Origin of the sequence: Burkholderia sp. HI2714 (assembly GCF_002223085.1) — a bacterium.
In the GTDB taxonomy this organism is placed as follows: domain Bacteria; phylum Pseudomonadota; class Gammaproteobacteria; order Burkholderiales; family Burkholderiaceae; genus Burkholderia; species Burkholderia lata_D.
Genome location: NZ_NKFM01000020.1, coordinates 1 through 55311 on the forward strand (window position 1 = coordinate 1; position 55311 = coordinate 55311).

Here is a 55311-nt window from a genome sequence, read left to right on the forward strand (position 1 = left end):
TACAGCCCGGAGCTCAATCGCATCGAGAAACTGTGGCACAAGATGAAATATGAGTGGCTGGCCTTCAAGGCGCGTGACATCCAAACCCTTGAAGAAGACGTCGATACGGTCCTTCAAGGATTCGGATCAAATTATAGATTTACTTTCTGTTGAGAGCTTAGTGCTTCGGTGGGGCCTTCAGCGCAGACAGCACGAGGTCGACGTGTTCAGGGCGATACGCGGAGGGGTCGATCACGGCGTCGAATTGCCGGCCCGCCAAGGCGGAGAGATCCGAGTCCCTATCGCCAACGAGACGCTCGATCTCGGGAAATAATGACGGGTTTTGTTGCCCCCGGTTGAATATCGTTACATCGTGCCCGCGCTGCAGGGCCGCTTCGACAATATGCCGACCGAGAAACAGTGTCCCGCCCATTACGAGTATGCGCATAAAGGTTACACGTTCGTCCCGAGAATTCGACGATATTAATCTGCTGCCATTTCGGGTGCAATCGCCCCGCGAAGCTTGCACTATCTGGGCGCTCGCTTCTCAGCGATTTAAAAATTTCAAAACGAATGGCGGTAATCGGGCGTTTCGCGTGACGACTTTGGCGTCGACTACGATCGGCCACGACGGGTCGTTCGACATACCGGCGCGGATCGTTGACAATCGTACGTCGACGATAGGGGTCGAGCGAAACCGAACCCACACTTATGAACGAAAATACCTTGCAAGCCGGGGTTCGCGTGAGCCCGCGATCGAGCGACCGAATTCGCGATGTAATCGTACTGGTACTCGGATTACTCATGTTCGGCATCGCTGGTTCGGCACGGGCATACACGAACACTATCTGTCGGGAATACTGGTATCCGCTGGCGCGTGCCGGTAAAAGCACAGGCGCGCTGTCCGCCGAGCGCGAGGGGCCGTGCCAGCATCCGCCAGTCAAGATGCTGAGCGACCAGTATGGCGTGATCAATGACCGGGGGTATTTCATCTCGGAATTGCACGAATTACATGATGCGTGTTCGCACGTCGGGCCGGTACCCGATCTAGCCTGTCTTTTACCGTCGCATATGCGTCGCCATGAAGACGACGAGGCACGACATTATTATCTGCTCACGCAACGCGGTTCGGCGCTGCGCGTTCTGGATCGACTCCACGCTACCGACGGCCAGCAGGTATTCGACGGCGCCGACGTGATTCCGGGCGCAGATCCCGCGACCTTCAAGACCTTTGTGCCCAAGGGCGCAAAAGCCGATGACGGGTGGGCGTACGACCGCAACCACGTGTATCTGGAAGAGCGAACGGACCCGAAGATGGTGCCGGGTCCGGTCGAAGTGATCGGTAATACCTTCGCAGTCAATGCCGGACGCGTATTTTCAGTCGACGCGCTCGAGGGGCCCGTTTATCGGCCGGAAATCAAGGCGCAGCTGAAGCTGCTGAGCCCGCCGGCCTCACTTCAACCCGCCATCATCAGCGACGGCGAGCGCATCTACCTGGGCCGGAAGCCGCTTGACGGCGTGCGGGCGGCCACGTTCCAGATGCTGGTTCCGGTGTGCCCGGTGCCCGGCGCACCCGATTTGAAATGCGTCCGCAGTGCCCAGCCGGACGGGTTCCGGGTAGCCCGAAGTGGACTGGATGTGCTGTATTTCCACGAGTTCGACGATATCAAGCGCATCGCCAATGTGCCCGACTTCGTTTATTTTCTGATATCGGGTTCGTCGTATCTCGGTATCGGTGGAAAGCAGATCTTCGATCTTGACCCGTTGCATCAAAGCTACGGCGCAAGCGTCATGAAAAGTAGCGTGCAAACCGCAGGTCATTTGAGTGGCCCGGTAGCAGGCTACCTGGCCGACGACCTCGGATTCATCAACCTGCGGAGTGCATTGTCGAGGGACGATGGGCCATTGTGTGGCGGGCTCGCGAAGCTCGCCGCGCCGACACCGGCGCACCGGTTTGGTCCGCTCCGGCCCATCGCGCCACAGAAATTGCCGGCTGGCTATTCGATCGGCTATGAAAACACTCACTACCGATATCTTTTCAAGACTGCTGACGATACGACACTCGAGGATACCGTGGTTGATCTCGGCAACGGCAAGCGGATGCGGGCGACGTGGTGCGGGGACGATATCCAGCTGCAGGGGTCAACCACCACGAGCAGCAATTAGGCAGGAAAGGGCCGGCTCGCCGGTCTTGCCGAATGCGCAGCGTCAGCCAGTCGCAGTCAGTCGGCGCCGGCCGCGAGATCGTCGAGCGTCGACACGAGCGCATGTGTTTATCGCGGCTGTTTTGCGTTTCGTCCATTGGGAGGACTAGTGCGAGTTGAAGTTCAAATCGTCAATGCGTTGACAGACGGAAACGCCGGGGGCAATCCTGCCGGCGTGGTGATTGATGCCGATGCGCTGACGGCAAATCAGAAGTTGCATGTTGCTCAACAGGCCGCATTGTCGGAAACCGCATTCGTGTCGCAATCGAATATTGCGACGGTCAAGCTGGAATTTTTCACGCCGACGCGGCAGATCGCTCATTGCGGCCATGCCACCATCGCCACATTTTCTCTGTTGAGAGCAATCGGCAGGGTGGATGACGGCAAATCGTCGAAAGAGACGATCGACGGATGCAGAGACATCGTGATCGACGGCGATACCGTTCTGATGGAGCAGCGTTCCCCAACTTGTCGCTCAATCGGAGCGGACTCCCCGTTCTCCGCAAGAATTGCTCAATCGCTGGGCGTATCGACTGCCCAGATCCATCGCGCCGAAAGCCCGACCGTCGTCAACACCGGCAACAGCTTTCTGATGATTGCGTTGCCCGACGAGCCTTCCGTGGCAGCGATTCGTCCGGACCCGCGAGCGATTGAATCGATCAGCGACGATCTGGATTTGATTGGTTACTACGTCTTCTCGACGACGACGAAAATACCCGGGCGCCACGCGGGTGCCCGCATGTTCGCGCCGCGCTTCGGCATTGCCGAAGAGTCGGCGACAGGAACGGCAGCCGGGCCGCTGGCGTGCTTGCTATACGAGCGGATGGGGGCAGGCGACACGGAAATCATCATTGAGCAAGGGCATTTGATGCCGCAACCTTCGCCGAGCGTCATCAAAGTCATGCTCGATGTCGAAGGCGGCAGGATCTGGCGATTGATGGCCGGAGGCACCGGGGTGGTCACGCGGTCGATCACTGTCGAGATCTGATGTGGCTTCGAACGTCCGCTTCCCGAATGTCCGAATGGCTTCAATGGGGCGGTTAATCACGTTGCCGATTTCGTCGGCTACGTCGACCGCCTTTTGAGGCCGAAGCTCATCCGGATAGTGTCCCTTTCGTGCGAACTCGCCATGAACTCACCCCCCGAGCTTTTTCATGACGTTCCGTTCTCGGTCCGCAGAATCTCGCGCAGAGGAATTCCATCAGGCATCCTCACATCCCGAGTGCCGCGGTGACCTTCTTGCCGAATCCCGCGTACCGGTTCACCGGCTCGTTCGCGAAGACGAACCGGATATAGGCGCTTCCGTGTTGCCGCCCCCAGCCCGTCATCGCCGTCGCGCATACGTCCAGTTCGAGCAGCCGTTCCGACATCTGTTCACCCGTGAGACCGAAATCCGACACGCGCAGCAGCATCGACCAGCCGCCCGCAGGCATGCCGAACGGCAGGCCGTGCAGCTCGGCGGCAATCGCGTCGCGTCGACGCTGCAGTTCCGCGACGTAATCGGGCAAGTCGATCGTCGAGCGCTCGAGCGCGATGGCAGCGGCCTCCTGTGCGATGCCGACCGGCACGACCACATTCGCGAGCGACACCGCAACCAGATCGGGGATGAGCGCATCCGGCGCCACGATCCAGCCCACCCGCCAGCCGATCATCCGCAACTCCTTCGACGCCGAGCCCACCGTGATCGTGCGCTCGGCCATGCCGGGCAGCCGAGCCGGATGAACGACCTTGCGCCCGTCGAACAACAACCGCTCCATCGCGCTGTCGACGATCAGCAACAGGTCGTGCTGCACGCACAGACCGGCGACGAAGGCCCAGTCCTCCTCGTCAAGCACCGCACCGGAAGGCATCGACGGGGACATCAACAGCATGGCGCGCGTCTTCGGGCCACACGCGGCGGACATCGCGGCGCGATCGAGTTTCCATTCCGCGCCCGGGTGAAAGCTGAACGGGATCTGCACGGGTGAGCCGCCGGCCAGCCGCACGCGGTTGAGCAGCCCCGCATAGGTCGGGTCGGTCAGAATGACCTCGTCGCCGACTTCCAGCACGGCCAGCAGGACGTTCAGGATGCCGGACAAACCGCCCGCCGATACGATGACGTTATCGGCCCGGTAGTTCACCCCCGTCTGCACGGTGACGTGCGCCGCCACGCCGGCGCGCAGCCGGTCCTGGCCGACGAACGGCAGATACGAATTCGCGGCATCCTCGCTCGCCGCCGCGCGCGTTCGCGCAAGCGCATCTGCGTGTGGCGGGATATCCGTGTCGAGATTCTCCAGCCGGAGCACGTCGCGGCCGGAGTGGTCCGCGATCGATCCCATGCGGTCGACGCCGATGCCGGCGATCTCCTGCAGTCGGGTGGGGCGGCGGTGGCGCATGTCTGTCTCCCGATCTGTTACCATAGATAATAGATAATCTATTCTTATGGTGGTTGGGATGAATGGCGATGTCAAGGACGATCGCTCGGTCGCGGCGCATATCGCGCAGTCGATTGCCGCCCGGATCGTTTCGGGTGAACTTGCGCCGGACGAACGGCTCAAGCAGGACGAGTGGGCCGACGCGTTCAGCACGAGCCATGTGCCGGTCCGCGAAGCATTTCGTCGGCTCGAGGCTCAAGGGCTGGTCATCGCGGAGCCTCGGCGTGGTGTGCGCGTGGCGCCGCTCGATGTGGAGGCGGTCGTCGAGGTTTCCCGAATGCGGGCTGCGCTCGAACCGCTCGCACTCCGGTACGCGATTCCCCGCTACACCGCAGATGACCTGGCACGCGCTGCGTCCTTTCTCGAGGCCGACGCACCATCGGGAGACATCGCCGCGCTCGAACGCATCAATCGAGGCTTTCATCAGGCGATCACCACGCCGTGTGGCATGCCGCGGGTCGTCTCCGTGATCGCGGATCTGCATCAGGCCAGCGCGCGCCATCTGTTTGCCGCGTGGAAATGGCTCGACTGGCGTGCGCGCTCCGACAACGAGCATGTCGAGATATTCGATGCGGCATGCGCCGGCCGGGTCGACGAAGCCTGCGAGCGTCTGGCCGCGCACATCGCCGATGCCGGCCAGGCACTGACTGACGCATTACGACTCAAGGCGATCCCGGCGGAGCCGGATGCCTGATACTTGGCCAATCGCGCAACGATGGAGATGCACATGGTGTTTTTTGCCCGCTCCAGGATCGGCGTCACCGCATTCGAGCGTCTGTGGCGCGACAACAAAGCTCACCGCCTGTGGGTGGATGCGGGCGTACTGACTGAAGAGGAGACGGCTGCGCTTCGCGCTACAGGAATGCTCGTCACGAATTTCACAGGTCACGCTCGCGCAGGAGACGTCCATGAAATGGCGCGAGCCGTTGCCGTCATTCAGGAGCATCATCCTGCGGAACCGATCTGGATCGAGGCTTCGTGAAACGCGCAGCCTTTCTCGCACGGGACGTTCGCCGAACGGTTTCACTCAGCCTCGGTCGGTTGCCCGGAATCGATCGTCCCGGCCAACAACGTGTACACGGCCGAGGACATCGCTCGACCGTCCAAGCACGACCTCGACGACGATCCGCGGTTCTCGACCACGACGCTGGATGTTGAATCGGGGATCGAATTTGCGGTCGTCGTTTCTCAAGCGGGAATGTCGTCGTAGCGTCGCCGGCGCGAAGCACCAGACATGATGCGGGGAGCGAATCTCCGCGCCCCCGCATCGAAACACGCTCAAACCGGATTGATCTCATCCTGGCTGCGCCGTGTAGTCAGCGGCCCGAGCACACGCAGCGTGACGGCAACGATGCCAAGCGCTACCGAAATCACGCCAAACATCGCACCCGCGCCATAGCTGCCGAGCACCGGCAACAACATGAACGGCAGCACACCGCTGACGATCCGCGACAGCGCATAGGTACTGCCGATCGCCGTCGAGCGCACCCGCGCCGGGAAAATCTCCGCCTGGTACACGTGATACGCGTTGCTGAACACGTTCGACGCGCAGGTCGTCAGGAACCCGAAGCCGACGATCAGCGCGGTATTGCCCGAATACGCGAAGCACAGCCCGAACCCGGCGATCGACAGGATCGACACGATCACGAGCGTGCGGCGCTCGATCCAGTTGAGCAGCGGAATCGACAGCAGCGAGCCGACCGGATAGCCGATGAACGACAGCGCGATGAACAGCGTGCTGTCCGTCACGTCGAAGCCGCGACTTTTCACGACCGTGCCGGCCAGCGTACCGAACCCGTAATAACCGAAGCCTTGAAACAGGTGAAAGATCGCGAGCATCACGTAGCGCGCGCCGTACGGTTCGCGCCGCAGCAGCGCGATGCGCTCGCCAAGCCCGAGCGGCCGTTGCGGTTCGGCCGGCTCCGCGAACTGCTCGGGCACGCGCACGCCGGTACCTTCCGCGAAGCGCCGCAATGCCGCATGCGCGTCGGCGGTACGACCCTGCGCGAGCAGCCAGCGCGGGCTCTCCGGCAACCGGTGCTGGACGAGCAGCACGTACACGGCGCCGAGGCTGCCGATCGCGAGGATGATGCGCCAGCCGGCCACGCCGCCCACATGCAACGGGTTCAGCCACAGTGCGAGGAACCCGACGAGCGGCACCGCGACATAGGAAGTCGTATAGGCCCACGCGGCGAGCCGCCCGCGCTTTTCCTTCGGCAGGATCTCGGACAGGAAGCTGTCGGCGACCGGATAGATCGCGCCGACGCCGATGCCGGTCAGGAACCGGCACGCGACGAGCATGTCTGCATTCACCGAAAACGCGCCGACCAGCGAGAATGCGCTGTACCACGTGAGCGTCAGCAGGAACGCCTTGCGCCGGCCGATGCGGTCGGCGAGGCTGCCGAGGCACATTGCACCGAAGAACATGCCGATGAACGCCGAGGCCAGCAGCAACTTGAAATCGGTGCTCTGCCGGCTCAGCCCGTATTCGTTCTGCAACGCGGAACCGATCGTGCTGACGAGGAAAATCTCGTACATGTCGAAGAACAGCCCGATGCCGATCACCCAGACGACGAACCGGTGCAACGCGCCGACGGGCAGGTCGTCCATGAAATCGCCGAGCGTGACGCGGCGGGCGGGGAGGGCCGACGCATCGGCGCCGACGCCGGCAGCGGCCGGCGGTCGTGCGGACGCGGGTCCGCCCGCGTTGCCGCCGAGATCGAGGGAATGGCTGTTCATCGTGTCTCCTGATTATCGATACGCCGTGGCGCGAGGCCCGGCCGTTCGCGACAGGCGCGATGCATCCGGTCGCACGACGTGGCGGCAGGCACCGCAAGGCCGGTGAAGGGGCCGGACAGGCGGGCTGTACCGATCGTCCGACACATGGTGGGCAAATCCGCGGCACGTGATAATTGCGGATGCCTCAAGCGTCCTTTCCTGCGCAGAAAGGGTGCGGAACACACGGCAGCCGGCATGCACGCGGCAGGCCCGTGCAGCCTGCCTGGCGCGCGGTCATGCACCGGAGCCGATTGCGCGCTCGCGCAACCGGCAGGCCGGGAAAACCATGAGGCCGACGGCCTGGCCGCCGGCGCGAAAACCGCCGGCGGCCAGGCGTTCGTGCTCAGTCAGCCGGCACGAACGCCGCCCCGTAAAACACGCGCACCGGGTTGCCGCGCTCCAGCGCAAAGTGCTGCATCCGCCGCTGCCGGCGCGCATCGGACGCGTGACGGTCGGCCTCCTGCTGCAGTCGAACCTGCAGCAACTGCAGCGCCAGGCGCTTGTTCGCGTGCTGGCTGCGCTCGCTTTCCACGCGCACCGACAGGCCGGTCGCGACATGGGTCGCACGAATCGCGGAGCTCGTCTTGTTCACGTGCTGGCCGCCCGGCCCGCGCGCGCGCATCGCTTCGAACCGCACGTCGCCGTCCGGCAGCGGCTGCGCGTCGGCACAGCGCGTGACGCCGATGAACCAGTTCTTGCGCGGATGGCGCAACCGGTACGGGCTCGCGCAAATCCATTGCAGCGTGCCCGTCCAGCGGTCCGCGAGCGCCTGCGCACCTTCGCCGTCGAGGTCGAGCAGCGCCGAGCGCAGCGTGCCGGAGCGTTCGCCCGGCTGCGCATCGAGCACGGTGACGACGACGCGCTGCGCATCGGCTTCCGCCTGCAGGCGCCGCAACGCATTGGCCGCGGCCAGCTGGCACTCGAGCGGGCCGTGCGCCGAAGAAATCTGCATCAGCATCGGCCAGCCTCCCCGGACGTCTTGTAGGTCAGCACCGGCGCGAGCCGCGCCAGCTTGCGCAGCAGCCCGGCAGCTTCGAGCGCGTCGACGACGCTGTCGATCGGCTTGTAGGCCTGCGGTGCTTCCTCGTACAGCAGTTCGCGGTCTTCGCAGATCACGTGGCTGCCGAGCGGCGTGCGCGTGAGCTGCGACGGCGTGAAGCGCCGTTCGAGACGCCCCTTGCAATCGCCGCGCGCCCACTTGCGGCCCGCACCGTGCGCCAGCGACGCCAGGCTGGCCGCATCGTCGGGCCGCACCGGCGCGACGAGGTAGCTGTAGTCGCCGCGCGATCCGGGAATGACGACCGGCCCCGCGTCGGCCGGCGTCGCACCTTTGCGATGCAGCCAGCCCGGCTCGCCGTCGACGCTCGCGCGGCTCACCAGGTTGTGGTTCACGTCGAGCACGCACCGGCCATCGGTGCGCCAGCGCGCCAGCATGCGCCGCGCGATCAGGTCGCGATTCGCGATCGCGTAGCGCAACGCCGCATCGTGACGCGCGAGGTACGCCGTGCATGCGGCATCCGTGTCGTCGAGGCCGTCGTAGCCGTGCTCGCGCATGTGCTGCTCGAGGATCGACTGGCCGAAGCCGCGCGATCCGCTATGCACGAGCAGCAGCAGGCGATCGGGATCGAGGCCGAGCGCCTCGACGGCATCGGTGTCGTACACCGCGTCGATCCGCTGCGCTTCCGCGAAATGATTGCCGCTGCCGATCGTGCCGAGCGATGCCGCGTACGCGTGATCCGCGAACCCGGCGGCCGCAATGAGCGGCTGCCAGCTTGCATCGGGCGTGGCGTCGATCGAGCCGAGCCGGCTCGCGAGCTTCGACGCACTGATGCGCCGCGCATCGAGCGCGGTTTGCCACAGCGCCATCCCGCAGCCGATATCGCCGCCGATCAGCGCCGGATACAGCCGGCCCGTCGAGAAGAACGCGGCGCCCACCGGGTAGCCGCGTCCGGGGTGAAGATCGGGCATGCCGGCGACGCGCCGCATGCCGGGGAGGGTGGCAGCGTGTTCGAGCTGCCGGATGGCCTCACCTTCGATCCAGGTGGTGGCGCAAGCGCACAACGTGATGCGCTCGCCCAGGTATTGCATGGAATTGCCCATGGAGGTTTCCGTTCGATGAAAAGGAAGAACGGCGGGCCATGGCGCAGGCAGCGCACACATGCGCTGCCCGACATCGGAAGTCGGGAAGAGGGCGGCACGACCGGATCGGAACGACCCGGTTCATCGCCGTGACGGCGATACGTGGTGCTGCTTGGCGTGAACGATGAAACGAACGGACGCGAAAAACCCGAACTACGACCCGCGACGGGAGGAGTGTTGGCGTGACGTCATGATTTTTTCTCCTTGCGAGTGACGGGTTGATCGGAATGGCGGCGACTCTAGCATGCACGCGACGGGCGCAGCAAGCGGGTGGCGCGGCGTTGCCCATCGAATCACCGTTCGATGTGGCGAAAAACACACAAATAGGAATCCGGATCATTCCCGTGTCGACGGCGCGCACGACGCGCCGCAGCAGGCATTCGACGCACGCCGACAACCGCATCGGCTGTACCCGACCGCGCTTGACAGCACACATGCCGTTTCGTAGCATCCGCCTGCTTCATCCCTGAACCCTCATCGAATCGGTGATCCAAGTGCCCGCAAACATTCGTCCCTTCGCCTGATACGCCGACGACTGCCGTCCCGGCCGCGTGTCGTCCTGCCCGTTCCCGTCTGCCTCGCGGCGCCGGAACCGTGATCGCAGGGCCGCGCCCGGACACGCACTGACACCGCAACGCACACCCCATCGTTCGTTCACGTCGTCGGCTTTTTCTGATGTTTCCGGAGAAAGACCATGACGCTGGATTTCCGCGCCTACGCGCAATCGCTCGACCTCGCCCGCTACCCGCGCACGCCGCACCTCGAAGGCTCGCGCCTGCAGGACGGCGACGAAGGTCACGACCACGTTCCGTATCGCACCCTCGCGGGCGCCCATCTCGTCGTCGAGGAAAAGCTCGACGGCGCGAACACGGGCATCAGCTTCAGCCCCGCGGGCGAGCTGCTGCTGCAGTCGCGCGGCCACTATCTGGCCGGCGGCGGCCGCGAGCGGCAGTTCGGGTTGGTGAAGACCTGGGCCGCCGCCCATGCGGGCTGGCTGCTCGACCGCCTCGGCGATCGCTACGTGATGTACGGCGAGACGATGAGCAAGAAGCACGCGGTGTTCTACGACGCGCTGCCGCATCACTTTTTCGAGTTCGACGTGTTCGATCGCGCAATGGGCCGTTTCCTGTCGACACCCGCGCGTCGCGCGCTGCTCGCCGACGGGCCCGTGCTGTCGGTGCCCGTGCTGTACGAAGGCATCGCGCCGGCGCGACTCGCGGACCTGAAGGCAATGCTTGGCCCGTCGCTCGCGAAGACGCCGGACTGGCGTCGCGCGTTCGAGGAAACGGTGCGGCGGCAGGGGCTCGACCTCGCGCGTGCATGGCAGCAGTGCGACAAGTCGGAGCGCTCCGAAGGGCTCTACGTGAAAGTCGAGACGGACGATACGACGACCGCGCGCCTGAAGTGGGTGCGCCACGATTTCGTGCAGGCCATTCTCGAATCGGCGCGCCATCATTCGGAGCAGCCGTTCATCCCGAATCGGCTCGCGCCGGGTGTCGACCTGTATGCGCCGCGCCCGACGGTAACGTGGGCATCGATCTCCGCCGCGCACCCAAACCCATGAATGCGGAACGGCCGTGCGCCGTTTCGAGAGGAGTCTTGATCATGAAGTACGAACAACTTCAGGCACTCGTGCCTGCGCCCGGCCGGCAGCCGGACTATCACGCGTGTCTCGCGGCATTTCCCGCGCTCGAACACGCGAAAACGACACCGCAGGAGCCCGCGCACCACGGCGAAGGCGACGTGTGGACGCATACGATGATGGTGATCGATGCGCTGCTCGCGCTGCCCGAGTACCAGGCTGCGTCGCGCGCCGACCAGGAGATCGTGTTCCTGGCCGCGCTGCTGCACGACATCGCGAAGCACGGCACGACGGTCGTCGATCCCGTTACCGGCGCGATCGGCCATCCCGGCCACTCGCGCAAGGGCGCGATCGATGCGCGGATTGCCCTGTGGGATGCCGGCGTGCCGTTCGCGGTGCGCGAGGCGATCTGCCGGATGATCGCCGTACACCAGGTACCGTTCTTCGCGATGAGCGGGTCGCGCCGTGGCACACCGGAGTTCATCGCGCGCGAGCTGTCGTGGCAGGTCAGCCTGCCGCTGCTGTGCCTGCTTGCGGAAGCCGATATCCGCGGGCGCATCTGCGACGACACGCAGCGCGTGCTCGACAACATCGAACTGTTGCGTGAACTGGCGCGGGAAGAGGGCTGCTACGGCCAGCCGCGTGCATTCGCCGACGCGCACACGGCGCTCAGCTACTTTCGCGGCGCGGACGTGCATCCCGACTATCCGCTGTTCCGTACGCCGGGCTCGCGAGTCGTCGTGATGTCGGGCCTGCCCGCGTCGGGCAAGAACACGTGGGTTGCGCGGCATCATCCGGATCTGCCGGTCGTGTCGTTCGACGATGCGCGCGATGCGTTGGGGCTGCGTCATGGCCAGAACGAGGGCGCGGTCGCGCACCATGCGATCGACGCCGCGAAGGCACTGTTGCGCACGCAACAGCCGTTCGTGTGGAATGCGACGAACCTGTCGCCGCTGATGCGCAAGAAGACGCTCGACCTGCTGTTTGCGTACAACGCCGACGTGACGCTCGTCTACCTCGAACAGCCGCGTGCGGAACTGTTGCGTCGCAACGCGCGGCGCGACACGTCGCTGACGAACCGCGCGCTCGAGGCGATGCTGCTGCGCTGGGATCTGCCGCTGCCGACCGAAGCGCATGCGGTGCGGTATGAAGTCTGATGCGACAACGTCGCAACACGAGCCGGTACGCCGCAATTCACCGCGGCGTACCGGCTCGCTTCATTTCGGCGATGCATTCCGCTGCGTCGCGCAAGCGCGCAGCTCAGTGACGCCGCGATGCCGTGGCCCTAGTGGGCCAGGATGAGGATCGTGGTAAGTGCGATCGGCGCCAGCGCGACACCCAGCAGGCCGAGCGCACCATCGGCTGCAATCGTGATCGGCGACAGCGCGATCTTCGCTCCCTTACCGAGCACCGACGGTCGCTCGATCACCTTGACGTTGTACGCGTGATTGAACGCCTGAGGGATCGACGAAGGCGTGACATCGTTCGGCTGGTAACGCTTTCCGGTGATCGTGCCGCTCTCTGTCAGTTCAAACCGCTGGTCCTTGAAACCGTCGGCAAGCGCGCGCGCGCGAAGCTCGGAGCCGGCCGGTGCGTCCTCGCGCGCGAGCCGCAACACGTAACGCCCCGAGATCTTGTCGCCGTGCGTCTCGAAATCATCGAAATCGGTATACAGCTTGGAGCGATAGGGTGCCGTGAGATTGACGGCGAGGGCCGGCGGCACATCGAAAATGTAGTGATACTGCTTGCCGATGACGACGAGGCTCTTTCCGTCCGCGCTGATCAGAAATGCCGAGAGCCTTTCACGGTATTCCGGATCCTTCATCATGCGATTGGTGATGGGGCCGATGTTGGCGTCGGAGCAGCCGGCGAGCATGCCGGACGCTGCCACGGCGGGCAGCGCGAGAAATGTTCTTCTTTTCATGTGTGCTGGTTGGATATTGTTGGTTATCAGCGGAACCGCTTGAATGTCGGACGCTGCGTTCGATGAACGCGGCACCCTGACGGCCGATCATGCGGTTGCTTCGCCTGCGCATTGTAGGGCCAAAACGGCAAGCGCAGTATCCCCCGGCAAAGCGCCTCGCCATCGAACGCCATCCGGCCGTGGCCCGCGCAGTTCAGCGGGCAGGTGGTCGGCCCGGTGATCGGCGGGCAGACCGGCGTTGCGCTCGGGCTGCATTCGGTGTTCTGCGTGACGGGCGCGCTGCTGGCGGCCTGCGCGGGGCTCGCGCATTGGGCGCGTGGTCGATAGCGGCTCTGGCCGGCTGAACGCGGGCTGGCGTAGGATGAGCGCAGTTACCGGTTTCGCGCCGGGAGACGGCGACAACGTGCACCGTCGCCACAGTTGCCAACACCGCCGCGCCGCACGGCGACCCATCGTTTTCGACATGACGCTCACGTGACTGGTCGCGTGCACCGCACGACGAACACGCACCGATCCGAACCCGACACACGCGCGTCGGCCCGCATCCGGCCGACGCATTTCGATGACGAATCTTGCAGGAGGCAAGCGACATGAATCAATCGACCGACAACCGGACGCTGTTGCGCACGCTCGGCATGCGCGCCCCGATCATCCAGGCGCCGATGGCCGGCGTCAGCACGCCGGCGCTGGCGGCCGCCGTGTCGAATGCGGGCGGGCTCGGCTCGCTCGGCGTGGGCGCGACGAACGCCGACGGCGCCCGCAAGATGATCCGCGACACGCGCGCGCTCACCGACCGGCCGTTCAACATCAACGTGTTCTGCCACCAGCCGGCGCGCGCCGACGCGGCCGTCGAACGCGCGTGGCTCGAATGGCTCGCGCCGGTGTTCCGCGAATACGGCGCGACGCCGCCCGCCTCGCTGTCGGAGATCTATACGAGCTTCGTCGCGGACGAAGCCATGCAGGCGCTGCTCGTCGAAGAAAAGCCGGCCGTCGTCAGCTTCCATTTCGGACTGCCGTCCGCGGACGTGATCGCCGCGCTGAAGCGCGCGGGCATCACGCTGTTCGCGTCCGCGACGAATCTCGACGAAGCACGCCAGATCGCCGACGCCGGCATCGACGCGATCGTCGCGCAGGGGATCGAAGCGGGCGGGCACCGCGGCGTGTTCGATTCGACCGCGCATGACGATCGCCTCGGCACGTTCGCACTCACGCGCCTGATCGTGCGCGAATGCGCGCTGCCGGTGATCGCCGCCGGCGGCATCATGGACGGCGAGGGGATCGCCGCCGCGCTCGCGCTCGGCGCGCAGGCCGCCCAGCTCGGCACCGCGTTCGTCGCGTGCCCGGAGACGTCGATCGACGACGGCTATCGCCGCGCGCTGCTGGGCGACGCGGCACGCCGCACGACCTTCACCGCCGCGATCTCGGGCCGGATCGCACGCGGCCTCGCGAATCGCCTGACCGCGCTCGGCGACGACCCGCGCGCGCCGGCCACGCCCGCATACCCGATCGCGTACGACGCCGGCAAGGCGCTGCATGCGGCTGCAAAGGCAAAGGGCGAATTCGGCTACGGCGCGCAGTGGGCCGGACAGGCGGCGCCGCTCGCGCGGTCGCTGCCGGCGGCCGAGCTGTTCGCCGCGCTCGAACGCGAAACGCGGGCGGCGATCGAGCGGATGCAGCACGTGCTGGATTGATCGCCCGATTCGCGGGCAACGGGCCGCGGCCCCATGCCGGCGATCGGTGAACGCACCCCGATCACCGCACCGATACTTCGCCGGCCACCGCAGATTTGCAAAGTTCTGTATCTGCACGAACCGCGGATACATCGCGATACAACGCAGCTTCGGGCGTCCGCTATAAAGCAGGCATGACCTCTTCGGGAGTGCACCATGTCTGCAACCTGGTTCAAAGGGTCCTGCCATTGCGGGGCCGTCAAATTCGAAGTCAGAACGGCCTTGACGCCGGCGACCCGCTGCAACTGCAGCATGTGCCGCCGGCGCGGCGCATTGATGAGCCCGATGTTCGCCGCCGGCGAACTGAAGATCGTCGAAGGCGAGGGCGCGCTGACGTGCTACCAATTCAACACGCGCACGGCCCGTCACTATTTCTGCAGCCGTTGCGGCATCTATCCGTTCCATCAGACGCGCAGGGACCCCACCTGCTGGCGCGTCAATCTCGGCTGCCTCGATGGCATCGACCCGTATGCGCTCGACGCAACGGTCGCCGACGGCGCGAGCCTCTCGGTCGTGGAGGACGCATGAAACGCTGGCTGATGATCCTGCTGTTTGCCGCGGGCGGGCTCGCGACCGAAATCGCGCATCCGGTGCAATGCACGCTGCTGTCGGTCAGCCGCACACAGACCGGCAAACGCCGCAGGGCCGACTGACGGCGCGCCGGTTCATCGAGAACGATTATCATGCTTCCGATAAGATCGCACGCGATATATAATGCGTCCATCTGCGGCCGTCCGCGTCGCTGGAGGACGTTCATGAAACCGACCGAAGCCCCATCCGACACTGCACCGAAGCTGTCCGAGTTCCTGTGCTTTGCGATCTACTCGACGAATCTCGCATTCGGCAAGGCGTACAAGCCGATCCTCGAAGCACTCGGCCTCACGTATACGCAATACATCACGATCATTGCGCTGTGGGAGCAGGACAACCAGACGGTCGGCCAGCTCGGCGAGAAGCTGTTCCTCGAATCCAATACGCTGACGCCGATCCTGAAGAAGCTCGAGACGATGGGCTACCTGGAGCGGCACCGCGATCCGTCGGACGAACGCCAGGTGCTCGTCAGCCTGACGAAAAGCGGCCGCCGCCTGCGCGAGAAGGGGCTCGACATGAACCTGGTCGAAGCCACCGGGTTGAAGCCGGACGAATTCGCGAAGATGCAGAAGGCGATCGTCACGCTGCGCGGCAACCTGATCCGGTCGACCGACGAATAAACGCCCGGCCACACTGCGGCCGGCACGTGCATCGTGCCGGTCGCGTCGTCATGCGTGCCCGTCGCCCAGCACCAGCAGGTTCATCTCACGACGGACGACGAAACCAAGTGCGAGATAGCGCTCGATCGCCACCTGGTTCGACGTGAGGACGTGCAGGAAAGGCGTATCCGCGCGCGCATCGATCTCCGCAATCAACGCCCGCATCAGGCGCGCCGCCAGCCCTTGCCGCCGGAACGCGGCGTCCACGCAGACGGCGCTGATCTCCGTATACCCGTCGACCTGCATCCGCTGGCCGGCCATCGCGGCCAGCCTGCCTTCGCTGCGAATGCCGATGTAATGGCCGAGCTCGAACGTGCGCGGGCCGAACGGGCCGGGCTGCGCGGCCGTGGTCAGCGCGAGCATGTCCGGCACATCGGCTTCGGCGAGCGTGACGTAGCCCGATTCAGGCGCCGGGTCGCGCGTCCGTTGCCAGACCATCTGCAACAGGTTCGCGCGCCGGATCACCGACAATCCCGCCGGCGGCTCGATCTCGTCCGGCGTGACCAGCGCCGCCGGCCCGTGTGCGGCGATCAGCGCGCGCAACGCGTCGAAGGATGCCGCGCTCGCGTCCTCGATCGCGGCAAACGGCGCGACGGCCGCCGGAAACCGCCATGCACGGTCGTGGCCGACCGCAAAGCGGCGCTGCCTGCCCGCCAGCGCGTTCCACACCACCTGGTCGAGCGGGTGCGCACTGCCTGGCGCGGTTCCGGTCGTTGCATCGGACATCGGCTGCTCCTCGGTTGAAGGTTTCGACGGCACAGCATAGACCGGGATCGGGCGGGCAGGGCGCGGCCTGCACAGCGCGACTTGCCGCGGCCCGCGCTACCGCTGCCAGCGCGCCGGATCCACCCATATCGGGAACGACAGCACCACCGCCAGCCCGTTCCCCCCGATTCCGGCCGTCACCTCGACCGACCCGCCGTGGGACGCGGCAATTCGCGCGACGAGCGACAGGCCGATGCCGCTGCCCGGCTGCACCGTCCCCGGTACGCGATAAAAGCGTTCGAAAATCCGCTCGCGCTCGTGCATCGGCACGCCGGGCCCATCGTCCGCGATCCGCAGCCTGACCCGCGTCCCGCCCGCATCGGCAGGGACGTCGCACGTGATCTCGACCTGCCCGCCGTCACGGCCGTAACGCAGCGCGTTGTCGATCAGGTTGCGCACCGCAATCGCGATCTCGTCCAGATCGCCCCAGACGCGCACCGGTTCGACCGCGACCCGCACCGTCTGTCGGCGTGCATGCGCGGCCGCGTCGAAGTCGCTCGCGATCAGCGCACCGAGCCGCGACAGGTCTACCGGCCCGTGCTGGTCGACGCGCGACCCGGCATCCAGTCGCGCCAGTTCGAGCAATTGCCCGGAGAGCCGCGCGCTGCGTTCGACGCCCGTTGCGAGCCGACGCAGTGCTTCGTTCTTCTCCGCCAGACTGTCCGCCTGCAGCGCGACTTCCGCCTGGGCCGACAACGCCGCCAGCGGCGTGCGCAACTCGTGCGCGGCATCGCCGATGAAGCGGCGTTCGGTGTCGACGGCCTGACTCAGCCGCGCGAGCAGGCGATTGAACGACTCGACGAGCGGGCGGAGTTCACGCGGCAGCGTCACCAGCGGCAGCGGCGAGAAATCGAACGCGGCCTTGTGCTGGATCGCTCGCTGGACCTCGCGCACCGGCCCGAACGACCAGCGGATCACCCACCAGATCACGACGCCCAGCATCCCGAGCATCACCGCCGTATTGAACAGGCCGAGTTGCAGCGCATTGCTCGCCTTCTCCTGCCAGGTCGTGGCCGGCCCGCCCGTCTGAACGTGAATCCGGCCCGCCGGATCCGACAGCGAATAGACCCGCCAGGTCTCGTCGTGCGCGGCGCCGCGACCGGTGCTCACCCCGTATCCGTCCCGCAGGTCCGCCTTGAGCGCCGGCCCCGGTGCATCCGCGCTGTGCATCACGTTGCGGCCATCGACCCAGATCTGGAATGCGACGTCGTATTTGCCATATGCGGTGTCCGGCACCACCGCCTGGGCGTTCGCTTCGGGCAGGCGATCGATCGTATCCGGCAACGACAGGAGCAGCAGTTGCGCGGCGCTCTCGAGCATGCCGTCGCGCCAGCCGCGCTGTTCGCGCCACAGGCCGATGCCGAGAAACGCTCCCCAGCTCGCCCAGAACACGACGACCGCCGCCATCACGGTCGCGAGCAGGCGCACGCGTAGCGACTTCATGCGGGGCGCTCCCCGACGCGATAGCCGAAGCCGTGCACCGTCACGATCAGCTCGTCGCCGAGCTTGCGCCGCAGTTGATGGATGTACACCGCGATCGTGTTGCTTTCGATTTCGCTGTCGTTGCCGTAGACGCGCGCTTCGAGCTGCGTGCGCGTGACGACGCGGCCTTGCCGCTCCATCAGCGCGAGCAGCGTGCGGTACTCGTGGATGCTGAGCGCAACGGGTTCGCCCGCGCGCGTGACTTCCTTGCGCGCCGGATCGACGTGGACGTCGCGGTAGACCAGCCGCTCCGATACGCGGCCCTGGCTGCGGCGCGTCAGCGCGCGCAGCCTTGCATAGAGCTCGTCGAGCTGGAACGGCTTCACGAGATAGTCGTCGGCGCCTGCGTCGAGGCCGCGGATCCGGTCGCTCAGCTGATCGCGCGCGGTCACGATCAATACCGGCGTCGGGTCGTAGTTCGCGCGCATCGCGGCAAGCAGCGTGAAACCGGACGCGCCTGGCAGTTGCAGGTCGAGCAGCACCGCGTCGTAGTCGTGGCCGACGAGCGCGAGCCGCGCGGCCGGCACGTCGGCCGACCAGTCCGCGCGCCAGCCGTTCTGCCTGAGGCCCGCGCAAACGGCATCGGCCAGCATGACATCGTCTTCCACCAGCAGGATATCCATCGGTTTCGCTCCTCGACTGTCGAGGTCGCCAGCCTGACCGACCGCGATTAAAAACTTCTTAAAGCCCGGGGGCCACGATGCGTGCCATTCGCCGCATTGCCGGTGCAATGCATCCGGCGTTTTATCGAGAGGCCCGCAATGACCGTGTCACGTCCTTCCATTCCGTTGCTGCAATGCAATGCGGCGCGAGGCTACACCTGCGCGCCGTTCGGGTGCGGGCCATTCTGGCATGGAAGGTCGCGCACGTTGTGCGCGTTGTACGCGTTGCGCGCCCGCCGCGCGGGAGCGGCGCGATGAACCAGCTCACCACGCTCGTCCCGTTCGGCCTCGCGCTCAGCGTGGCCGGCGCCAACAGCATCGCCTGCCTCGTCGGCCTGTCGCTGATCGAGCGGCTGATTCCGGTGCTGCCGTCCCACGTGCTCCTCACGATGATCGGCGTCGCCAGCGCGCAGGGCGCATGGACACTGCCGGAAGCCATCGTCGTCACGGCGCTCGGCAGCTTCGCGGGCTGCCTGTTGCATTACGCGCTCGGCAACCTGTGGCCGGAAGACAGCGTGCTGGCCCTGCTGCGCCGCGTCGCGCCGCTGGGCAGGCTGCAGCCCGCACGAATGGACGCGCTGATCGACGGCATCCGCGCGCGGCCCACGCGGCTCGCACTCTGGTCGCAACTGGTGCCGTTCGTCCGGCTCGTCGCGCCGCCGCTCGCCGGCTTGCTGGAAACGAGTTTCGCGCGATTCGCGTCCGGCGCCGCGGCCGGCATCGCGCTCTGGAACACGCTGTTCATCACGGCCGGCTACCTGGCCGCGCAAGCGGCCGCCTAGCCCGACATGTCGTTGACCGATCGATCCCGCCTGGAGCCTGTCGATGCGAATCCCTGAATGGATGCTGTTCCTGCGTACCTGGTTGCGCAATCCGCGCCGGGTCGGCGCGCTCGCGCCATCCAGCCCCGCGCTCGCCGCGCTGATCACCGCCGATATCCCGCGCGACGGCGCCGCCGTGATCGAACTCGGTGCGGGCACCGGCGTGTTCACGCGGGCGCTGCTCGCGCGCGGCGTCGCGAGCGACCGGCTCGTGCTGGTGGAAGCCGATCCGGCTTTCGCGGACGCGTTGCGACATCGGTTTCCCGCGCTGCGGATCATGCAGATGGATGCGGCGCAGCTCGTCATGACAGGGGATTTCTTCGGCGGGGCGCGCGCGGATGCGATCGTGAGCGGGCTGCCGCTCGTCGCGATGCCGGTCGAACAGGCCGTCGCGATCGTTCACGGCGCGTTCGCGCGTCATCTGGCGGCCGATGGCGCGTTCTACCAGTTCACCTACGTGCCGCGCTGCCCGATTCCGGCGTGCTATCTGGAAGCCATGCGTATTCGTGCCGTCCGGGTCGGCGTCGCGTGGATGAACTTCCCGCCCGCCATCGTGTATCGCTTCGAACGCCGGATCGACAGGGCCCGACATCAGTGGCCCGGTGCACGGCCGCAGCTCGATGTGATTGCGGAGGCAACCACTTTGCGCGGCATCGATATCACCCGGTTTCCCCATGCGCCATCACGCCATTCGAGCGGCGTCGGGCCATCAGCGGATGGACGCCCAGCATCGTGAACGCGTTCGGGTATGGGTTGCTGTCTGGCCGGCCGCTGGTCGCTAAAACCGCTATCGGCGCTGGCACCGCGCGCTGTCGAATCCCGAACAGACGCAAACGCGCAGGGCATGTCAATTTGCAACGCTACGTTCCATCGCAGGCCGACGAGGAACGCACCGTGCCTGCGCGCCCCCGTTTCCCACACGTTGCCTGGCCTGGCGCGACGATTCCGACGCGCCATGCTCAATGGCCGAAGTAGATCGACCGCTCGGCCGCGCGAACCGCGCTGCGGCTGCCCGACTGCGTCGCACTGCCGGCGTCGCTGCCGTAACCGGACACCTGCGAATCGGCCGCGACTGCAGTGTCGTCGTGAACCTGGCGCAGCGCGGCCTGGAGATTGTCCGGATAGTTCGGGTCGTTGGGCCGGTTCGGCAGGTAGCCGGCTTTCTGCAGCGCGGCCAGTTCCGCACGTACTTGCGAGCGCGTCACGGGGCCGTCACCCGCAAACGCCGGCGCGGCAACGGCAGCCGACACGGCAACGAGAAGGGCAGCGATCAGTTGGGTCTTCATCATTTACCTCGACAAGAAAATGGAATTCAGGGGTTGCGTGTCGTGCGCCGGCCATCGGCGCCGTGCGCGGTTTCGTTCAATGACCGAAGTAAATCGAGCGCTCGGCGATCCGCGTCGCGGGCCGGCTGCCCGACTGCGTCGCGGCGGCGGCATCGCTGCCGTAACCGGACGTCGCGGCCTCGGCCACTGCGGTGTCGTTCGCGTGAATGCGCGTCAGTGCGGCCTGCAGATCGTCCGGGTAGTGCGGATCGTTCGCGCGGCCCGGCCGATAGCCGGCCTGTTCGAGCTGGACGAGCTCGGCACGCACCTGCGCGCGGGACACGGCGGCTGCATCGGCGAACGCCGGTGCGGCAGCGGATGCGGAAACGGCCACGAGAAGGGCGGCGATCAATTGCGTTTTCATCATTTACCTCGACGGAAGAGAAAGAGAAGGCATTCAGGGTTCGCGTATCGACGATGCGTCGCGCTCAATGACCGAAATACACCGAGCGGTCGGCCACTCTGACCGCATGCCGGCGGCCCGATTGCGTTACCGCCTCGCCGTTGCTGCCGTAGCCGGACGCCTGCTCGTTGCCGGCAACCGCATCGGCTCCACGGATCTGCGTGAGGGCAGCCTGGAGATCATTCGGATAGGTGGCGTCGGTCGCGCGATTCAGCGGGTAGCCGGCCTGTTGCAACTGCGCGCGCTCGGCGCGCACCTGCGCACGCGTCACGGTGGATTCGCTGGAGAACGCCGGTGCGGCAACCGTGGCCGAAACAGCGACGAGAAGGGCGGCGATCAATTGGGTTTTCATCATTCACCTCAAAAAGAAAGAAAGGAAACAGGGCATTCGGCAAGGCGGCGCCAGGCCGCCTGGTGCATCGTTCAAGCGATACGGATGTCGACGTCGATGTTGCCGCGCGTCGCCTTCGAATACGGGCAGGTCTGGTGGGCCGCATCGACGATGCGCTGCGCGACGTCGCGATCGAGCCCCGGCACGCTCACGTTCAGCCGGGCCTGCAGGAAGTACGCATTGCCGGCGGTGCCGAGATCCACTTCGGCGTCGACCGCGAGATCGGTCGGCAGCGTCACCTTCGCGGCACGCGCCGCAAGCTGCATCGCGCCGATGAAGCAGGCCGACCAGCCGGCCGCGAACAGTTGTTCCGGGTTGGTGCCGGTGCCGGCGCTGCCCGGCGACGACAACTGGATGTCGAGGCGGCCGTCGGCACTGCGCGCCGAGCCGTCGCGGCCGCCCGAAGTCGTATGCGTCTTGCCCGTGTACAGCACTTTTTCGATCTTGCTCATCATTTGCTCCGTCAGTTGGGTGGTTTGTTTCAGATGCGATTCGATCGCATGCGATGGAGTTTCGTCGAGACGACTCCCTCCGTCAAGCGCATTCGATTAAATCGCATGCGATATTTTGTATTTCAATGTATCTCGAACGTGTACAGCTTTGCCGGACAAGGCTTTCGGGCGATCCGCCCCCGATATTCGACGCGCGACGCATCCGGGCAGGGCAGGTGAAAACGCCCGGGAATGGCTGGCCGCCCCGCAGGGCGGCCGATCGGTCAGGCCGGGTCGATCTCGGCGATCACGACGAGGATCACGGCCGCGTCGGCCGGCAACTGGCATTGGGAGAAAGCCGAGCGCGCGTGGCCCGCCTTGCCGCCCAGTACCGCGGCGAACAGGTCCGACGCGCCGTCGATCACGGCCGGCTGCCCGACAAAGCCGTCGGCCGAACTCACGTGCCCCTCGACGCGCACGATCTTGCGCAGGCGCTCGAACCCGCCCAGATGCCGGCGGATCTGCGCGAGCACGTTCAGCGCCGCGACCCGGGCGGCATGCTTGCCTTCGTCGACGCTCAACTGTTCGCCGACGCGGCCCGTATAAGCGACCTTGCCGTCGACCAGCGGCAGTTGTCCCGAGACGAACAGCAGGTTGCCGGCTTCGCTGACGGCCGTATAGCTGCCGAGCGGGTTCGGCGGCTCGGGTAACGCGAGGCCGAGGTCGGCCAGTTTCTGTTCGACGGTCATGTCGTGCTCCTTGCGGGAAAAGGGTTCGGGCGATCGGTGCTGCCTGTGAGTCACTGTAGTCATGCGGCCGAAGCCGGTAAATGTCAGCAGCGCAATTGATTCACGACGCGGTGTAACGAATCGCGCCGTGCGCGTCCGCTGGTTTCCGCCACGAGATTCATGCACACTCGGCGTCATCGCGCGCCACGCGCCGGAGACGGCAGGAATCGCCTCATGCAACGACAATTCGACGATCTGCTGCTGGGCAGCATCGAGCTGTTCTGCCTCGCCGCCGAACTCGGCAGCTTCACGCTGGCGGCGAACGCGGCGAGCGTCACGCCGGCCGCGGTCAGCCGGTCGGTCGCGCGGCTCGAGGCGCGTCTCGGCGTGCGGCTGTTCGTGCGCACGACACGCCAGATCCGCCTGACCGATTCCGGCCGCCGCTATTTCGAGCAATGTCGCGACGCGCTGTCGCAACTCGTCGACGCGGAGCGCGAGGCGACCGGCCAGCAGGCGACGCCCGCCGGCGTGCTGCGGATCAGCATGCCGACGCCGTACGGGCACTATCGCGTGCTGCCGCTGCTGCCGGCGTTTCGCGAGCGCTATCCGGATGTGCGCGTCGACACCCACCTGAGCAACCGCAACATCGACTTCGCCGAGGAAGGCTACGACCTCGCGATCCGCGGCCGCGCGCCGGCCGATTCGAACCTGATCGCACGCAAGCTGGAGGATGCCGAACTCGTGATCGTCGCGGCGCCCGGCTACCTGAAGCGCGCGGGCATGCCGACCGCCGTCGACGATCTGCATGCACACGAATGCATCCAGTTCGAGCTGCCGAGCAGCGGGCGTACGATTCCGTGGCTGTTCAACGATGGATCGGAGGGGATCGACGTCGCGACGACCGGCAGCTACGGTACATCGGGCGACTACCTTGCCGGCGTGACGCTCGCGCGCAGCGGCGCGGGCCTGTTCCAGACCTATCGCTTCGTCGTCGAGCAGGATCTGCGGGCCGGCACGCTCGTGGAAGTGCTGCCCGGCCTCGGCGGGCGGTCGCTGCCGTTCATGCTGCTGTATCCGCATGCGCGCTTTTTGTCGTCGCGCGTGCGCGTGTTCGTCGACTTTCTCGTCGAGCATCTGGCGCGCGCGCCGGCCGGGCGGCCGGCCGAGAAACGCACCAAACGAGCCGGCGCATCGCGCTAGGCGCGCCGGCTCGCGGTTTCGACGCCGCGGCTCAATGCCCGGCGCTCTGGCCGCCGTCGACGTGCAGGATCTCGCCCGTGACGAACGGCGCCGAATCCAGGTACAGGATCGCGTCGACGATGTCGCTCATTTCGCCCATGCGGCCGACCGGATGCAGCGATGCGAGCGTCGCGTGCGTTTCGGGCGCGTGCATCGGCGACTTGATGATCCCGGGCGACACCGCGTTCACGCGAATGCCGGCCTTCGCATACTCGATCGCGAGCGACTTCGTCGCCGCATTCAATCCGCCTTTCGTCAGCGACGCGAGCACCGACGGCACGTTGCTGTTCGCGTGATCGATCAGGCTCGTCGTGATGCTGACCACGTGGCCGCTGCCGTGTTTCTGCATCGCGGCGATCGCATGCTGCGTGACGTGGAAGAAGCCGCTCAGGTTGACGTTCGTGATCTGCGCGTAGTCGTCCGCGGTGTACTGCGTGAACGGCTTCGCGATGAAGATGCCCGCGTTATTGACGAGCGTGTCGACGCGGCCGAAGCGTTCGATGGCGGCGTCGACCACGCGCCGTGCGACGGCCGCGTCGCCGATGTCGCCGGCGACGGTGACGAGGTCGGGATCGTTCGACGGCCCGATCGAACGTGACGTTGCGACGACGCGATGGCCGCGGGCCCGGAATGCGTCGACCGTTGCCGCGCCGATGCCTTGCGATGCCCCGGTGACGATGATGACTTTGGATGCGCTCATGATTTGCCTCGATGGGTGAAGGGTTCCCGGCTTCGGTGCCGACCGGATCCGTGAATCCGATGGGCGAACTGTAGGCGCGCCGGTTGCGATCTCGAATACCCACCGTGGAGCAACAGTCTTGCGTCGGGGGAACAAATGCGGGGAGGGGTGGGGGACTGCGGCCAGGGTGGCCCGTCGGGACGTGGAGGCGTGGAGTAGGCGGTCAAAGACCGGGGATCGCGGCGGGGCGTCGCCCGGCTGCACGACGCCTCTTCACTGTCATGTCAGCCGAAATGCCCGCGATTTTCGCGGCTGAACTGCCATGCGCCACCACTGCGGCGGGTGCCCGCCCAATCGGCGCTCGACGTCGCACTCAAGCCCCTCGATGCGCTGCGCGAATGTTCAAGCGTGGCGACACCTCACCGAAGGGATCCATTTTCGTGTGGCTTGACGAGCCGATTCGTCTGCCGCGGAACACGCAGCTGGATAACACAACACTGACGTCTGGATAACTTTTCTTATCACAACAGCACGATTGGAAACCAAAACTCGCCGATTCGAAAACGCGTCTGATGCCCAACTTCCGGGCCGCCTTCGTGCTTCTCGCGGTCGAACCGAGGGCAGGGAAGCGAACATTCGTCGTGCACGCCCTCAATCCGGCGCGTTGATCCGCGCCAGCAGCACCGTCAACACATCGGCCGTCACGCGCGCGACACCCTGCGAAGTCGTATCGACGAGCGCATGCGCGCATTCGCGATACAGCGGGTCGCGCAAGCGGTACAACGCGGCGAGCGTTTGCCGCGGGTCGGCCACCCGCAGCAGCGGCCGGCGCGTGTCGTCGCGGGTGCGGCGCCACAGCGCGTCCGGGTCCGCATGCAGGTAGATCACGCAGCCGCGCTCGTTCAGGCGCGCGCGGTTGCGCGGATTCAGCACCGCGCCCCCGCCGGTCGCCACGACGACGTTCGGGCGCTGCGTCAGTTCGTCGACGATGTGCGTCTCGAGCAAACGAAAGCCGCTTTCGCCGACCTGATCGAACAGCGCGGCGACCGAGCGTCCGGTGCGCCGCTCGATCTCGTCGTCGCTGTCGACAAACGTCCAGCCGAGCGACGCCGCGAGCGCGCGGCCGAGCGTCGACTTGCCCGCGCCCATCATGCCGACCAGGAATGCGCGGGCGGGCAGGGCGCGCGCGTCGGCCGCCGCGACGACGGTGCTCACAGGCGCCGCGCGAGCGGCCAGCCGGCCCGCGTCGCCGCACAGATCCGCCGCGCGCGCACCGCGTCCGACAGGGTGTCGAGCGCCGCGCCGGTGGTTGCGTCGTCGGCATCGAGCAGCGCGCCCAGCACCTGCCCGTCCGGATCGCCGGCCGCGATGTGCTCGGCCGCATCCGCCGCGATGGTTTGCGGTGTGCGCTCGGACGCGTCGTCGCGCTCGGGCCGCCGCCATCCGTGGCGCAGGTCGCGCCATCGCACGACCAGGCCGCAGAACAGCCCGCCGCCCGGCACGGTTGCGTCATCGCCCGGCGCCGCCGCGTCGCCGGGCGTCGCGCACTGCGTGACCCAACTCGCGAACTCGAGCAGCGACGCGTCGTGAGCGAGCGTCGCCGCGTCGAGCGCGACGGTCACGCCGGCATCCCGCAACCGCCCGAGCAGCGGCCGCACGCCGTCGTGCGCGCCCCCGCATGGCTGCAGCAGCACCTCGAGTTCGTCCTCGTGACGGTCGACGAGCGCGCGGTGCCGCTCGAGCGCGGCCGGCTCGAGCAACGCCTGCGCGGCCTGCCGGACGATGACGAGCGCGCGATCGTCGCGACGCTCGACGATCGCACCGACCCGGCGCCGGGCGCGCGCCACCCCGGCGCTCACGTGCCGCTCCCGACATGGCGCGCGCGCATCACAGCGAACCCTGGAATTCGAGCACGCGTGCCTTGAACTCGTCGGGCACGGCCTGCGTCGTGTTGTTCGCGTAATCGAACATCACGTGCGTCGACATGCCGCGCGCGACGATGGTCTGGTCGTCGCGCTCCATCAGGTGTTCGAGATCGAAGCTCTTGCTGCCGAAACGCACGATGCTCGACCGGATCGTCAGGTTGTCGCCGAATTGCGCCGGTGCGAGGTACTCGCACTGCGTCTTCACCATGATGTGCGGCAGCTTCTCGCTCCGCGGCAGGCCGAGGAGATCGAACATGTAGCTGAGGTACGAATGCTGCAGATAGTCGTAATAGACGGGACTGCTCACATGCCCCATCGAATCCGTATCGCGATACTTGACGTGAATGGGCGTTTCATAATGACGCTTCGACATGGTGATTCTCCGCAATGACTGGGTTGATTTATATAGTTGTTCCTGATTGGCCCGTCAGGAATTTGAAAAATTAATCGAACGCCTATCGGGACGCCACTATCAGAACGAATAGCGATCCGCCTGGATGCGCCACGTACTCCGCGGCCTCAACCCGAGCAAGTAATCCCGAGTTCCCCGTTGAAAATGGAAATTCCACCCCGCCAAACATCTCAAAATAGGCTGAGCTGAAGCGTCAATTTCCGGGAATCTCGCTTATCTCTGTCATTCATAAGGTTATGAATTAGAAACTGGTAAATATGTTAGTTGCGCTCGTAAAGAGCCATTCAATACAGTCGCGCTGTAGTAAAAAATCCACCGAATTATCGACAGGAGGGCAGTCCCCATGCATGCGAATACCTGGACGACGCACCGCGACGCCGTGCTGCACTTGCCGTCCCCCGCGGATCTGGCCGGCGCGCTGCAGCCTGCGTTGCGCGCGTCGCGCACGGTTCATCTGGCTCGCCACGCGATCGTCGACGTGTTGAACGGCACGGACGACCGTCTCGTGGTCATCGCCGGCCCGTGCTCGGTGCACGACCCGGCCGCGGCGCGCGACTATGCGGCGCGGCTCGCGCTGCAACGCGCGCGATTCGCGGACGAGCTGGAAATCGTGATGCGCGTGTACTTCGAGAAGCCGCGCACGACGGTCGGCTGGAAAGGGCTCATCAACGATCCGCTGCTCGACGGCAGCGAACGGATCGACGCGGGGCTGCATACGGCCCGCGCGCTGCTGTGTGACATCAACGGGGCGGAGATGCCGGCGGCGACCGAGTTTCTCGATCCACTGTCGCCGCGCTATCTGGCCGACCTGGTCGCATGGGGAGCAATCGGCGCGCGCACGGTGGAATCGCAGGTGCATCGCGAGCTTGCGTCGTCGCTGCCGATCCCGATCGGCTTCAAGAACGGCACCGACGGCAACGTCCAGGTGGCGGTCGATGCGATGTGCGCGGCCGCGCGAGCGCATCGCTTCCTGTCGGTCGATGCGGGCGGGCGGCTATGTGCGACGGCGTCGCCCGGCAATCCGCACACGCATGTCGTGCTGCGCGGCGGGCGCGAACCGAACTTCGACGCGGCCGCCGTGAATGCCGCATGCGAGCGCATGGTGGCCGCGAAATGCGCCCCGCGCGTGATGATCGACGTCAGCCACGGCAACAGCCGCCGCCAGTTCCGCAATCAACTGGGCGTCGGCACGGCCGTCGCCGCGCAGGTCGCGGCCGGCGACACGCGCATCGTCGGCGTGCTGATCGAGTCGAACCTGATCGAAGGGCGCCAGGATCTCGTGCCCGGCATGCCGCTGCGCTACGGGCAGAGCATCACCGATGCGTGCCTGTCGTTCGCCGATACCACGCAGCTCCTCGAGACGCTCGCCTACGCGGTGCGCGCGCGACGGCGCGGCCATGCGCCGGCGCCGGACCGCGAGTTCGCGCACGAGCCGCTGCTCGCGTGCTGCGCGTGAGCGGCCCGGCACGGCGGAGTCAGATTGCGGCTTCGTCGTAGATCCGTGTCGCGTCGCCGGCCCACGCGTCGCGATAGCGGGCGAGCCAATGCTCGGCCTGGGTCGGCGCACCGGCGACGATCTCGTCGAGCGGCGCGAGATATACGGATTCGTCGCGGCCGGCCGCGTCCCTGCGTGCCCGCGCGCGCAGGCCGCGATGCGCGATCGCCAGCGCATCGGCCGCGAATGCGCGCAACGAGCGGCCGTCGACCGATGCGCCCAGCCCGAAACGCGGCACGTCGCGACGCAAGGTCAGCAATGCGCCGCGGTCGATCACGGCGGCCAGCGTCTCGGCCTCCGACAGCGCGGCCGGATCGTACAGCAGGCCGGTCCAGAACGCGGACAGCGCGACCATCATCGCGGGCGAGCCCGCATCGGCGCCGCGCATCTCGAGATAGCGCTTGAGCCGCACTTCGGTGAAGACCGTCGTCAGATGGTCGGCGAAATCGCCGAGCGTCGGCGTGTCGCCCTCGAGGTGCGGAATGCGGCGTCGCATGAAATCGCGGAACGTCCATCCCGTCGCATCCGTGTAGCGGTCGCCGCGCCGCACGAAGTACATCGGCACGTTGTCGAGCAGCCAGTTCACGTAGCGCTCGAAACCGAAGCTGCGCGACAGGAACAGCGCCGGCGCCCCGCAGCGATCCTCGTCGGTGTCGAGCCACGTGTGTGCGCGCGTCGACAGCAGGCCGGTCGGCCGGCCCTCCGCGAACGGCGAATTCGCGAACAGCGCGGTGGCAACGGGCTGCAGCGCGAGCGACACGCGCATCTTGCGCGCCATGTCGCTTTCCGACGCGAAATCGAGGTTGACCTGCACGGTGCAGGTGCGCTGCATCATGTCGAGCCCGCGCGTGCCGACGCGCGGCATATAGCGCTGCATGATCCCGTAACGCTGTTTCGGCATCCACGGCAGCGCCGCGCGCGCCAGGTGAGGGTGAAAACCCAGCGGCGCGCAACGCAGGCCGAGCGGCTCGCACGCGTCGCGGGCCGCGGCAAGGTGCGCATGGAGTTCGGCATGCGTGTCGTGCAGCGTATCGAGCGGCGCGCCCGACAGTTCGAGCTGGCCGGCCGGCTCGAGCGAGATCGCGGCGCCGTCGCGCTGGATCACGCCGACGATCCGTCCGGCATCGACGATCGGCGTCCCGTCGCCTTGCAGCCGCGCGAGCACCGCGGCGATCCCCGAGGGCCCGTCGTAAGGCGCGGCGGCGTGCGTCGCACGCGCGACGACGAACTTCTCGTGCTCGGTCCCGATCCGGAATTGCGCGGCCGGCTTGCAGCCGGCGGCCAGATGATCGGCGAGCTGTTGCTCGGAGACGATCGGCGTGTGGTCCGACCCAACGGCATTCGACATCGACACCCTCCACAAGTCACATTGATCGACCGACCGGTCGGTCACGAGGCGACTATAGCGACGTCGATGCGGGTGCTGTACTGGCAGGGGTGATAGGGGCGGGGCAAAACCGCACTGCGCTACGGCTGCCGTCGCTTCGCGAAGTAATGCGCGGGCGAATCGCCGAACGCGCGGCGGAACATCGCGATGAAGTTGCTCGGCGTCGCATAGCCCAGCGCGTCGGCGATGTTGGCGACGCTGTCGCCGCTCGCGAGGCGTTCGAGCGCGTGCGTCAGGCGCGCCTGCTGACGCCATTGCGCGAAGCTCGTGCCGGTTTCCGCGACGAACAGCCGGCTCAGCGTGCGGGCGGACAGCCCGGCCCATTCGGCCCACGCTTCGAGCGTGCGGCTGTCGTGCGGCTGACCGAGGATCGCGTTCGCGATGCGCAGCAGCCGCCGGTCGCGCGGCATCGGCAGGTGCAGCGGCTCGTGCGGCGCACGGCGCATCTCGTCGAGCAGCACGAGGCTGATGCGCGCCTGCTCGATGTCGAGCCGATCCTGGTCGGCCCATGACACCGCGCGCCGCACGAGCGCGCGCATCAGCTCGGTGATCGCGATCACGCACGGCTGATCCGGCATGCGCCGGCTCGCGGCCGGTGCGATCACGACGCTCCAGCCGCTCAACGCGCCGCTGATGCTGACCTTGTGCTGCTCGCCCGGCGGAATCCAGCCGGCGCGATGCGGCGGCAGCAGCCACGAACCATGCGGCGTGCGCACGTGCGCGAAACCGCTTTCCACGCAGAACACCTGGCCGCGCAAATGGCTGTGCCAGTCGACCTCGCGGGTGCCGAGCCGGTAGGTGTTGCTGCCGTCGTCCTCGCCCCAGACGGCGATCAGCGACGGGCCGTCCTCGCGCTCGCTCGGATCGGAGTCGGCGCGCTGCACGGTGCGTGGGGGAGAAGTGTCTCGGATGGGCATGGCCGGAATTCATTATTTTTTGTCTAAACAACATTATCAGCTTTGTCCGGGGGCGTCCAACAATGCGTGTCGTGTTCAAACCGATACGAAGCAGAGGAATGCGATGCATGCAGCACTTGCTCCCTGGACACGCGATGCCGGCGCACTGCGCGCCATGTCGCGGATCGCCGTCGCCGCGGCGCTCGTCATGCTCGGCGCGTGCGCGAGCCGCGACGGGCTCGCACCGGCCGGCACGCTGCGCGGTGCCGATACGCTCGCCGCATCGCGCAGTCTCGCGCACGCACCGACCGCCGACTGGCCGGCCGCCGACTGGTGGCGCGCGCTGAACGATGCGCAACTGAGCGCGCTGATCGACGAGGCACTCGCCGGCAACCCCGATCTCGCGACCGCCGATGCGCGTGCCCGCGAAGCGCAGGCACTGGTGATCGAGGCGCAGGCCGCTCGGCTGCCGCACCTCGTCGGCCGCGCGAGCGCGAAGGCCGAGCGGCTGTCCGGCACCCAGTTTTCGTCGGGCGAGGGCGGCGGCTTCTTCAGCCACACGCGCGAGATCAATCTCGGCCTGAGCTGGGATCTCGATCTGTGGGGCGGCCGCCGTGCCGCGTGGGAAGCCGCGCTCGGCGAAGCGCGGGCCGCGCAGGTCGATGCGCAGGCCGCACGCGTACTGCTGTCGGTCAACGTTGCGCGCGCCTACGTGAATCTCGCGTACGCATTCGATCAGCAGGACGTCGCACGGGCCGAATACGAACGTGCCGACGAAGCGCTCACGCTCACGCGCCAGCGCGTCACGAAAGGCATCGACAACGTCGCGCAGCAGCGCCAGGCGGAAAGTGAAGTCGCGGCCGCGATGCGCGAGCAGGCCCGCGCCGCGCAAGCGATCGACAGTGCACGCATCGCGCTCGCGATCCTGCTCGGCGCGGGCCCCGATCGCGGCCTCGCGCTGGTGCGGCCCGCGCCGCTGCCGGCTGCCGCGCTCGCGGTGCCGGCCGACCTGCCGGCCGCGCTGCTCGGCCGGCGCGCCGACCTCGTCGCCGCGCGCTGGCGGGTCGAGGCCGCCAGCCGCAACGTCGCGGCCGCTCGTGCAGATTTCCTGCCCAACGTCAGCCTCACCGCGCTGATCGGGCTCGCGACGCGTGGCGGCGCCTCGCTGTTCCAGGCCGCGTCGCGCACCTACAACGCCAGCCCGGCCGTGAGCCTGCCGATCTTCGACGGCGGCGAACGGCGCGGTGTGCTGCGCAGGCGCGACGCGCAGTACGACCTCGCGGTCGCCGGCTACAACAAGACGCTGATCGGTGCGATCGGCGAGGTGGCCGACGACCTGCACCGGCTGCATTCGCTCGGCGTGCAGACCGACGCGCAGCAGCGTGCGTTCGACTCCGCCACCGATGCGTGGCGGCTCGCCGACGCGCGTTACCGGGCCGGTGTCGGCAGCTACCTCGACGCGCTCGTCGTGCGCCAGCAACTGCTGGTCGCGAGCCGCGAGGTCGCCGCGCTGCGCGCGCAGCGCGCGGACCAGTCGCTGCAACTCGTCGCCGCGCTCGGCGGCGGCTTCCGCGCCGAGCCGGACGACGCCGCGCTTGCCGCCACTCCTTCCCAACGTCCTTGACATCGAACCATGAGCAGCGACAACTCCTTGCAGACTCCCGCGCGACCGGCCACCGTCGATCCCGCCAGCGCCCGCCAGCAGCCGGCGGCCGACCACACCGCCGCGCCGCGCGCGCCGGGCGGCCCAGGTGGTCCTGATGCCCGCGCGCAACCGGCACCGGGCGGTGGTGCACCCGCAACGCCGCCGGCACCACCTGCACGGCGCAAGCGTCTGGTGCGCGCGCTCATCGCCGCGTTCGTACTCGGCATCATCGGCTGGGGCATCTGGTACGTGATCGTCGGACGCTGGTACGAATCCACCGACAACGCGTACGCGCAAGGCAACGTCGTCGAGCTGACGCCGCAGGTGACGGGCACCGTCGTGTCGATCGACGCGGACGACGGCAACCTCGTGCGCGCCGGCACGCCGCTCGTCCGCCTCGACCCGAGCGACGCGCAGATCGCGCTCGCAACCGCGCAGGCCGATCTCGCGGCAACGGTGCGCAAGGTGCGCGGCCTGTACAGCAACGAGCGCGGGCTCGCGAACAGCATCGATGGCGCACGCGCCGAACTCGATACGCGACGCACCGCGCTCGACAAGGCGAAAGCCGACTACAGCCGCCGCGAGGATCTCGGCCGCTCCGGCGCGATTTCACGCGAGGAGCTCGCGCATGCACGCGACACGCTGACGTCCGCGCAAAGCGCATACGCAGCCGCGCAAAGCGCGCTCGCGACGCTGAGCGAGCAGCACCAGACGAGCAAGGCGCTGATCGACGACACCGCCGTTGCGTCGCACCCGGACGTGCAGGCCGCGGCCGAACGGCTGCGAGCCGCCTACCTCGCGCATGCCCGCACCGACATCGTCACGCCCGTCACCGGCTATGTCGCGAAGCGGACGGTGCAGGTCGGGCAGCGCGTGTCGCCCGGCGTGCCGCTGCTCGCGGTCGTGCCGCTGCGCGAGCTGTGGGTCGACGCGAACTTCACCGAGAAGCAGCTCGAGCACATGCGCATCGGGCAGCCGGTCGAACTGACCGCCGACCTGTACGGCGACGCGGTGCGCTATACCGGCCGCGTGCAGAGCCTCGGCGTCGGCACCGGCAGCGCGTTCTCGCTGCTGCCCGCGCAGAACGCGACCGGCAACTGGATCAAGATCGTGCAGCGGCTGCCGGTCCGCATCGAACTGACCGACCCGGCGCAGCTCGACGCGCATCCGCTGCGCATCGGCCTGTCGATGCACGCACGCGTCGACCAGCACGACCGCAGCGGGGCGATGCTGGCGCATCGCGAGCAGCGCGCGCCGGTATTCCGGACCGACGTGTACCGCGACGAGCTCGCGCGTGCCGACAGCCTGATCGCCGACGTCATCCATGCGAACCTGCCGGCGGCGGTGCGCGCGGAGGCCGTGCGATGAGCGGCCCGATGGCGGCCGCCGACAGCGGCTTTCGTCCGTCGAGCGTCGGGCTGACGACCTTCGGCCTCGCGCTCGCGGTCTTCATGCAGGTGCTCGACGGCACCGTCGCGAACGTGTCGCTGCCGACGATCGCCGGCAACTTCGGCGTGAGCACGACGCAAAGCGCGTGGGTCGTCACGACGTTCTCGGTCAGCAACGCGATCGCGCTGCCGTTGACCGGGTTTCTCGTCAAGCGCGTCGGGCAGGTGCGGTTGTTCGTATGGGCGACGCTCGCGTTCACGTTCGCGTCGCTCCTGTGCGGCTTCGCGCAGAACCTGCCGCAGCTCATCGCGTTCCGCGCGCTGCAGGGCCTGGTGGCCGGGCCGATGATCCCGACCACGCAGGCGCTGATGCTGTCGATCTATCCGCCGCAGCGGCGCGGCTTCGCGTTGTCGATGATCGCGATGGTCACCGTCGTCGCGCCGATCGCGGGGCCCGTGTTCGGCGGCTGGGTCACCGAGCATTACTCGTGGCGATGGGCGTTCCTGATCAACCTGCCGATCGGCGTGTTCGCCGCGATGTGCGTGTTCGCGCAGTTGCGTGCGCGCGTCGAGACGACGGTCGCCGCGCGTGTCGACTATGTCGGCCTCGCCGCGCTCATCGTCGGCGTCGGCGCGCTGCAGATCGTGCTCGACAAGGGCAATGAGGCCGACTGGTTCAACTCGACGTTCATCGTCGTGATGTCGGTGGTCGCCGCGTTCGGCATCGCGCTGTTCGTGATCTGGGAGCTCAACGAGCCGAATCCGATCGTGAACCTGCGGCTCTTCGCGCATCGCAACTTCGCGGCCGGCACGCTGACGCTCGTGCTCGCCTATTCGGCGTTCTTCGCGGTCAACGTGATCGTGCCGCAGTGGCTGCAGCGCACGCTCGGCTACACGGCGTTCTGGGCCGGGCTCGCCGTCGCGCCGATGGGCGTGATCCCGGTGCTGATGACGCCGTTCATGGGCAAGTACGCGCCGCGCTTCAACATGCGCGTGCTCGTGTGCTGCGCGTTCGCGATCCTCGGCACGTCGTCGTTCCTGCGTGCGGGTTTCGTGCCCGACATCGACTTCACGCACATCGCGCTGATCCAGCTGCTGCAGGGCCTCGGCCTCGCGCTGTTCATCATGCCGATCAACAGCATCCTGCTGTCCGACCTGAAGCCGGACGAGATCGCCGCCGGCTCCGGCCTGTCGACGTTCCTGCGCACGCTCGGCGCGAGTTTCGCGGTGTCGATCACGTCGTTCCTGTGGGACCGGCGCGCCATTCTGCACCACGCACAGCTCAGCGAGCACGTGAGCGCGTTTGATCCGGCCGTGCGTGCCGAAGTCGCCCGGCTCGGCGGCGGCGATCCACAACGCGCGGCCACGCTGCTGAGCAACCTGGTCGATGCGCAGGCGTACCAGATCTCGTTCAACGACGTTTCGTTCGCGCTCGGCTGCGTGTATCTCGCCGTGATCGCGGTGGTCTGGCTCGCCCGTCCGCCGTTCGGCCCTGGCGCGGCCGCGAAACGATGAAGCGGGCGCTGCGCGGCCCGTTCCGACCCATGCTGTTCAATTCGATGGAGGTTGTCCTAATGCCTACCCACCACGCCGGCGCCATGCCGCCCGACCTGGCGACGCTCGCCGTGTTCGACGTGACGGAATTTCCGTTCGTCGTCGTGCGCAACGATGCGATCGCATCCACCGGCTACGCGCAGCGCTGGCTCGACGACATGCACGTGCTGATGCGGCACGGCGAGCCGTTTGTCATGATCTTTCCGCCGGCCCGCCCGGACGAAGCGCACGACGACCGCAAGGAACGCGGCATGTGGCTCAAGCAGAACCGCGCCGCGCTCGCCGCGGTCTGCCGTGCGCTCATCACGATCGAACCGGACCCGGCCGAACGTGAAGCGGCCCGCGCGAACGCGTCCGGTATCGAAAAGGCGTTCGGCATGCCGTTCGACGTGGTGGCTTCGCTCGACGATGCGAAGCAGGCAGGCCGGCAACGTCTGGCTGAGGCGGTCTAGCGCGGCCCGTTCGCGCGCAACGTCTCGAACCGTTTGCGCAAGTCCGCCTGAATGCAGATTCCAACTAAACGAACGGGGTGGCTTGTATGTATGGACTGGATTGTCTGAAATGGTTGGTACCCGGCGACACGGACGCGTCATGGCAGAGAATGACCGACGCAGCCGCCGGAATGGGGTTCGACAAGGTCGTGCTGATCGTGTTGCCGTTTGCCGGCGCGTCGTTCGATCTCGCGCGCAAATGGAGCAGCGGCGTGCCCGGCTGGACGGCGCTGTACCGGCAGCGCCAGTTCGACCGCGTCGACCCGATGCTGCGGCACTGCTTCCGTTCGGCACTGCCGCTCGTCTGGGACGACGCACTGTTCGCGCTGCCGGAGCAGCGCCCGTGTTACGAAGCGGCCGCCGCGTACGGCATGCGCAGCGGCGTCGTGCTGCCGGTGCGCGGCGCGAAGGGGGAGGTCGGCATGCTGTTGTGCGCAAGCACGGACGAGCTCGCTGCCACGCGCGAGCACTGCGACCGCCATCTCGCGGTGCTGACGCTGCTGCGCGACGTCGCGTGCGAAGCGATCGCCGGCACGCGCTGCCATGCGCCGCCGGACAGCGTGCCGCGGCTCAGCCGTCGGGAAGTCGAATGCCTGCGCTGGCACGCGGCCGGCAAGACGTCATGGGAAATCGGCCACATCCTGAACGTGACCGAGTCGTGCATCAATTTCCACTTCATGAACATCCGCCGCAAGTTCAACGTGTCACGTCGTCATGAAGCCGTGCTGCGTGCGGTCGAGTGGGGCTTGATCAGCATCTCCGACGTGACGGTGCCGACCTGATGCCGGCGCATCGTCGAGCCAGCGGTCGAGAAACGCGCTGAGCCATGCGGCCGTCGCCCGGTCGTGCCGCCGGCCTTCGCGTGCCTGCGTCGCGAGATCCTGTGCACCGGGCGCCGACAGCTTGTGCGCGGCGGCCGTGCTCCAGCGCCGCATCATCGGATAGCTCACTTCCGGATGGAACTGGACGCCATATGCGCGCGGCCCGTAGCGGACGGCCTGGTTCTCGAAGTGCTCGCCGGTCGCGAGGATCTCGAGCCCGGCCACGCGCTCGAAGCCCTCGCGATGCCACTGGTAGACGTGCGACGGCCACGACCCGAGCCGGCGGCCGGCGGGCGTCGCGGCGATCGGCCAATAGCCGATTTCCGCGCGCCCGTCGCGATGCGCGGTGACGCGGCCACCCAGGTGACGGATCATCATCTGCGCACCGAGGCAGACACCGAGGAAGGGCGCAGACTCGCGCAGCGGCACGCCGATCCAGTCGATTTCGTCCTGGATCCAGCGATCGCCGTCGTTGGCGCTCATCGGGCCGCCGAACACCACGGCCCCCGCGTGATCGGCCAACGTTGCCGGCAGCGGATCGCCGAGCGGCGGGCGGCGAATGTCGAACGGATGGCCGCGCGCGGCCAGCAGCCGGCCGATCCGGCCAGGGCTCGACTGTTCGCGATGCAGGACGATCAGGATCGGACGAAGGGCGGAGTGCGTCATGTCGTGTCGGGAGGGTCGTGAGTTCGAGAGGTCGTGACGGTCGTCATGCAGGACGTCAGCCCGGCTGGCCGCGCAAAGCGTCGAACGACACCATCACCTGTTCGCGATACGCGGGCCGTCGGCACAGCCGGGCATACCAGGCCTCGACGTGCGGCAATGGCGGCCGCTCGACGTCGAGCGCGAAATAGCGGAACAGCGTCGCGCCGGCCGGAATGTCGGCCAGGCCCGGCGTCGCCCCGCCCAGGAAGGGCTGGGTCGACAACAACCGGTCGAGCAGCTGGAAATGCGTCGCGCTGCGCGCGGCCTTGTCGCGCACGAGCGCGTCGTCGCGCCGCTCCGGCGGCGTTCGCACGAGCGCCCAGAACAGCCCGGTCATCACGTCGGGTTCGAGCGCGGTCTGCGACCAGTCCATCCAGCGCTCCGCGCGCGAACGGGCGAACGCGTCGCGGCACCAGAACGGATTGTTCGGCACGCGCGCGGCGAGATAGCGCAGGATCGTGTGCGACTCCCACACGACGTCGCCGTCCCAGTCGATTACCGGAATCCGGCAGGTCGGATTCAGCGCCGCGAACGCGGGCGTCTGCAGCGAACCGTGTTCGCCGCCGGCCGCGATGTGCCGGTACGGCACGCCCAGCTCGCCGATCAGCCACAACACCTTCTGCACGTTGAACGACGTGCGGCGGCCCCAGACGGTCAGCATCGCGCGGCATCCTCGCAAGCGGTGGCCTGCTGCGCGCACGCCGCATAGCGCTCGAGACCGGCCGCGAGATCGGCGATCAGGTCGTCCGGGTCCTCGAGGCCGATATGCAGGCGCACGCCGCGGCTGTCGGCCGGCCAGCGTGCCGCGAGGCCGTGCGCGTCCAGCTCGAACGGCAACGCGAGACTCTCGTAGCCGCCCCACGAATAGCCGAGCCCGAACAGCGCGAGGTGGTCGAGAAACGCTTCGACCGCGCGCGGCGGCGCCGGCTGCAGCACGATCGAGAACAGCCCCGACGCGCCACGAAAATCGCGGCGCCACAGCGCATGTCCGTCGTCGCCGGGCAGGGCCGGATACAGCACGCGCTGCACTTCGGGGCGCGCTGCGAGCCAGGTCGCGACCGCAAGCGCATTGCGCTGGTGCTGACGCAGCCGCACGCCGAGCGTGCGCAACCCGCGCAGCGCGAGATAGACGTCGTCGGGGCCGGCGCACAGCCCGAGATCGCCATGCAGTTGCTTCAACGCGGGCCAGGTGCGCTCGCTGGCCGACACGGTGCCGAGCATCGCGTCGGAATGCCCGACCAGATACTTCGTGCCCGCCTGGATCGACAGGTCGATGCCGAACGCATGCGGCTGGAAGAAGAGCGGCGTGGCCCAGCTGTTGTCCGCGATGACCAGCGCGCCGTGCGCCTGCGCGAGCCGGACGAGCGCCGGGATATCGTGCATGTCGAACGTATAGGAGCCCGGCACTTCGATGTACAACGCACGCGTGTTCGCACGGAATGCGGCCGCGACGGGCGTACTGCCGTCGTACCAGGTCGTCTCGACGCCGAGGCGCGCGAGCACGCCTTCGCATGCATGGCGCACCGGGCCGTAGACCGATGCGGTCATCAGCAGGTGATCGCCTGGCTTCAGGCACGACAGCAGCGCGAGCGTGCACGCGGACAAACCCGACGGGCACAGCACCGCGCCGGCGCCGCCTTCGAGGCTCGTCACCGCGCGCTCGAGCGCGTCGGTCGTCGGCGTGCCGCGGCGGCCGTAGATATACGGCTGCGTGCGGTTCAGCAGATCGGACACCGTCGGGCTGAGCACGGTCGACGCGTGATAGACGGGCGGATTGACGAAGCCGTGCCAGGCCGCGCTGTCGCGGCCCGCGTGCATGAGCCGTGTGTCTTCGTGCATGCCGTCGTTCAATCGATCATGCAGGGTGCCGCCCGATTGCGACGGATGTGCGGCGGACTTCAAGGCCATAGCGCGCACCGTTCCCAGCGCTGACCGGCGCGACGGTACGCCTGCCGCGCGAAGCGGCGCGCGCTGTCGGCACGCCAGAATTCGGCTTCGTCCGGCGCGAGCGTGTACAGGTGCCAGTCGTCCGACACGAGGGCAGGGTCGGCGGCCAGCCGCGCGAGCTGCGCGTCGATCGCGCGCGTCAGGTCGGCGGGATCGTCGAGCCGCTCGCTTTGCCGGCCGGCCAGGATGCTCGCGCGTGAGCGCTCGGGGCGGCCCGCGAAATCCGCGCGGCCTTCGGCGGCCGGCAGGCGCTCGACCGGGCCGCTCAGGCGGACCTGGCTCGCGATCGCCGGCCAATAGAACGTCAGCGCGGCGAACGGCCGGTTTTCGATCTGGCGCCCCTTGGGGCTGCGCGTGCTCGCCGCGAAATGCCAGCCGCGCGCGTCGACGTTCAGCAGTACGACGGAGCGCGCGTCGGGCCGCCCGTCCGGGCGAACCGTCGACAGCGTCATCACCTGCGGTTCGACGGCGCCTGCGGCAACGGCTTCGTCGAGCCAGCGTTCGAATTGCGCTTGCGGCGTGTCGGGCCAGTCCTCGGCCGGAACGTGCGGTGCCGCATGTGCGAGGGTTTTCAGCGCCTTCAGGCGCGTGGCGATCGTATCCATGGCGAGCCTCAGGCGATGCCGAATTGCGTCGCGCGGGCGATCAGCCGATGCGCGGCGAGATAGTCGGGGACTTCCGCGAGGAAACCGTCGACGACGGCCGCGGCCACGCGGCGGCCACCGGATTCGCGTCGTGCGGTGTCGAACGCGTCGATCACGCGGCGGGCGAGGGCGACTTCATCGGCCGTCGGCGTCAGCACGCGATTCACGACCGGCACGAACTGCCCGTTGACGATCGCCTTGGCCTGGTATCCCAGGCCGCGCGACACGCGCATGTCGAGTTCCGCGCCTTCGTTGTCGGCATAGCTGTACGGACAGTCGATCGCGGTGACGCCGACCGCCGCGCATTCGACGCGAAAGCGCGAGCGCACGTAGTCGAGCTCGCGGCCCGCGCGGGTGCGCTCGGCCGCCATGTCGGCCACCATGTCCTCGGTCGCGACCAGCACGGCCGACACGCGCGGGCTCGAACGCGCGATTGCCATCGTGTTCACGAGGCCCAGCGTCGTCTCGATGTTCGGCACCAGTTCGGTCGAGCCGGGCGCGATATCGTATTCGCGCTCGAACCGCGTGACCGCTTCGTCGAGCGCGACGACCTGCTCGGGCGTGGCGACGTACGACATCATCACGATGTCAGGCCGGCCGCGCATCGCGGCGCGCAGGTCGTCGATGCCGCCCGCATCGAGCGGGTTCACGCGCACGGACGCAAGGATGCCGGCCTCGCGCCAGCCCGCGAGCACGCGTTCGCTGAGTTCGCGCGCGGCCGGACGACGGTCCGGCGGCGTAAAGGTTTCGAGTTCCTGGATCAATACGTCAGCGCCGCTCGCGGCGCCGTCGACGAGCGCATCGTGATCGGCGCCGGCGAGGAACAGCCAGGAGCGGCGCAGGCGGGAAGGGCGTCGGTGGGTCGTTGTCATGCGTGGATTCCTGTAGGGCTTGTGGTACGCGTATCGACGGCGCGGGCGTTCAGCCGGCACGCATCATCTGGTTGAAGATGTTCTTGCGATGCATTTCCTCGGTGCCGCCGACGCTCATGAAACCCAGCGCGTCCGACGCGAACGCGGCCACCGGCCCGGCCTGGTAGCCGAGGCTGCCGTACAGCCGCACGAGGCCGAGCGCGCCGTCGACGAGATCCTGCGCGCCGACCAGCTTCGCGATCGAGCAGGTCATCAGCGCCTGCGGGTGATCCGTCAGCAACTGCGCGAGCGCGCCGCGCGCGAGCCACGTGCCGCGCTCGATGCCGATCTGCAGGTCGACCAGACGGCGCTGCACGTACTGGTGCGCGTCGATCGTGCTGTCGAAGCTGCGCCGGTCGCGGCAATAGTTGATCGCGTCGCGCAGGTACGGCGCCGTCACCTGCGCGGCCACGAGCCCGTAGTACAGGCGGCCGAGCGAGATGATGTCGATCAGGTTGCCGAGCCCCGCGCCCGGTTCGCCCAGCAGCTGGCCGCGCGTAATCGGACAGTCGTCGAAGTGCAGCGCACCGGTGGGCAGGTCGTCGAGGCCGAGCTTGCAGTCGGGTTCGGCGACCGTCATGCCCGGCTGGTCGCGATCGACGATCACGAGCGCGGTGTTGCGTCGGCCGAGCGTCTCGATGCGCGTGACGACGAGGATGAAGCGCGCGAGCGGTGCGTGCGCGATGTTGAATTTGCTGCCGCTCAGTCGGTAGCCGTCGCCGTGCTCGACCAGCTTCGTCGCGATGCTGCGCACGTGGGTGCCGGTACCCGGTTCGGCGATCGCCGTCGCGCTCAGTTCGCCGCGCAGGATCGCGCCGAAATAGCGGTCCTGCTGGGTCGCCGTGCCGTATCGCTCGAGTGCGCGCACCATGCCGGCCTGCGCGATCACCGACAGCAGCAGCGCCGGGCGGCGGATCGACGATGCGAGCCCCTCGAGCGCCGCGGAAAAGTGCCACCAGCCGTGACCGTCGCCGCCGTACGTCTCCGGCACGATCATGTCCCACAGTCCTTCCTGGCCAAGCCGGGTCCAGCCGGCCTGGTCAAATCCGGCCGGCGTGCGAGCGTCGCGCTCCGCGGCGGCGATCTCCGTGCCGATGTCGCGAAAGCGCGCGAGCGTCGCATGCTGTTCCTGCGTCCAGTCAAAGGGCATCTGTCGTGTCTCCGGTCGAAGCGGCGCGGCCTTGGACGGCGCGCCAGCGATGCCGACAAGGTTAAGGGGGCAGGGACAGTGCAGGTACTGGCAATAGTGGTAGTTGCAGGGTGAATGAGCGACGTCAGCCGCCTGACCGGACGCCGCCTATAATCGCTATCAGCTTCTCCAGGAAATCGCGGTTACCAAGGTGGGGGGTGTCCAAATGGGACAGTGCCGTCGCATCTGTTCGCGCTTCGTCCTCGCAAGCTCGATCGCTGGTCTGACAATACTGGCGTGCCCGGGACACGCGCGCGCCGAGGAGGATCCTTCGAGCTCGCCGAGCGGACTCAAACCATCGGGGAGAACGCTCAACGTGTATGCGGTGTATGGCGACGGACGCGCGACCGAGGGTGGCGACATGCATTGGCGTGCGTACGAAGTCGGCTTCGGTGACGTCTTGAACGATTACCTGTCGGTCTACCTCGCGTACATGAACGAGGGGCATCCACTGGATCACCACCGTGACGGCTTTGCCGCCCTGGGTTCGTTTCGTTGGCCGGTCGGCAGTCGTCTGGCGCTCGAATTTTCGGCGGGCCCGTATTTCAGCATGGACACGACACATGTCGACGACCAGCCACGCAATGACAAGCGCTGGGGCGTGCGCGCGTCGGCAGCGGTGCGGTATTACGTCGTTCCCAATCGCTTCTTCCTCAAGCTGCAGTACAACCACGTCCAGATGATCGGCGGATTCAATTCCGACGCGGTGCTGTTCGGTATCGGCTCGGATTTCGGCGGCAATCCTGGCCCGGCGTTTTCGGACGGCAAGACGCAGGTCGGCGTTTGGGCCGGAACGTCGCAGACGAACCGTCCTCAAGTGCCGATCGAAAAGGGATACATGGTCGAAGTCAAGCGGCCACTCGGCAATGCGTGGGCCTATTCGGCGAGCTTCGTCTATGAAGGCAACAATGGCGTTGCCGGCCGACGAGGCGTGGCCGCGCAATTCTGGTACGTCGCGCCGATCAAGAGCAAATGGACGCTTTCGGCAGGCGTCGGTCCGTATCTCTCACGGGATCGGAACGAGGTCTCGGGCAGGACGCGACTCAATGCGTTGCTCAGCGCGCAAGTGGCCTATCAGATCACGAACGATTGGGAGGCGAGCTTGCGCTTCAATCGTGTCGCAACCCGCAACGACAAGGACCAGGACATGTTCATGGTCGGCGTGGCGCGCAATTTCTAGTGAATGACCTTGAATCGGTTCGGCTCCCGCATGCTCATGGTGATCAGTCCAGGTTGGCCCACGATGCGCTCCGGCAGTTCGGACCGCCGCCAGCATGCGCCGAAACCCTCGAGCTACGACATTTCAAATTTGCCCAGATACGACACTTCTACTTAGTTCGCGATTTTTCCGGTGATAATGTTGATTATGTCAAATTGATTTACTGAGTTCTCCGATACCGGGACGGGCGATTCTACGCGTGGCTGTTACGCCCCCATTCTGATAGGCATAGGTAGAATCCCGATCGAGTCATCCAAAAAAACTGAGAGAGGCTGACGCGCTACGCGCGTTCGTCGCATTTTCTAAGGGCTGAATCATGTTGCGAAAAATCGCAGTCGTCGGGGATACGTTGTCGACCGGCGGCAACGTCCTGCCGCACGGCGGACCACCCATCACCATGAACGGGCATCAGGTCGCGTTGATCGGCGGCCCGGCCTTCTGTGCTGCCTGCAAAGCAACCGGCGTCATCGCGAAATCTGGCGGGCCGTATCGCATGAGTATGGCGGGCGAATCGGCGCTAGATCAGGACATCGTCCTGTGTGGATGCCCGAAGCCACCCAAAATCATTGCCGGGCTTTGTGGCGAATCATGGTGCGACGACTTGATCGAAGGACACGGCAAGGTGATATCAAGCCTGACCGCTACGGGCGGCGTTACAGCGGTCAAGAAAGGCGCTTTCGACGAGCAAGTGAAGGCGACCGAGCATCAGGTGGAAGGCTTGCCGTATTACATCGAAACGGACGACGGCCGCGTGCATTTCGGCCGGCTTGACGAGAGCGGGACATTGCCGCGCGTCTACACCGGGGACGATCCGGGTTCCTACACCGTTCATTGGGGCGACGACGCGATCGCCAAGCACCACGGGGAATGATCGATGCCGCACACGAAACCGACCAAGATCGACACGAACAAGCAAGCGGGCTCACAGAAAGAGATCCCCGTAAAGGCGATAACGTTTAAAGAACTTTGGGATGCCTACCCTTCCGGCAATCCATACAACAACCCGGATTACGACAATCAGTGTGCTATCCGCCTAAGCGTGACCTTGCATCGTGTCGGCGTGGAAATGAAGTCGTTTTCACAGAAAACGGTCAAGCCCATGTCCGGATCGCCGACCATCGGTCGAATCAAGCTCGATGGCAAGGCGACCGCGACGCGCGCGGATGAACTCGGGGAATGGTTGCAACTTCAACCCTTCGCCGGGCTACCGAAAGCGGAAAACATCACAGGGGCAGATTGGGAATCGAAGGTGAAGGGGCGTACCGGTATCATCCAGTTTTCGCGCTACTGGTCGCGTGACGGTGAGTCCAGCGACAATGCGAGCGGCGGGCACATCGATCTGTGGAACGGGTCACGCCTGACCGTCAGCAGCGCCCCCGATGCGGTCGCGACATTTAGCCGGATGCTAGGTTATCAGGAGTTCCTGCCCGGCACGCACCTTGGTTGGTCAGACCTTCGGAATTCGAAGCAAATACTTTTCTGGGAAATCAAATAATGCGGCGTCTATTGGGAACGATCGGATTCGCGATCGCTGGACTCGTCAGCATAATTTCATGGTCTGCGGCCGATTCTCGCCTATGCACGGTCATCAAGGGCTGGTGTACGCCACCGGCCGGAACGTGTGGCGGGGGCGTTGACGCCTGTCGCGCCACAGCGGGCTCCACGATCGAACTGTTCGTGTACCTGTTCGGCCCGCCAGTCCTGTTCGCCGTGCTTGGCTTCTATTTGTTTTCGCGTCACCTCCCCGCGCGTACCGTAACGGCCTACCTTGCCGGAGCCGTGATCGTGCAGTGGGCACTATGGTTCCTCGCGGTTCGCATTCTCCACATCTAAACGACCAATAAAAAGGCCCGCATAGGCGGGCCGCGAAAATTCTCTGGTATGTTTACCGGTTCCTACACCTGAAAAACAACCGGAGCGAAAATGAGTTCGTCCAATAATAAACCAGTTGTGCCAAACCCACAGCCTGTATATCGCGGGCCGACGCGAGATGGTTTCAACAAGGGTACCCCTAGCCCACAACCTTCCACGCCACAACCGCAACAACGATAAATACGATCGGGCTGGCTGCGGCAGCAAGCCGCAGCTTATTCAAAGATTTGGCCACCTTGGCGTTACTACTTGCTGCCGTGTCGATTCGCTGCTGAAGGTTTTGAATCTCTTCCTCCTTCAACTCATCAACAGAAAATTCCGGTTGAAATATGTTCCGCGGTTCGTTGTATATCGATGGTAGCTCGCGAAAGACCAAGCACCGCACGACAAGCAGCAAATTCAAAACAAGGAACCAGCCCGTGAACGCAATCGCCCCAATTGACAGCCAGTTCAAACTGTGTTGCTCAACCGCCTTCGCCGCATAGGCGAGCCCACCTCCGAGTGCTGCAAGAAACACAGTCAGTGTCGTAGCGGCATCTTTCGCGATTACGTCCGCACATGCATGATGTGCCTTCAAATTCTCGATCGCAGACTTTTCAACCCATTCAAGCAATTCGCTCATCGCGGCCTCACAACAATTTCATATTGACATATCTTAACTCGGGCGCCTATTTCGACTTCCGAAAGTATGTCCTGTGCCGGCTCGCCGTCGGATCGTCGTGCATCTCCATTTCAAGCATCGAAGCGACCTCACTCCCCCACCACCTCCGCCTGCCGATCATCCCGCTTCGCCACCGCCATCCGCCTTCCGCGTCGCCCGACCGACGCCACGACCCGAAACGCGACCGGCGCGAACACGAGCCCGAACACCGTCGCCGCCAGCACACCGCCGAACGCGCCCGTGCCGATCGACCTTCGGCTTTCCGCCCCCGCGCCCGTCGCCAGCACCAGCGGCACGACGCCCAGCAAGAACGCCATCGACGTCATCACGATCGGCCGGAATCGCGTGGCGGCCGCATCGACCACCGCCTGCCGCAACGGCACGCCGTGCCCGGCGAGATCGCGCGCGTACTGCACGATCAGGATCGCGTTCTTCGCAGCCAGCCCGACCACGGTGATCATCCCGACCTTGAAATACACGTCGTTCGGCATCCCGCGCGCGAGCGCCGCCGCGATCGCCCCCATCATGCCGAGCGGCACGATCGTCAGCACGGACAGCGGAATCGTCCAGCTTTCGTACAGCGCGGCCAGCGCCATGAAAACCGCGAGCACCGACAACCCGACGAGCAGCGGCGTCTGCCGCGCGGCGACCTGCTCCTCGCGCGCCGCATCGACCCAGTCGAAGCCGATCCCGGCCGGCAGCGCAGCGGCAAGCCGCTCCATCTCGGCCATCGCCGCGCCCGAACTCGTGCCGGTCGCTGCCCGGCCGCTGATGTCGAGCGACGGATAGCCGTTGTAGCGGTTCAGCATCACCGGCCCGATCGTCCAGTGCGGCGCGGCAATGGCCGACAGCGGCACCATGTCGCCGGTGCGGTTCGGCACCGTCAGCGCCATCAACTGCGTATCGGTCGCGCGTGCGACCGGATCGGCCTCGATGATCACCCGCCGCATCCGGCCCGACGCCGGAAAGTCGTTGATGTAGTTCGAGCCGAACGTGCCGCCCAGGAGCCCCGCGATCCGCTCGAACGGCACGCCGAGTGCATACGCCTTCGCGCGATCGACATCGAGCTCGATACGCGGTGCGTCCGGCAGGTCTTCGAAATGCACGGCCGAGAGCAACGGATCCGCCTTCGCGCGCTCGGCAAGCTGCTCGCGGGCCGCTTTCAACGCGTCGAGCCCGACCCCGCCGCGATCCTCGAGCCGGAACGTGAAGCCGTCGGAATGCCCGATGCCGCGCACCGAAGGCGGCAGCGCCGCCTCGACGTCGCCGTCGAGAATCGCGCCGAAACGCCCGTTGAGCCGGTCGCGCAACGCCATTGCATCGACGTCGCGCTTCGCCCAGTCCTTCAGTTCCACGAACGCCATCCCGACGTTCTGCCCGCTGCCGACGAAACTCCAGCCGATCACGCTCGTCACGTTCGCAATCGCCGGCTCCCCGTGCAGGATGGCCTCCACCCGCTCGACGACCGCGAGCGTGCGCGCCTGCGTGGCGCCGGCCGGCAACTGGATCATCACCTGCAGTTGCCCCTGGTCCTCGGTCGGCAGGAAGCCGCCCGGCATCATCCAGTACAGCAGCCCGCATCCGATCACGAGCACCGCATAGACGGCCACGACCATGCCGGTGCGGCGCACGGCAAACACGGCGACGCGGCGATAACCGGTTTCGGCGCGCGCGAAAGCCGCACCGAAGCGGTCGGCCAGGCGCGCGCCGATGCCGCGTCGCCGCGCTCGGCCGGCGCCGCCATCGTGTCGCGCGACCGGCTTCAACAGGTTCGCGCACAGCGCGGGCGTGAGCGACAGCGCCATGAACGACGACACCAGCATCGACGCGATCATCGCGACCGCGAACTGCCGGTAGATGCCGCCGACGCTGCCCGGGAAAAACGCCATCGGCACGAACACGGCGGTCAGCACCGCGGTCACGCCGACGATCGCCCCGCCGATCCGCTTCATGGCCCGGCGCGTGGCGTCGCGCGGTGACACGCCCTCCTCCATCACGCGGTGCACGCTCTCGACGACGACGATCGCATCGTCGACCAGGATGCCGATCGCGAGCACGAGGCCGAACATCGTGAACACGTTGATCGACAGCCCGAACGCCCACATCGCGACGAACGCGCCCATCAACGTGACCGGAATCACGACGGTCGGCACCAGCGTGTAGCGCAGGTCGCGCAGGAACAGCCACATCACGCAGAACACCAGCACGACGGCCTCGACGAGCGTCAGCACGACTTCGTGGATCGCGATCTTGACGAAGTGCGCGCCGTCGAACGGAATCTCGACGGCGACGCCCGGCGGCAGCGTCCGCGACAGCTCGGCGAGCCGTGCGCGGATCGCATTCGACGTTTCGAGCGCGTTGCCGCGCGGGCCGAGCTGGATGCCGACCGTCGCGGCCGGCCGGCCGTTCAGCCGCGAATAGAACGAATAGTCGTCGCGGCCGATCTCGACGCGCGCGACATCGCCCACGCGCACCACCGAGCCGTCCTGTTTCGACTTCAGCACGATCCGGCCGAACTCCTCGGGCGACGTGAGCTGGCCCTTGACGACGACCGTCGCGGTGAGCTGCTGGCCGCGCACGAACGGCGCATCGCCGATCGCACCGGCCGTGACCGTCGCGTTCTGCGCGCTGATCGCCGTGATCACGTCGTCGGCACCGAGGTCGTATTCGCGCAACTTGACCGGATCGAGCCAGACCCGCAGCGCCTCGTCGGCATCCCACAGCTCGGCCGCGCCCACCCCCGGCGCACGCTTCAGCTCGCGCAGCACGTAGCGGTTCAGGTAATCGCCGAGCTGCGCGGAATCGCGCGTGCCGTCGGTCGACGTCAGCGTGACGAGCATCAGGAACGTGTTCGCCGCCTTGAACACGCCGATCCCCTGCTGGACGACCTGCTGCGGCAGCCGCGGCTCGACCTGCTTCAACCGGTTGTTGACGTCGACGAGCGCGATGTCCGGATCGGTGCTCGGCGAAAACGTCACGTCGATCTCGAGGTTGCCGTGGCCGTCGCTGCTCGTCTCGTAGTACAGCAGCCCGTCGGCGCCGTCGAGGCTTTCCTCGATGATGCTGCCGACATCGGCATCGACCGTCTCGGTCGACGCGCCCGGATAGGACGCGGTGATCACAACCCGCGGCGGCGCCAGGCGCGGATACTGCGCGATCGGCAGTTGAGGAATGGCCAGCACGCCCGCGACGACGATCGCGAGTGCGACGATCCACGCAAAGACGGGACGGTCGATGAAGAATGACGGCATCGGCGAGGGTCGTCGAACGCGCTACAGCGTGAGCTCGAACGAACGCGCGAGCAGCCCCGGCAGCTGCGCGCCTCCGGTGGCGCGCTCGCCGTACGTGTCGTCGTTCGCGAGCAGCGCCGGCACCGCGCCGAGCTGCTCGAGCTCCGACCCGAACAGACGGTAGAAGCTGTCGTCGAACCGCATCGCTTCGACCGGCGCGACGATGCGCCCGCCTTCGACCCAGAACGTCGCGAACCGCGTCATCCCCGTCATCCGGCACGCGATCGGGTCCGAGAAGTTCAGGTACCAGAGGTTGCCGACGTAGAGCCCCGTGTCGAGCGCGGCCAGCACGTCGGCGTCGGCGAGCGTGCCGCCCGCGATCGACAGCGACTGCGGCGCTTCGGCGTTGTCCGCGCCATTCGGTGTGCGCCCGTGCTCGCGCGCGGTGCGTGCACACACGAGCTGCCCGGCGCCCCGCCCTTCGACGACGAGCGGCACGCTATCGCGCCGGTAGCCGTCCGCGTTGAACGCCGGTGCGATGCCCAGCGAGAAATCCTCGGTGATCGACACACGCGGATCGAGCGCGACCTCGCCGGCATACAGGCGATGCAGCGGGCTGCGGGCGCTCGCCACCGCGCGCGCCGAAAAGCCGCTCCAGCCGAGCAGGCTCGTCATCTCGTGAATGGCGTCCGGCGCGAAATACGCGCGGTAGCGCCCGGGCGCAAGCGCCTTCGGCGCGCGGCCGAGCACGGGCAGCCGCGCGGCGGCCGCGTCGACCTTGGCCGCGAATGCCGCATCGCGCCAGTCGTCGCCCGCATAGACGGTCTTGATCGCGCGGCCGCTCGGGTCGTACAGCGACCAGCTGAAGTTGAAATTCTCGACCTCGTACCAGCCGCGGCTGCCGGTCGACGACGCGAAGCCGCGCGCCAGCGTGCCCCCCGCGTAGAAGCCGACGAAGTCGAGCCCACGCGCGCATTCGGCCACGATTCGCGCGAGCCCGTCCGCATCGGGCAAGCGCCCGGTGCGGCGCGTTTCCTGCACCCACGACGAGGTATCGAACAGCAGGTGCGGGTCGTCCTGCGCATCGCGCAGGCCGTCGCGCAGCACGGCGAGCGCGTCCGCCAGTTCGCGCAGGTCGGCCGCCGGATCGCCGCAGACGGTCAGCGCCGAGTGCGCCTGCCGCGCCCCGTCGATGAGTCGCACGGACAATCGCCCTTGCGTGACGCGCCCGGTCTGGCGAATCCTGCCGCCATTGAAACGGATGAAGTCGGACGTTTCGCCGGAGAAGCCGAGCAGCACGGCTTCGGCCGGTGTCGTCAGCCGTTGCGCGTCGTCGGCGAGCCGGGCGAAATACGCATGCCAGTCGATTCCGGCGCGGCGTGCCATCGGATCGAATCCCGTCATCATGCGCCTCCGAAGACGTCGACGCCGGCGAACACGCAGGCCGGCGCGGCGTGGCCGACACGGATGATCTGCGCAGGCTCGCCCTTCCCGCAGTACGGCGTGCCGTAGATGCCGAACGTGCTCGCATCGCCGACGGCGCGCAGGCTGCGCCAGAACTGGGCGGAGATGCCGCGGTAGTTCGGGCGCTTGACGACCTGCGTGAGCCGGCCGTTCTCGATCAGTTGCCCGAATTCGCAGCCGAACTGGAATTTGTTGCGGTGGTCGTCGATCGACCAGGACGTGTTGGTGCGCATCAGGATCCCGTGCTCGGTGCCCGCGATCAGCGCATCGAGCGACTGGTCGCCGGGTTCGACGTTCAGGTTCGCCATCCGGTCGATCGGCGCGCGATTCCAGCTCGACGCGCGCGAGTTGGCCACGCCCGGCAGGCCCGCGCGCTGCTGCGACAACGCCCCGCCGAGCAGCCGTTCGAGCACGCCGTTGCGAATCAGGTACTGCTTGCGCGCCGGCGTGCCGTCGTCGTCGAATGCGTAGGACGCGGCTTCGGCCGTCGGCTCCGGATCGAACGTGACGTTCAGCAGCGGCGAGCCATATTGATAGTGGCCGACCATCTCCGGCCTGACGAAGCTCGAACCGGCGAAGTTGCGCTCGTCGCCGAGAATCCGGTCGAGTTCGAGCGGATGGCCGATCGACTCGTGGATCTGCAGCATCATCTGATCCGGCATCAGCAGCAGGTCGCGCCGGCCGGCCGGGCAATTCGGCGCGGCGAGCAACTGCAGCGCCTCGTCGGCGACGCGCGCGCCGGCGCCGTCGAAGCCGTAGCGTGCCAGCACGTCGATACCGCCCTGCGCCAGCGTGCCCGATTGACCGAGCGAGCGCGTCTGCGTGTCGCCGTCGCCATGGGCGACGGCTTGCAGCTCGGGCATCAGGAAGCGGAAGCGCTGGTCGATCCGCACGCCGTCGCTCGTCACGTAACTTTGCTCGGTGTGCACGATCATGACGCTCGCCGAACGCTCGACGATGCGCGCGCCGAGGTTCGCCGCCGCGCATTCGCGCGCGAGACGCTCGATCCATTCCGCGCGCGACGGCAGCGCCGCATCCACATCGGGCGACGCATAGGTGCCGCTCGCCTGCGGGCGCGCGGCCTGGCGATGATCGACCAGCGCCCACGGCGCGCTGGCACGGGCCCGCGCGGTCGCGATGTCGAGCGCCGCCAGCAGCCCGGCCGGGGACAGGTCGGGCGTCGCCGCATAGCCCGCGCCGGTGCCTGCCCATGCCGTCAGCATCGCGCCGCGCTCGCGCGTGCGCGAAAACGGCTGCGCGACGTCGTTGCGCACCGCGTGTTCGTCGATCGTCTCGTCGACGATGCGTAGCGACCAGAAATCGGCGTCGCTGCGCAATGCCTGCGCCGCCTGCACGGCTCGGGCGCCCGGCGCCCGGTTCTCGTCAATCATCGGTTCTCTCTTGCCTCTCCTGCGGGCCGCGTTCAGGCGCCAGCATGGACGACGCGAGCAGCGCCCGCGTATACGGATGGGATGGCGCGTGCAGCACGTCGAGCGTCTCGCCCGCCTCGACCACGCGCCCTGCCTTCATCACGATGACCCGGTGGGCCATCGCGCGCATCACCGCCAGATCGTGCGTGATGAACAGGTAGCTGAGTTTGTACTTCTTTTGGAGATTCGTCAGCAGATTCAGCACCTGCTTCTGGATCGACACGTCGAGCGCGCTCGTCGGCTCGTCGAGCACCAGCAGTTCCGGCTCCACCGCCAGCGCCCGCGCGATCGCGATCCGCTGTCGCTGCCCGCCGGAAAACTCGTGCGGATAGCGCAGCATCGCCTCGGGCGGCAGGCCCACCTCCTGCAGCAGCGCGGCGATCCGCGCCCGCCGCGCGTCGCCGGCCACCTGCGGCCGGTGCACGCCCAGCCCCTCGCCGACGATCTGCTCGACCGTCATGCGCGGCGACAGCGAGCCGAACGGATCCTGGAACACCACCTGCATGCGCCCGTACAGCGTGCGCCGGCCCTGCGTCGTGCGCAGCGACGCCAGCGGCATCCCGTCGATCTCGATCCCGCCCGACGCCGGCCGCTGCAGGCCGAGCACGGCCGACGCCAGCGTCGATTTCCCCGAACCCGACTCGCCGACGATCCCGAGCGTTTCGCCGCGCTTCAGGCTCAGCTGCACGTCGTGCACGGCGCGGAACGTCGTCTTGCCGAGCACCGAGCGCCAGCCCTTCGCCGCGATGCGGTAGTCGACGGCGAGATGCTGCACGTCGAGGATCGTCTGCGCGCCGGCGGCAACCGGCTCGACCGCCCGTTGCGGCGCGCTGTCGAGCAGCCGGCGCGTATACGGATGCTGCGGCGCCGCGAACAGCGCGGCCGTCGTGTTGGTCTCCACCAGCACGCCCTTCTCCATCACGGCCACGCGCTGCGCGAAGCGCCGCACGAGATTCAGGTCGTGCGTGATCAGCAGCACGGCCATCCCGCGCGCGGCGGCCTCCTGCTCCTGCAGCTCGATCAGCAGGTCGACGATCTGCTGGCGCACCGTCACGTCGAGCGCGGTGGTCGGCTCGTCCGCGAGCAGCAGGCGCGGCCGGCACGCCAGCGCCATCGCGATCATCGCGCGTTGCCGCTGCCCGCCCGACAGCTGGTGCGGGAAGCTGTCGATGCGCCGCTCCGGCTCCGGAATCCCGGTGCGCCGCAGCAGCGCGATCCCGCGCTCACGCGCGTCGCCCGGGCGCAGCCCCTCGTGCAGCCGCAGGCTCTCGGCGATCTGCTTGCCGATCGTATACAGCGGATTGAGCGCCGTCATCGGCTCCTGGAACACCATCGCGATGTCGGCGCCGCGAATCCCGCGCATCTGCTGCTCGGTCTTCGCGAGCAGGTCCTGGCCGTCGAACAGCATCCGCCCCGACAGCGTCGCCTGCTGCGCGAGCCGCAGGATCGACAGTGCGGTCACGCTCTTGCCCGACCCCGATTCGCCGACGAGTGCCACGCGCTCGCCGCGGCCGATCGACAGGTTCAGATCCTGTACGGCCGCGTTCGCGCCGAAATGCGCGCAAAACCCGTCGATCTGCAGCAACGGTCTCGTCATCACCGCCCTCCGCCGAATGCCGAACCGCGCGTGCGCGTGTCGAGCGCGTTGCGCAGCGCATCGCCCATGAAGGTGAGCAGCAGCAGCGTCACCACCAGCGCCGCGAACGCCGCGATCGAGATCCACCACGCATCCAGGTTGTTCTTGCCTTCCTGCAGCAGCTCGCCGAGGCTCGGCGTCGGCGGCGGCACGCCGAGGCCGAGGAAATCGAGGCTCGTCAGCGACAGGATCGCCGCGCTCATCCGGAACGGCAGGAACGTGATCACCGGCGTGAGGCTGTTCGGCAGCACGTGGCGCCACATGATCTGCGCGTTCGTCAGCCCCATCGTGCGTGCGGCCTTCACGTAGTCGAGCGCGCGATTGCGCAGGAATTCGGCGCGGACGTAGTCGGACAGCACGAGCCAGCCGAACATCGACAGCAGGATGAACAGCAGCCACAGCGACGGCGTGAAGATCGACGCGAAGATGATCAGCAGGTACAGGTCAGGCAGCGCGCTCCAGATCTCGATCAGGCGCTGTCCGACCAGGTCCGTGCGGCCGCCGTAGAAGCCTTGCAGCGCGCCCGTCAGCACGCCGACCAGCACGCCCGACACGGTCAGCGCGAACGCCATCAGCACCGACAGCCGGAACCCGTACAGCAGCCGCGCGAGCACGTCGCGCCCGAACTGGTCGGTGCCGAGCCAGTTGCTCGACGACGGCGGCGCCGGATACGGCCGCGACGCGAAATAGTCGATCGTGTCGTAGCGATAGCGGTTCGGCGGATAGATCGCGAAGTTGCCGTGCGACTCGAGCTTCGTGCGGATATACGGATCGAGATAGTTCGTCATCGCGGGAAAGTCGCCGCCGAACGCCGTCTCCGGATAGTCCTTCACGATCGGGAAGTCATAGTGCCCGTCGTAGCGCACGATCAGCGGCCGGTCGTTCGACAGCAGGTCCGCACCGAGGCTGAGCACGAACAGCGCCGCGAAGCTCACGAGGCTCCAGTAACCGAGCGGCTGCGCGCGAAAGCGCAGCCACGTGCGCCGCCACGGCGACGGCGAGGCCGCGCACGCGGCACAGGCCTGGTCAGTGGTCCAGGCGGTTGAACTGGATACGGGGGTCGACGAGGACATAGCAGATATCCGCGATGAGTTTGGTCAGCAGGCCGATCAGCGTGAACAGGAACAGCGAGCCGAGCACGACCGGATAGTCGCGGCGGATCACCGAGTCGTACGACAGTTGCCCCATGCCGTCGAGCGAGAACAGCGTCTCGATCAGCAGGTTGCCGTTCAGGAAAGCGCCGACGAACGCGGCCGGCAGTCCCGTGAGCAACGGGATCGCCGCATTGCGCAGCACGTGCTTCCACAGCACGTCGCGCTCCGGCGCCCCCTTCGCGCGCGCGGTCAGCACGTACTGCCGGCCGATTTCCTCGAGGAACGTGTTCTTCGTCAGGATCGTGACGATCGCGAAGTTGCCGACGACCGACGCCGTCACCGGCATCACGATGTGCCACAGATAGTCGA

General features: G+C 67.0%; 54 protein-coding genes and 2 pseudogenes (1 of these 56 only partly in view). 23 read left to right on the forward strand and 33 right to left on the reverse strand.

Features of this window, described 5'->3' with window-relative positions:
• Positions 1-157: 157 nt before the first annotated feature.
• Complete coding sequence (locus CFB82_RS09405) at positions 158-412, reverse strand: hypothetical protein (protein WP_218829062.1); 255 nt, start codon at positions 410-412, stop codon at positions 158-160.
• Between the two features lie 371 nt (positions 413-783).
• On the opposite strand from CFB82_RS09405, the gene CFB82_RS09410 reads away from it, so the two are divergent.
• Together CFB82_RS09410 and CFB82_RS09415 are read left to right on the forward strand one after the other, a co-directional pair.
• Complete coding sequence (locus tag CFB82_RS09410; RefSeq protein WP_179255387.1) at positions 784-2145, forward strand: DKNYY domain-containing protein; 1362 nt, start codon at positions 784-786, stop codon at positions 2143-2145.
• Between the two features lie 147 nt (positions 2146-2292).
• Positions 2293-3171 (forward strand): PhzF family phenazine biosynthesis protein, encoded by an 879-nt coding sequence (locus CFB82_RS09415; RefSeq protein WP_089483969.1) that lies wholly within the window; start codon positions 2293-2295, stop codon positions 3169-3171.
• Positions 3172-3394: 223 nt separating this feature from the next.
• On the opposite strand, the gene CFB82_RS09420 is transcribed toward CFB82_RS09415, so the two are convergent.
• On the reverse strand, positions 3395-4558 hold the full coding sequence (locus CFB82_RS09420; RefSeq protein ID WP_089483970.1) for a pyridoxal phosphate-dependent aminotransferase: 1164 nt from the start codon (positions 4556-4558) through the stop codon (positions 3395-3397).
• 58 nt (positions 4559-4616) lie between these two features.
• On the opposite strand from CFB82_RS09420, the gene CFB82_RS09425 reads away from it, so the two are divergent.
• Positions 4617-5291 carry a GntR family transcriptional regulator gene (locus CFB82_RS09425; protein ID WP_256990313.1) on the forward strand — a complete coding sequence of 225 codons (675 nt, stop codon included), beginning with the start codon at positions 4617-4619 and terminating at the stop codon, positions 5289-5291.
• A gap of 33 nt (positions 5292-5324) precedes the next feature.
• The gene (locus CFB82_RS09430; RefSeq protein WP_143750890.1) at positions 5325-5579 is read left to right on the forward strand and encodes a hypothetical protein; all 255 of its coding nucleotides are present in this window, start codon (positions 5325-5327) and stop codon (positions 5577-5579) included.
• 296 nt (positions 5580-5875) lie between these two features.
• On the opposite strand, the gene CFB82_RS09435 is transcribed toward CFB82_RS09430, so the two are convergent.
• The 3 genes from CFB82_RS09435 to CFB82_RS09450 all read right to left on the reverse strand — a co-directional run bounded on the left by CFB82_RS09435 (position 5876) and on the right by CFB82_RS09450 (position 9475).
• On the reverse strand, positions 5876-7336 hold the full coding sequence (locus CFB82_RS09435; protein WP_089483973.1) for an MFS transporter: 1461 nt from the start codon (positions 7334-7336) through the stop codon (positions 5876-5878).
• A 382-nt stretch (positions 7337-7718) separates the two neighbouring features.
• Positions 7719-8327, reverse strand: a complete 609-nt coding sequence (gene prfH / locus CFB82_RS09445; protein ID WP_306426973.1) for a peptide chain release factor H — start codon at positions 8325-8327, stop codon at positions 7719-7721.
• Complete coding sequence (locus CFB82_RS09450; RefSeq protein WP_089483975.1) at positions 8327-9475, reverse strand: RNA ligase RtcB family protein; 1149 nt, start codon at positions 9473-9475, stop codon at positions 8327-8329. Before CFB82_RS09450 ends, prfH begins: the two co-directional genes overlap by 1 nt.
• A gap of 733 nt (positions 9476-10208) precedes the next feature.
• Between CFB82_RS09450 and CFB82_RS09455 the strand changes: the two genes are divergently transcribed.
• Together CFB82_RS09455 and CFB82_RS09460 are read left to right on the forward strand one after the other, a co-directional pair.
• The gene (locus CFB82_RS09455) at positions 10209-11078 is read left to right on the forward strand and encodes an RNA ligase family protein (protein ID WP_089483976.1); all 870 of its coding nucleotides are present in this window, start codon (positions 10209-10211) and stop codon (positions 11076-11078) included.
• Positions 11079-11119: 41 nt separating this feature from the next.
• The gene (locus CFB82_RS09460; RefSeq protein WP_089484054.1) at positions 11120-12253 is read left to right on the forward strand and encodes an AAA family ATPase; all 1134 of its coding nucleotides are present in this window, start codon (positions 11120-11122) and stop codon (positions 12251-12253) included.
• Positions 12254-12381: 128 nt separating this feature from the next.
• Here the strand turns inward: CFB82_RS09460 and CFB82_RS09465 are convergent, their stop codons facing one another.
• On the reverse strand, positions 12382-13020 hold the full coding sequence (locus CFB82_RS09465) for a 5-formyltetrahydrofolate cyclo-ligase (RefSeq protein ID WP_089483977.1): 639 nt from the start codon (positions 13018-13020) through the stop codon (positions 12382-12384).
• Positions 13021-13206: 186 nt separating this feature from the next.
• On the opposite strand from CFB82_RS09465, the pseudogene CFB82_RS43940 reads away from it, so the two are divergent.
• The 5 genes and pseudogenes from CFB82_RS43940 to CFB82_RS09480 all read left to right on the forward strand — a co-directional run.
• Positions 13207-13347 (forward strand): annotated as a pseudogene (locus CFB82_RS43940) (MFS transporter); the annotation flags it as partial.
• Between the two features lie 263 nt (positions 13348-13610).
• Positions 13611-14711: an NAD(P)H-dependent flavin oxidoreductase gene (locus tag CFB82_RS09470; RefSeq protein WP_089483978.1), complete on the forward strand. Its 1101-nt coding sequence runs from the start codon at positions 13611-13613 to the stop codon at positions 14709-14711.
• 195 nt (positions 14712-14906) lie between these two features.
• Positions 14907-15278 (forward strand): GFA family protein, encoded by a 372-nt coding sequence (locus CFB82_RS09475; RefSeq protein ID WP_089483979.1) that lies wholly within the window; start codon positions 14907-14909, stop codon positions 15276-15278.
• Complete coding sequence (locus CFB82_RS43945) at positions 15275-15403, forward strand: hypothetical protein (protein WP_256978857.1); 129 nt, start codon at positions 15275-15277, stop codon at positions 15401-15403. The genes CFB82_RS09475 and CFB82_RS43945 overlap by 4 nt, the downstream gene beginning before the upstream one ends.
• A 102-nt stretch (positions 15404-15505) precedes the next feature.
• Positions 15506-15961, forward strand: coding sequence for a MarR family winged helix-turn-helix transcriptional regulator (locus CFB82_RS09480; protein WP_069247997.1), 456 nt, complete (start codon positions 15506-15508; stop codon positions 15959-15961).
• Positions 15962-16009: 48 nt separating this feature from the next.
• Here the strand turns inward: CFB82_RS09480 and CFB82_RS09485 are convergent, their stop codons facing one another.
• The 3 genes from CFB82_RS09485 to CFB82_RS09495 all read right to left on the reverse strand — a co-directional run bounded on the left by CFB82_RS09485 (position 16010) and on the right by CFB82_RS09495 (position 18870).
• Positions 16010-16726: a GNAT family N-acetyltransferase gene (locus CFB82_RS09485; protein WP_089483980.1), complete on the reverse strand. Its 717-nt coding sequence runs from the start codon at positions 16724-16726 to the stop codon at positions 16010-16012.
• 96 nt (positions 16727-16822) lie between these two features.
• Positions 16823-18208, reverse strand: coding sequence for an ATP-binding protein (locus tag CFB82_RS09490; protein WP_089483981.1), 1386 nt, complete (start codon positions 18206-18208; stop codon positions 16823-16825).
• Positions 18205-18870, reverse strand: coding sequence for a response regulator transcription factor (locus tag CFB82_RS09495; RefSeq protein ID WP_069248000.1), 666 nt, complete (start codon positions 18868-18870; stop codon positions 18205-18207). Before CFB82_RS09495 ends, CFB82_RS09490 begins: the two co-directional genes overlap by 4 nt.
• A gap of 293 nt (positions 18871-19163) precedes the next feature.
• Between CFB82_RS09495 and CFB82_RS09500 the strand changes: the two genes are divergently transcribed.
• Together CFB82_RS09500 and CFB82_RS09505 are read left to right on the forward strand one after the other, a co-directional pair.
• Entirely contained in the window at positions 19164-19691 is a 528-nt protein-coding gene (locus CFB82_RS09500; RefSeq protein ID WP_089483982.1) for a DedA family protein, read from the forward strand.
• Positions 19692-19734: 43 nt separating this feature from the next.
• Positions 19735-20343, forward strand: a pseudogene (locus tag CFB82_RS09505) (class I SAM-dependent methyltransferase); the annotation flags it as partial.
• A 346-nt stretch (positions 20344-20689) separates the two neighbouring features.
• On the opposite strand, the gene CFB82_RS09510 reads toward CFB82_RS09505, so the two are convergent.
• The 5 genes from CFB82_RS09510 to CFB82_RS09530 all read right to left on the reverse strand — a co-directional run bounded on the left by CFB82_RS09510 (position 20690) and on the right by CFB82_RS09530 (position 23029).
• Positions 20690-21019 (reverse strand): DUF4148 domain-containing protein, encoded by a 330-nt coding sequence (locus CFB82_RS09510; RefSeq protein ID WP_089483984.1) that lies wholly within the window; start codon positions 21017-21019, stop codon positions 20690-20692.
• A gap of 73 nt (positions 21020-21092) precedes the next feature.
• Positions 21093-21422, reverse strand: a complete 330-nt coding sequence (locus CFB82_RS09515) for a DUF4148 domain-containing protein (RefSeq protein WP_069248003.1) — start codon at positions 21420-21422, stop codon at positions 21093-21095.
• Between the two features lie 61 nt (positions 21423-21483).
• A complete protein-coding gene (locus CFB82_RS09520) occupies positions 21484-21810 on the reverse strand; it encodes a DUF4148 domain-containing protein (protein WP_089484055.1) in 327 nt (108 codons plus the stop codon).
• Positions 21811-21881: 71 nt separating this feature from the next.
• Positions 21882-22301, reverse strand: a complete 420-nt coding sequence (locus CFB82_RS09525; RefSeq protein ID WP_089484056.1) for an organic hydroperoxide resistance protein — start codon at positions 22299-22301, stop codon at positions 21882-21884.
• A gap of 263 nt (positions 22302-22564) precedes the next feature.
• Positions 22565-23029, reverse strand: a complete 465-nt coding sequence (locus CFB82_RS09530; protein ID WP_089483985.1) for a RidA family protein — start codon at positions 23027-23029, stop codon at positions 22565-22567.
• Between the two features lie 213 nt (positions 23030-23242).
• Here CFB82_RS09530 and CFB82_RS09535 point away from each other — a divergent pair, with 213 nt between their 5' ends.
• Positions 23243-24208 (forward strand): LysR family transcriptional regulator, encoded by a 966-nt coding sequence (locus tag CFB82_RS09535; RefSeq protein ID WP_089483986.1) that lies wholly within the window; start codon positions 23243-23245, stop codon positions 24206-24208.
• A 31-nt stretch (positions 24209-24239) separates the two neighbouring features.
• Here CFB82_RS09535 and CFB82_RS09540 read toward each other — a convergent pair whose 3' ends face one another.
• From CFB82_RS09540 to CFB82_RS09555, 4 genes are all read right to left on the reverse strand, one after another.
• On the reverse strand, positions 24240-24947 hold the full coding sequence (locus tag CFB82_RS09540; RefSeq protein ID WP_089445676.1) for an SDR family NAD(P)-dependent oxidoreductase: 708 nt from the start codon (positions 24945-24947) through the stop codon (positions 24240-24242).
• A 630-nt stretch (positions 24948-25577) separates the two neighbouring features.
• Complete coding sequence (locus CFB82_RS09545) at positions 25578-26078, reverse strand: shikimate kinase (protein ID WP_089484057.1); 501 nt, start codon at positions 26076-26078, stop codon at positions 25578-25580.
• 59 nt (positions 26079-26137) lie between these two features.
• Positions 26138-26785 (reverse strand): hypothetical protein, encoded by a 648-nt coding sequence (locus tag CFB82_RS43170; RefSeq protein WP_179255388.1) that lies wholly within the window; start codon positions 26783-26785, stop codon positions 26138-26140.
• A 28-nt stretch (positions 26786-26813) separates the two neighbouring features.
• A complete protein-coding gene (locus CFB82_RS09555) occupies positions 26814-27224 on the reverse strand; it encodes an acyl-CoA thioesterase (RefSeq protein WP_039354887.1) in 411 nt (136 codons plus the stop codon).
• A gap of 382 nt (positions 27225-27606) precedes the next feature.
• On the opposite strand from CFB82_RS09555, the gene CFB82_RS09560 reads away from it, so the two are divergent.
• The gene (locus CFB82_RS09560; RefSeq protein WP_089483988.1) at positions 27607-28719 is read left to right on the forward strand and encodes a 3-deoxy-7-phosphoheptulonate synthase; all 1113 of its coding nucleotides are present in this window, start codon (positions 27607-27609) and stop codon (positions 28717-28719) included.
• 19 nt (positions 28720-28738) lie between these two features.
• On the opposite strand, the gene CFB82_RS09565 is transcribed toward CFB82_RS09560, so the two are convergent.
• The gene (locus CFB82_RS09565) at positions 28739-30106 is read right to left on the reverse strand and encodes a glutamate--cysteine ligase (protein ID WP_089483989.1); all 1368 of its coding nucleotides are present in this window, start codon (positions 30104-30106) and stop codon (positions 28739-28741) included.
• Positions 30107-30225: 119 nt separating this feature from the next.
• Positions 30226-31062, reverse strand: coding sequence for an AraC family transcriptional regulator (locus CFB82_RS09570; protein ID WP_089445681.1), 837 nt, complete (start codon positions 31060-31062; stop codon positions 30226-30228).
• Between the two features lie 103 nt (positions 31063-31165).
• Here CFB82_RS09570 and CFB82_RS09575 point away from each other — a divergent pair, with 103 nt between their 5' ends.
• The 5 genes from CFB82_RS09575 (at position 31166) to CFB82_RS09595 (ending at position 36901) form a co-directional block, all read left to right on the forward strand.
• Positions 31166-32665, forward strand: a complete 1500-nt coding sequence (locus tag CFB82_RS09575) for an efflux transporter outer membrane subunit (protein ID WP_089483990.1) — start codon at positions 31166-31168, stop codon at positions 32663-32665.
• Between the two features lie 9 nt (positions 32666-32674).
• On the forward strand, positions 32675-34054 hold the full coding sequence (locus CFB82_RS09580; protein ID WP_089483991.1) for an HlyD family secretion protein: 1380 nt from the start codon (positions 32675-32677) through the stop codon (positions 34052-34054).
• On the forward strand, positions 34051-35589 hold the full coding sequence (locus CFB82_RS09585; RefSeq protein WP_089483992.1) for a DHA2 family efflux MFS transporter permease subunit: 1539 nt from the start codon (positions 34051-34053) through the stop codon (positions 35587-35589). The genes CFB82_RS09580 and CFB82_RS09585 overlap by 4 nt, the downstream gene beginning before the upstream one ends.
• A 59-nt stretch (positions 35590-35648) precedes the next feature.
• Entirely contained in the window at positions 35649-36080 is a 432-nt protein-coding gene (locus CFB82_RS09590) for a hypothetical protein (protein WP_240159087.1), read from the forward strand.
• Between the two features lie 86 nt (positions 36081-36166).
• The gene (locus CFB82_RS09595; RefSeq protein WP_083265881.1) at positions 36167-36901 is read left to right on the forward strand and encodes an autoinducer binding domain-containing protein; all 735 of its coding nucleotides are present in this window, start codon (positions 36167-36169) and stop codon (positions 36899-36901) included.
• Here CFB82_RS09595 and CFB82_RS09600 read toward each other — a convergent pair.
• Genes CFB82_RS09600 through CFB82_RS09625 form a run of 6 tightly spaced genes read right to left on the reverse strand, consistent with a single transcriptional unit; the run spans position 36824 to position 42297 of the window.
• Positions 36824-37606: a glutamine amidotransferase gene (locus CFB82_RS09600; protein ID WP_089483994.1), complete on the reverse strand. Its 783-nt coding sequence runs from the start codon at positions 37604-37606 to the stop codon at positions 36824-36826. The genes CFB82_RS09595 and CFB82_RS09600 overlap by 78 nt on opposite strands.
• A 55-nt stretch (positions 37607-37661) precedes the next feature.
• Complete coding sequence (locus CFB82_RS09605) at positions 37662-38306, reverse strand: glutathione S-transferase family protein (protein WP_089445687.1); 645 nt, start codon at positions 38304-38306, stop codon at positions 37662-37664.
• Entirely contained in the window at positions 38300-39484 is a 1185-nt protein-coding gene (gene metC, locus CFB82_RS09610) for a cystathionine beta-lyase (RefSeq protein WP_089484058.1), read from the reverse strand. Before metC ends, CFB82_RS09605 begins: the two co-directional genes overlap by 7 nt.
• A gap of 59 nt (positions 39485-39543) precedes the next feature.
• On the reverse strand, positions 39544-40197 hold the full coding sequence (locus CFB82_RS09615) for a pyridoxine/pyridoxamine 5'-phosphate oxidase (RefSeq protein WP_069248016.1): 654 nt from the start codon (positions 40195-40197) through the stop codon (positions 39544-39546).
• An 8-nt stretch (positions 40198-40205) separates the two neighbouring features.
• Entirely contained in the window at positions 40206-41108 is a 903-nt protein-coding gene (locus tag CFB82_RS09620; RefSeq protein ID WP_069248017.1) for an HpcH/HpaI aldolase/citrate lyase family protein, read from the reverse strand.
• A gap of 49 nt (positions 41109-41157) precedes the next feature.
• Complete coding sequence (locus tag CFB82_RS09625) at positions 41158-42297, reverse strand: acyl-CoA dehydrogenase family protein (protein ID WP_089483995.1); 1140 nt, start codon at positions 42295-42297, stop codon at positions 41158-41160.
• A 205-nt stretch (positions 42298-42502) separates the two neighbouring features.
• Between CFB82_RS09625 and CFB82_RS09630 the strand changes: the two genes are divergently transcribed.
• The 3 genes from CFB82_RS09630 to CFB82_RS09640 all read left to right on the forward strand — a co-directional run bounded on the left by CFB82_RS09630 (position 42503) and on the right by CFB82_RS09640 (position 45050).
• Positions 42503-43516, forward strand: coding sequence for a hypothetical protein (locus CFB82_RS09630; RefSeq protein WP_089483996.1), 1014 nt, complete (start codon positions 42503-42505; stop codon positions 43514-43516).
• A gap of 355 nt (positions 43517-43871) precedes the next feature.
• The gene (locus CFB82_RS09635) at positions 43872-44426 is read left to right on the forward strand and encodes a PAAR domain-containing protein (RefSeq protein ID WP_089483997.1); all 555 of its coding nucleotides are present in this window, start codon (positions 43872-43874) and stop codon (positions 44424-44426) included.
• Between the two features lie 3 nt (positions 44427-44429).
• On the forward strand, positions 44430-45050 hold the full coding sequence (locus tag CFB82_RS09640; protein WP_089483998.1) for a type VI secretion system amidase effector protein Tae4: 621 nt from the start codon (positions 44430-44432) through the stop codon (positions 45048-45050).
• A 516-nt stretch (positions 45051-45566) separates the two neighbouring features.
• On the opposite strand, the gene CFB82_RS09650 is transcribed toward CFB82_RS09640, so the two are convergent.
• The 7 genes from CFB82_RS09650 to CFB82_RS09680 all read right to left on the reverse strand — a co-directional run.
• Positions 45567-46049, reverse strand: coding sequence for a hypothetical protein (locus CFB82_RS09650; protein ID WP_089484000.1), 483 nt, complete (start codon positions 46047-46049; stop codon positions 45567-45569).
• 128 nt (positions 46050-46177) lie between these two features.
• On the reverse strand, positions 46178-49339 hold the full coding sequence (locus CFB82_RS09655; RefSeq protein ID WP_089484001.1) for a multidrug efflux RND transporter permease subunit: 3162 nt from the start codon (positions 49337-49339) through the stop codon (positions 46178-46180).
• 21 nt (positions 49340-49360) lie between these two features.
• Complete coding sequence (locus CFB82_RS09660) at positions 49361-50725, reverse strand: TldD/PmbA family protein (RefSeq protein WP_373558769.1); 1365 nt, start codon at positions 50723-50725, stop codon at positions 49361-49363.
• The gene (locus CFB82_RS09665) at positions 50722-52173 is read right to left on the reverse strand and encodes a TldD/PmbA family protein (protein ID WP_089484003.1); all 1452 of its coding nucleotides are present in this window, start codon (positions 52171-52173) and stop codon (positions 50722-50724) included. Before CFB82_RS09665 ends, CFB82_RS09660 begins: the two co-directional genes overlap by 4 nt.
• Positions 52166-53809 carry an ABC transporter ATP-binding protein gene (locus CFB82_RS09670; protein WP_089484004.1) on the reverse strand — a complete coding sequence of 548 codons (1644 nt, stop codon included), beginning with the start codon at positions 53807-53809 and terminating at the stop codon, positions 52166-52168. Before CFB82_RS09670 ends, CFB82_RS09665 begins: the two co-directional genes overlap by 8 nt.
• Positions 53809-54921: an ABC transporter permease gene (locus CFB82_RS09675; RefSeq protein ID WP_089484005.1), complete on the reverse strand. Its 1113-nt coding sequence runs from the start codon at positions 54919-54921 to the stop codon at positions 53809-53811. The genes CFB82_RS09670 and CFB82_RS09675 overlap by 1 nt, the downstream gene beginning before the upstream one ends.
• On the reverse strand, positions 54875-55311 hold the 3' end of the coding sequence (locus tag CFB82_RS09680; RefSeq protein ID WP_089445696.1) for a microcin C ABC transporter permease YejB. Its footprint extends 616 nt past the window's final position; 437 of the gene's 1053 nt are visible here — the last part of the coding sequence; its start codon lies beyond the right edge, outside the window — the gene reads right to left on this strand; it ends in the stop codon at positions 54875-54877. Before CFB82_RS09680 ends, CFB82_RS09675 begins: the two co-directional genes overlap by 47 nt.

Bases quoted from the DNA above. Each gene is read 5' to 3' on its own strand.
- CFB82_RS09585 (WP_089483992.1), top strand. From the start codon at position 34,051: ATGAGCGGCCCGATGGCGGCCGCCGACAGCGGCTTTCGTCCGTCGAGC.
- CFB82_RS09625 (WP_089483995.1), bottom strand. From the start codon at position 42,297: ATGCCCTTTGACTGGACGCAGGAACAGCATGCGACGCTCGCGCGCTTT.
- CFB82_RS09535 (WP_089483986.1), top strand. From the start codon at position 23,243: ATGCAACGACAATTCGACGATCTGCTGCTGGGCAGCATCGAGCTGTTC.
- CFB82_RS09565 (WP_089483989.1), bottom strand. From the start codon at position 30,106: ATGTCGAATGCCGTTGGGTCGGACCACACGCCGATCGTCTCCGAGCAA.
- CFB82_RS09560 (WP_089483988.1), top strand. From the start codon at position 27,607: ATGCATGCGAATACCTGGACGACGCACCGCGACGCCGTGCTGCACTTG.
- CFB82_RS09635 (WP_089483997.1), top strand. From the start codon at position 43,872: ATGTTGCGAAAAATCGCAGTCGTCGGGGATACGTTGTCGACCGGCGGC.
- CFB82_RS43945 (WP_256978857.1), top strand. From the start codon at position 15,275: ATGAAACGCTGGCTGATGATCCTGCTGTTTGCCGCGGGCGGGCTCGCG.
- CFB82_RS09450 (WP_089483975.1), bottom strand. From the start codon at position 9,475: ATGGGCAATTCCATGCAATACCTGGGCGAGCGCATCACGTTGTGCGCT.
- CFB82_RS09555 (WP_039354887.1), bottom strand. From the start codon at position 27,224: ATGTCGAAGCGTCATTATGAAACGCCCATTCACGTCAAGTATCGCGAT.
- CFB82_RS09665 (WP_089484003.1), bottom strand. From the start codon at position 52,173: ATGATTGACGAGAACCGGGCGCCGGGCGCCCGAGCCGTGCAGGCGGCG.
- CFB82_RS09515 (WP_069248003.1), bottom strand. From the start codon at position 21,422: ATGATGAAAACGCAATTGATCGCCGCCCTTCTCGTGGCCGTTTCCGCA.
- CFB82_RS09575 (WP_089483990.1), top strand. From the start codon at position 31,166: ATGCATGCAGCACTTGCTCCCTGGACACGCGATGCCGGCGCACTGCGC.
- CFB82_RS09425 (WP_256990313.1), top strand. From the start codon at position 4,617: ATGAATGGCGATGTCAAGGACGATCGCTCGGTCGCGGCGCATATCGCG.
- CFB82_RS09605 (WP_089445687.1), bottom strand. From the start codon at position 38,306: ATGCTGACCGTCTGGGGCCGCCGCACGTCGTTCAACGTGCAGAAGGTG.
- CFB82_RS09485 (WP_089483980.1), bottom strand. From the start codon at position 16,726: ATGTCCGATGCAACGACCGGAACCGCGCCAGGCAGTGCGCACCCGCTC.
- CFB82_RS09495 (WP_069248000.1), bottom strand. From the start codon at position 18,870: ATGGATATCCTGCTGGTGGAAGACGATGTCATGCTGGCCGATGCCGTT.
- CFB82_RS09570 (WP_089445681.1), bottom strand. From the start codon at position 31,062: ATGCCCATCCGAGACACTTCTCCCCCACGCACCGTGCAGCGCGCCGAC.
- CFB82_RS09410 (WP_179255387.1), top strand. From the start codon at position 784: ATGTTCGGCATCGCTGGTTCGGCACGGGCATACACGAACACTATCTGT.
- CFB82_RS09430 (WP_143750890.1), top strand. From the start codon at position 5,325: ATGGTGTTTTTTGCCCGCTCCAGGATCGGCGTCACCGCATTCGAGCGT.
- CFB82_RS09500 (WP_089483982.1), top strand. From the start codon at position 19,164: ATGAACCAGCTCACCACGCTCGTCCCGTTCGGCCTCGCGCTCAGCGTG.
- CFB82_RS09620 (WP_069248017.1), bottom strand. From the start codon at position 41,108: ATGACAACGACCCACCGACGCCCTTCCCGCCTGCGCCGCTCCTGGCTG.
- CFB82_RS09510 (WP_089483984.1), bottom strand. From the start codon at position 21,019: ATGATGAAGACCCAACTGATCGCTGCCCTTCTCGTTGCCGTGTCGGCT.
- CFB82_RS09545 (WP_089484057.1), bottom strand. From the start codon at position 26,078: ATGATGGGCGCGGGCAAGTCGACGCTCGGCCGCGCGCTCGCGGCGTCG.
- CFB82_RS09540 (WP_089445676.1), bottom strand. From the start codon at position 24,947: ATGAGCGCATCCAAAGTCATCATCGTCACCGGGGCATCGCAAGGCATC.
- CFB82_RS09670 (WP_089484004.1), bottom strand. From the start codon at position 53,809: ATGACGAGACCGTTGCTGCAGATCGACGGGTTTTGCGCGCATTTCGGC.
- CFB82_RS09650 (WP_089484000.1), bottom strand. From the start codon at position 46,049: ATGAGCGAATTGCTTGAATGGGTTGAAAAGTCTGCGATCGAGAATTTG.
- CFB82_RS09580 (WP_089483991.1), top strand. From the start codon at position 32,675: ATGAGCAGCGACAACTCCTTGCAGACTCCCGCGCGACCGGCCACCGTC.
- CFB82_RS09640 (WP_089483998.1), top strand. From the start codon at position 44,430: ATGCCGCACACGAAACCGACCAAGATCGACACGAACAAGCAAGCGGGC.
- CFB82_RS09595 (WP_083265881.1), top strand. From the start codon at position 36,167: ATGTATGGACTGGATTGTCTGAAATGGTTGGTACCCGGCGACACGGAC.
- CFB82_RS09520 (WP_089484055.1), bottom strand. From the start codon at position 21,810: ATGAAAACCCAATTGATCGCCGCCCTTCTCGTCGCTGTTTCGGCCACG.
- CFB82_RS09480 (WP_069247997.1), top strand. From the start codon at position 15,506: ATGAAACCGACCGAAGCCCCATCCGACACTGCACCGAAGCTGTCCGAG.
- CFB82_RS09600 (WP_089483994.1), bottom strand. From the start codon at position 37,606: ATGACGCACTCCGCCCTTCGTCCGATCCTGATCGTCCTGCATCGCGAA.
- CFB82_RS09675 (WP_089484005.1), bottom strand. From the start codon at position 54,921: ATGTCCTCGTCGACCCCCGTATCCAGTTCAACCGCCTGGACCACTGAC.
- CFB82_RS09470 (WP_089483978.1), top strand. From the start codon at position 13,611: ATGAATCAATCGACCGACAACCGGACGCTGTTGCGCACGCTCGGCATG.
- CFB82_RS09460 (WP_089484054.1), top strand. From the start codon at position 11,120: ATGAAGTACGAACAACTTCAGGCACTCGTGCCTGCGCCCGGCCGGCAG.
- CFB82_RS09630 (WP_089483996.1), top strand. From the start codon at position 42,503: ATGGGACAGTGCCGTCGCATCTGTTCGCGCTTCGTCCTCGCAAGCTCG.
- CFB82_RS09490 (WP_089483981.1), bottom strand. From the start codon at position 18,208: ATGAAGTCGCTACGCGTGCGCCTGCTCGCGACCGTGATGGCGGCGGTC.
- CFB82_RS09465 (WP_089483977.1), bottom strand. From the start codon at position 13,020: ATGAAAAGAAGAACATTTCTCGCGCTGCCCGCCGTGGCAGCGTCCGGC.
- prfH (WP_306426973.1), bottom strand. From the start codon at position 8,327: ATGCAGATTTCTTCGGCGCACGGCCCGCTCGAGTGCCAGCTGGCCGCG.
- CFB82_RS09525 (WP_089484056.1), bottom strand. From the start codon at position 22,301: ATGAGCAAGATCGAAAAAGTGCTGTACACGGGCAAGACGCATACGACT.
- CFB82_RS09590 (WP_240159087.1), top strand. From the start codon at position 35,649: ATGCCTACCCACCACGCCGGCGCCATGCCGCCCGACCTGGCGACGCTC.
- CFB82_RS09615 (WP_069248016.1), bottom strand. From the start codon at position 40,197: ATGGATACGATCGCCACGCGCCTGAAGGCGCTGAAAACCCTCGCACAT.
- CFB82_RS09660 (WP_373558769.1), bottom strand. From the start codon at position 50,725: ATGATGACGGGATTCGATCCGATGGCACGCCGCGCCGGAATCGACTGG.
- CFB82_RS09420 (WP_089483970.1), bottom strand. From the start codon at position 4,558: ATGCGCCACCGCCGCCCCACCCGACTGCAGGAGATCGCCGGCATCGGC.
- CFB82_RS09435 (WP_089483973.1), bottom strand. From the start codon at position 7,336: ATGAACAGCCATTCCCTCGATCTCGGCGGCAACGCGGGCGGACCCGCG.
- CFB82_RS09455 (WP_089483976.1), top strand. From the start codon at position 10,209: ATGACGCTGGATTTCCGCGCCTACGCGCAATCGCTCGACCTCGCCCGC.
- metC (WP_089484058.1), bottom strand. From the start codon at position 39,484: ATGCACGAAGACACACGGCTCATGCACGCGGGCCGCGACAGCGCGGCC.
- CFB82_RS09530 (WP_089483985.1), bottom strand. From the start codon at position 23,029: ATGACCGTCGAACAGAAACTGGCCGACCTCGGCCTCGCGTTACCCGAG.
- CFB82_RS09655 (WP_089484001.1), bottom strand. From the start codon at position 49,339: ATGCCGTCATTCTTCATCGACCGTCCCGTCTTTGCGTGGATCGTCGCA.
- CFB82_RS09475 (WP_089483979.1), top strand. From the start codon at position 14,907: ATGTCTGCAACCTGGTTCAAAGGGTCCTGCCATTGCGGGGCCGTCAAA.
- CFB82_RS09405 (WP_218829062.1), bottom strand. From the start codon at position 412: ATGGGCGGGACACTGTTTCTCGGTCGGCATATTGTCGAAGCGGCCCTG.